Raw genomic sequence first — 56313 nt, 5'->3', positions numbered from 1 at the left:
CGCCGCACCGGCAGCCGTTTCGAGACAACGGCGCCGTGGGACACGATTGCCCCCCGCCTGGTGCACTTCCCCGAGCCGTCCGGCTTCACGTTCTGACCTGCCCTTCGGAGCTTCGCATGATCGATCACGTACGTCCCGCCCAGTTGTCCGCCTGGTTTTCTGCCGCCACGGCACCCGAAAGCGGCCGCCCCCTGGTGCTGGACGTGCGCGAACCTTGGGAACTGCAAACCGCCAGCATCGCGGCACAAGGCTTTGACGTGGTGGCCATCCCCATGGGCGAGCTGCCATCGCGCCTGGCCGAGCTGGACTCTGCCCGCCCGATCGCCTGCCTGTGCCACCACGGCGCACGCAGCCTGCGGGTGGCGGCGTTCCTGGCGCAAAACGGATTCGGGCACCTGGCCAACATCACGGGCGGTATCGACGCCTGGTCGCTGGAAAGCGACCCTGCCGTGCCCCGCTACTGACCCCTGGCGGCCGCCCTCCCCCGTTTTGCCAGGCCCCGGCCTCGCCTGTTTCCCACCTCCGATCTGCAGACCCTCCGAAGGACTTCCATGACATCGCTACGGCCCTTTCCTCTGTCCGTTCTGTTCCTGGCGCTTGGCGCCGCCCTGAGCGCGCCAGTGCAGGCGCAAAGCCTGCTGGAAATGGTGGAATCGGCCCGCACGTACGACACCACCTGGCAGTCTGCGCGCGCCCAGCTCGATGCAGCGGCCCGCCGCGCCGACCAGGCCCGCGCCGGCCTGCTGCCCAGCGCCGGGCTGTCGGCAGGGCTCAACCGCAGCAATGTCGAGCTCTCGCGTCCGCCGGTCGAGAACACGGGCACCACGCAAACGGTGGGCGTCAACGCATCGCAGCCCCTGTACCGCCCGGCCAACCGCATCGGCTACCAGCAAGGCCAGCGCAGCGTGGAAGTCGCCCAGGCGCAGCTGGAAGCCGCCACGCAGGACCTGCTGGTGCGTGTGAGCCAGGCGTACTTTGATGTGCTGGCCGCGCAAGACACACTGACCTTCGTACAGGCCCAAAAGGCGGCCGTGTCCGAGCAGCTGGCCGCGGCCAAGCGCAACTTCGAGGTGGGCACCACCACCGTGACCGACTCGCGCGAAGCGCAGGCCCGCTTTGACCTGGTGGCGGCGCAAGAGATCGCCGCCGAGAACGACCTGCGTGTGAAACGCCTGGCGCTGGACCAGCTCGTGGGCCTGACCGGCGCCCAGCCCCGCCCGCTGGCCCTGCCCGTGCCGCTGCCCGCCGTGCAGCCCGACAACGTGGCAGCCTGGGTGGACACCGCCCGCGACCAGCAGCCTGGCGTGCGCCAGGCGCAGATCGCGCTCGACATTGCCCGCCTTGAAACCAAAAAGGCCGAGACCGGCCACCTGCCCACCGTGGATCTGCAGGCCGGCTACAACGTCACGCGCAACCCGAACGGCACCATCCAGTCGCCGCGCGTCTCCAGCCGCACCAACAGTGCCAGCGTGGGCGTGGCCTTCAACCTGCCGCTGTTTGCCGGTTTCGCGGTGCAAAACCGCATCCGCGAAACCCTGGCGCTCGAAGAAAAGGCCACTGCCGACTTGGAAACCACGCGCCGCAACGTGGCCCAGTCCACCCGCGCCGCGTTCTTTGGCGTGCAGTCGGGCAAGGGCCAGGTGCAGGCGCTCGAAGCCGCCGAGGCCTCCAGCCAGAGCGCGCTCGACGCCAACCGCCTGGGCTACCAGGTGGGCGTGCGCATCAACATCGATGTGCTCAACGCCCAGAGCCAGCTGTTCCAGACCAAGCGCGACCTCGCCCAGGCGCGTTACAACGTGCTGCTGGGCACGCTGCGCCTGCGCCAGGCCGCGGGTACGCTGAGCCAGCAGGACATCGAAGCGATCAACGCGCTGCTGGTCAAGTAGGCGCGGCTGCCGGGTAAGCACCGCTCTCTACCTGCAGCACACAGACCAAAAAGCCGCCTGGCAGCGATTGCGCCAGGCGGCTTTTTTATGCCTCAGGCTGAACGGCGGGTTGCCTTGGCCAATGGCAGCGAAGACAACCCCGGGGGATCAGTCCGCCGTCAGCTTGCGCTCCTTGATGATGGTCGCCCACTGGGTCGATTCCTTCTTCATGAACGCGGTCAGCTCAGCACGCGTGGTGGGCTGGGGCGTAAGGCCGTGCTTGTTCAGCGCCTCTTTCACGCTGGCATCGTTCAGCACCTTCACGATCTCCTGGTTCCAGCGGTCCAGCAGCGGCGCGGGCGTCTTGCCGGGGGCCACAAAGGCGTACCAGTTGAGCGCCTCAAAGCCCGGGAAACCCGCCTCTGCCACCGTAGGAATGTTGGGCATGTACGAAGGCCGGGTGAGGCCCGTGGTGGCCAGCGGAATCAGCTTGCCGGTTTCGATGTGCGGTAGTGCGGTGGGTGGCGCTGCAAAGTACGAGGTGACGCGCTCGCCCAGCAAATCCTGCAGCGCAGGGGCCCCGCCCTTGTAGGGTACGTGTGTCATGTCGATGCCGGCGCGCTGGTTGAACAGCTCGCCCGCCAGGTGCGATGCCGAGCCTGCGCCGGTGGAGGCAAAGTCCACGCTGCCCGGCTTCTTTTTCGACAGCTGCACGAACTCGGCCAGCGTCTTCACGCCCGCACCCTTGTGCACCACCAGCACGTTCGGAAAGTTCACGCCGCCAGAAATCGCCGCCAGATCCTTGAACGGGTCGTAGGTAAGCTTCATCAGGTGCGGCGCGATGGTGAGCGGCCCCACCGAACCCAGCAGCAGCACCGAACCGTCGGGCGCCGCATTGGCCACGAAATGGTGCGCGATGTTGCCACCTGCCCCGCCCTTGTTGTCCACCACCACCGACTGGCCGATGTTTTCACCCAGCTTCTTGGCAATCAGCCGCGCCGCGGCGTCGGCAGCGCCGCCAGCAGCGAAGCCGACGACCAGCGTCACGGGCTTCTTGGGCGGAAAGTCCTGCGCGGTAGCGCCCAGGGAAAGGGTGGCGGTGGCCAGCGCCAGGGCGCAGCACAACAGGTTTCTTTTGTTCATGGGGTCTCCTTCATCGTGAATGGGGGTTGGGTCAGGTCGGGTCAGGGCCTGTGCGAAATCAATCAGCGCCCAGACCAGTCGGGTTGGGCTGGCGTTTTTCCACCGCGTGGCGCAGCAGCGAAGCGGTGCGGAAGATGCCGTGCGCAAACTTGCCGTAGGGCAGCGTGGCAAACAGCGCCATCACTGCGCCCAGGTGCAGGCACAGCAGCAGCGGCAGGGCCGCATTGCCGCGGGCGGCCCACAGGGCGAGGCCGGTGGTGGCGGTCAGGAACAGCAGTGCAATGAAAGCGCGGTCCATGGGCTTTTGCGCCGCGTCGCCATGCGCGGGGTGGCGGCGCAGGTTCAGCCGCCACAGGCCCGCGGTGCCCATGGCCAGGCTCACACCGCCCACGCCGCCCAGCAGCTTGGGCAGGCTCGGCAGGTCGTACGGTGCGGGCACATCCAGCAGGTAGTGGTACAGCGTGGCCACGCTGGTGGCCGCAAAGCACAGCATGAAACCGTAGAACGTGAGGTGGTGCATGCGCCGGCGCGACAGGGTGTAGGCGTCGTCCTCGTTGTGGCAACCGTCGCCATGGCCGCCGTCCAGGTATTTCAGGCGCAGCACCGCATCGGTGGCTTCCATCGTGGCGGGCGTGCTCAGGGGCGCGCCGCTGGTGGCAGGCGTCACGTCGCTCCAGAAGCGGCGCACGCCCAGGCCCAGGGCCAGCACCGCAAACAGGAACACGGGTGCGAACAGGCCCACCAGCAGGTTGTGCGGGAAGATGCCGTAGAACCCACCCACAGGCGCCTGCCACAGCGCGCCCAGGCCCTGGCCCTTCAGCACCACCGCCAGCACCATGAACAGTGTGAGCCCGGCCACCAGCGCCAGCGCCAGGGTCAAGCCGTTGCGCTGGTAGAGCTGGCCCAGTGCCGGCGGCCAGGCGTAGTCGGCGTAGGTCTGCCCGCGCACCTGGGCCATGGCCTGGGGCACGTTGACGGCGAATTCGTGCGGTGGCGCGTACTGGCAGGCGTGCAGGCAGGCACCGCAGTTGTGGCACAGGTTGGCAATGAAATGGATGTCGGCCTTGCCAAACTCCAGCCGCCGCGTCATGGCCGGGAACACGGCGCAAAAGCCCTCGCAATAGCGGCAGGCGTTGCAGATCTGCAGCTGGCGGGCCACTTCGGCCTCGGGCGCACTCAGCACAATGCCGCCGTTCGCCAGCGCCCGGGCGTCGCGGGTCAGCGATTCAAGCGTCTGCATGGATTGCTCCTTTTTTAGTAGCTGTAGGTGCAATATTTGATTGGACTGCAGCCCGTTTTGATGCCAAAGCGGCCTGCGTGCCCGCAATGCGGCCGAACGCGGTGCCAATGCTCATGCCCACGCCAGCGGTGTAGCCCTTGCCCAGCACGTTGCCCGCCATCATTTCGCCCGCCACAAACAGATTGGGGCTGGGCACGTTGTCAAAGCGCACGGCGGCGGTGTCGTCGGTGAGCAGGCCCAGGTAGGTGAAGGTGACGCCGGGCTTGAGCGCGTAGCCGTAGAAAGGTCCGGTGTCGATGGGGCGTGCCCAGTGCGTCTTGGCGGGCGCCACGCCTTCGGTGTGGCAGTCGTCCAGCGCGGTGTGGTCAAACGTGCCCACGCGGCAGGCGGCGTTGTAGTCGTTCAGCGAGCGCATGAACGTGTCCACCGGCAGGCTCAGCTTTTGCGCCAGCTCCGGCAGCGTGTCGGCCTTGACGCCCGGAAACACCGGCGGCATGAAGCGGCCAATCGCCGTGCTGTCGATGATCGAGTAACCAATCTGCCCCGGCTGCTGCGCCACCAGGCGGCCCCAGATGGCGTAGCGCTTGGGCCAGAAGTCTTCGCCTTCGTCATAAAAGCGCTCGCCTTCGCGGTTGACCACCACGCCGAGCGACACGCAGTCGATGCGCGTGCAGATGCCGCCGTCGTACAGCGGCGCACGCGCATCAATGGCCACCATGTGGGCCTGTGTGGGGTCGCCAATCCGGTCGGCGCCATGGTCGTCAAGAAGGTGCTTGAGCAGCACGCCGCGGTTATAGGCCGTGCCGCGGATCAGGAAGTTGTCTGCAGGCCACTCGCCGCGCTCGTTCTGGCCCCAGGCTTCGCGCAGCCATTCGCGGTTGGACTCGAACCCGCCAGCGGCCAGCACGCAGGCCTTGGCCGTGATGCGTTCGCCCTTGCAGTGCGCGGCCACAAAGTGGCCGTCTTCCACCTCGATGCGGTCCACGGGCGATTCGTAGCGGATCTGCACGCCCAGCTTCTCGGCGCTGCGGTAATAGGCATTGACCAGCGCCTTGCCCCCGCCCATGAAGAACGCATTGGTGCGCGCCACATGCAGCGCGCCCGAGAGCGGCGGCTGAAAGTGCACGCCGTGGCTGCGCATCCAGTCGCGGCAGGTGCCGGACTCGCGGATCACCAGGCGCGCCAGGTGTTCGTTGGTCAGCCCGCCCGTCACTTTGAGCAGGTCTTGCCAGAACTCTTCTTCGGGGTAGGCATCGACCAGCACGTCCTGCGGCGCATCGTGCATGCAGCGCAGGTTGCGCGTGTGGCCCGAGTTGCCGCCGCGCCACTCACGCGGGGCCGATTCCAGCAGCAGCACGCTGGCCCCGGCCTCGCGGGCCATCAGCGCAGCGCACAGGGCGGCATTGCCGCCACCGATTACCAAAACGTCGGGTTGCATGGGCAGTTCTTCGTTTCATTCATGGGTGGCGTGAATGTAGAAAGAACCCCGCTGCTTGCGCAGGGCCTGCAACGGCATGGCCCCATCACGGATCGTGATGGGTAGAGAGGGCAACCATCGATCCATGAGGCCAGGACGGGGCCGTGAAAACACAATCCGTTTCCCGGGGCGCGGCTCAGGCCAGTGGCCGCCGCCCAAGGGCCGCCCCGCTGCGAGGGCGGTGTCCCCCTCAGGGGGTGACCAGTGCGGCGCCCACCCACTGGCCCGACTGCACCAGCTCGCGTACGCAGTCGCCCAGCACCACACGTGCCGCCAGGGCGGCGGGCGAGAGTTCGTCGTCTGACAGGCTGCACAGCGCCGCAGGCCGGAAGGCGGGTTCGTCTTCAATCTCGGCCAGTACAAAGCGTTGCGCGGCATCTGCATAGCGGCCCACCGCTGCCCAGGGCTGGATGGTGCTGCCCAGGCCCATATCAACCGCATCCATCAGCAGCGCCAGCGAGTCGATCTCCATTGCCAGCCTGGGCACCACCCGGGCCTGGGCAAAGGCGGTATCGAGGCGGCTGCGCAAGCCGTGCGGGCCGGTGGGCAGGATCAGCGGCTCATCGGCCAGCTGCGCAAGCGCCACCTTGCCGGCGGCCAGCGGATGGGTGGCTGCGTCGTGGGCCGTGTGGTGGGCCGAACGGATCAGGAACAGGCGCTCTTCGAGCAGCGGCAGCACGCTCCAGCGGCGCCCGGGCTGGGTGTCGAACAGCACGGCCAGGTCGAGCTGGCGGGCGTTGAGCATGTTCGACAAGTGGCCCGACAGGCTGCCCACCATGTGCAGCCGCACGTCGGGGTAACGCTCGTGCATGGCGCGCATCAGCGGCACCCCCAGCACCGACGCCGTGGTGGGCGCCAGACCCACGCTCACGCTGCCCGTCAGGCGCGCCTGCTGCGCCGCGCGCGCGGCCTGGTCGGCATGGCGCAGGGCCAGTTGTGCCTCACGAAAAAAGGCCAGACCGGCCTCGGTGGGCACCGCGCCCTTGGACGTGCGCTGCAGCAGCCGGGTGCTCAGCTCACCCTCCAGCCGGCTGATCTGCTGGCTGAGCGCCGACTGCACCATGTCCAGATCCACCGCCGCGCGCCCCATGGAGCCGAGTTCGACGATGCGGACGAAGTAGCGGAGTTGGCGCAGTTCCATGAAGGCGATGGTCGCACAGTCGATGGCGGTGCCGGATCAACCGGGCCCTGCCAGCACGTTGGCCCGCAACAGGCCAGCAGGATCAGCCTGCCGGGTGCGGTACCGGTGCGCCACCTGCGCCGCGGTCCAGCATCTCGGCAATGGCCTGGGCCGTCGCCAGCGCAGCGCCCCGGTGGGCAACCGCAAAGGCCGTGGCGCGTGCGCTGGCAGCGGCCTGTGCGGTGGCGTCACTGGCCAGCGCCTGTGCGGCAGCCACGCCCGCGGTCATGTCGGCCACACGCTCTGCAGCACCGGCGCTGGCCGCCAGCTCGGCAGCCTCGGCAAAGTTGAAGGTATGCGGCCCCATCACCACCGGGCAGCCGCAGGCAGCGGCTTCGATCAGGTTCTGCCCGCCCAGCGGCGCAAAGCTGCCCCCGAGCAGTGCCACATGCGCCAGAGCGTAGTACTGCGCCATTTCGCCCAGCGAATCGCCCAGCCACACGTCGGCCTGCGTGGGCGCTTCAGCGCTCCAGCTGCTGCGGCGTGACACGGTGAGGCCTGCGCTGGCAATCATCTGGTGGACTTCGTCAAACCGCTGCGGATGGCGCGGCACGACGAGCCACTGCACCGGACTGTCCACGCACCGTGAAATTGCTACATTTTTACTAGCATCAGAGCCAATGGATAAAAGCGCTAGAGGCCGTTTTTGCTTCAAAACATCCAGCCACAGCGTTTCCTCGCCCTCGCGGCTGCTGGCCAGCAGTACCACGGGGCGCCCCGCCCCGGCGCGCCAGGCGCGGCCGCGCGCCAGCTGGGCGGCGTCGGGCACCACGTCGAACTTCAGGTTGCCAAACACGCCGCCCACCGGTGTGCCCAGCGCGCGCAGCCGCCGGGCGTCCTCTTCAGTTTGCGCCCAGGCAGCCGCAAGCCCACCAAAGGCAGGCCGTGCCAGCGGCGCCACGCGTTGCGCCTTGCGCAAGGAACGCTCGTTGAGGCGGGCATTCGCCAGCACCAGCGGAATGCCGGCCGCCTGGCAGGCCGCCACCATGTTGGGCCAGACCTCGGTTTCCATCAGCACCCCGATGGCTGGCCGGAACTTGCGCAGAAACCGGCGCACCGCGCCCGGCGTGTCCCACGGCTGCCAGACCTGCACATCGCCCGGCTGCAGCAGCTTTTCGCCCTCGGCCCTGCCGGTGGCCGTGCCGTGCGTCAGCAACAGGCGCATGCCCGGCAACTGCCGGCGCAGCTCGGCCAGCAGGATGGCAGCGGCACGGGTTTCACCCAGCGACACCGCATGCACCCACACAAAGTGCCCCATGGGCCCGGTGGTGCTGTGGCCCAGCAGGCTGTCCATGGGCGGCGCGTAGCGGCCAAAACGCTCAGGCACGTCGCGGCCGTAGCCCGGCTCTGCCAGCGCGCGGCGGCGCAGCTTGCGCCGCAGCAAGGGCTGCGCGCACCATATTGCCACTGAATAGAGGGCGCGCGCCAGGTTCATGCGCCGTCGCTCCAGCGGATCACTTCACCCGTCCAGCACCCTTCCGCGTCGCGCTGCGCCATCACCAGACAGTCGCCAGCACCTTCGGCAGCCACCACACACGCGCCGCCGGGCTGCCACACCGCACTGCGCCCCGCGCTCACATAGCCACCCGAGGCGCCTGCATGGTTGGCCAGCAGCACGGCAAAGCCGTGCGTGGCAGCATAGCCCTGCAATTGCGCCGATTCTTCGTCGATGCCGCGGGCGCTAATGAGAGCGCCGGTGGCGTAGAGGTGCGCACCGGCACCGTGCGCGGCCACGGCATGGGCCGGGCGGGTGGCGTCGGCACACACGGCCAGCGCTACGGGCTCGCCCGCAATCTTGTGAATGGACGCATCCACGTCACCCGCGGTGGCAAACGTGTCCTCGCCCGGGTGCAGATGGCGCTTGCGGTACAGCGTGGTGCTGCCATCCGGCGACAGCAACCATGCGCCAATGGCGGGCAGCGCGCCAGGCTCGCAGGGCAGCGCCGGCGCGCCCACCACCACCCTCATGCCCGCATCGGCCACAGCCTGGCCCAGCAACACCAGCGCCGGGTGCCCGGGCTCCAGCACGCCGGGAGCGTGCAGCGCGGGCTCGTACCCGGTCAGGGAGAGCTCCGGGAACACCAGCAGCTGAACGCCGCGGCTGGCCGCCCGGTGAATAAAGCCGAGGTGCGCGCGGGCATTGCCCATGGCATCGCCTGCAATGGAGGTGGACTGCGCCGCTGCAATGCGCAGGGGCGTGCTGGGGGCCAAGGTCAAGCGCACCCCGCGCTCAGTGGCTGGCCGCGCCAACGTGCGCATCGGGCTTGACCCGGTGCAGCAGCGCCAGCATGGCCGATTCGATGCGCGCCAGCGCTTCGGCGGTGTGGCCCTCAAAGCGTAGCACCAGCACGGGCGTGGTGTTGCTGGCGCGGATCAGGCCGAAGCCGTCGGGCCAGTCCACGCGCAGGCCGTCGATGCTGCTGATCACGGCGGGTGCCGCAAAGGTATCGGCCGCCAGCGCCTGCAGCTCGGCTGTCAGGCGATGGGGCTCGCCCTCTTCGCAGGCTACGTTCAGCTCGGGTGTGGAATGGCTGGTGGGCAGCGCATTCAGCACCGCGCTCGGGTCGCCATGGCGGCTCAAAATTTCAAGCAGGCGGCAACCGGCATACGTCCCGTCGTCAAAGCCGAACCAGCGCTCCTTGAAGAAGATGTGCCCGCTCATCTCGCCGCCGAGGGGCGAGTTGGTTTCCTTCATGCGCGCCTTGATGAGCGAATGGCCGGTCTTGAACATCACCGGTACGCCGCCCGCAGCCTCGATGGCCGGGGCCAGGCGCTGGGTGCACTTCACGTCGAAGATGATTTCGCCACCGGGCACGCGGGTGAGCACGTCCTGGGCAAACAGCATCATCTGGCGGTCGGGGAAGATGTTGGTGCCATCCTTGGTGACGATGCCCAGGCGGTCGCCGTCGCCGTCAAAGGCCAGGCCCAGTTCGGCGTCGCCCGCCTGCAGGGCGGCGATCAGGTCGCGCAGGTTTTCGGGCTTGCTGGGGTCGGGGTGGTGGTTGGGGAAATTGCCATCCACCTCGGAAAAGAGTTCGGTCACTTCGCACCCCAGCGCGCGGAAGATGCCGGGGGCCGATGCGCCCGCGATGCCGTTGCCGCAATCCACCACGATCTTCATGGGCCGCGCGAGCTTCACATCACCCACAATGCGCGCCGTGTAGTCGGCAAGCACATCCACGCTGCGCACCGAGCCGCCGGGCAGCAGCTGCCAGCTTTCCTGCTCCATCATGCGGCGCAGAGCCTGGATTTCCTCGCCATAGATGGCGCGGCCCGCCAGCACCATCTTGAAGCCGTTGTAGTCGCGCGGGTTGTGGCTGCCGGTGACCTGGATGCCGCTGTGGCACAGCGTGCTGGCGGCGAAGTACAGCATGGGCGTCGTCACCAGGCCCACGTCGATCACCTCGATGCCCGCTTCCACCAGGCCACGGATGAGCGCTGTGGAGATGGACGGGCCCGACAGGCGCCCGTCGCGCCCCACAGCCACCGTGGTCTGCCCTTCGGCCCGCGCCGCTGTACCAAAAGCCCGGCCCAGCCCCACGGCCACGTCTTCATTCAGGGTTGCCGGCACGATGCCGCGGATGTCGTAGGCTTTGAAGATCGCGGGGGTGGGCTGCACGTAGAGGGGCCTTTCAGGGTAGGACGTACGGGTGGAAAGTGCGGGCCATTGTAGGCGCGCGGGTCGTGGCCAGCCTGTCGGCGGGCACCCCGTCTGGCCTGGGGTAGCAGCTGCCGCAAGGATGCCGACGCCCTGCGCGCAGGGCTCTCAGGCACAGGTCCGAAAACGGCTAGTGCCCGGTGCGCAGGCTCCTATGATCGGCTCCATGACATCGCACACGCGTCCGCCCGCCCTGCTGCCCACCCCGGGCACGCCGGGCCCGACTGTGGCTGATGAGGTAATCGCCGTCGACGAAGGCCGCTACCTGGCGCTGCAGGCGCGCGATGCACGCTTTGACGGGCGCTTCTTCACCGGGGTCACGTCCACCGGCATCTACTGCCGACCGGTGTGCGCCGTGCGGACGCCACGGCGCGAGAACTGCCGCTTCTTCACCCTGGCGGCCCAGGCAGAGAGCGCGGGGTTCAGGCCCTGTCTGCGCTGCCGGCCCGAAGTGGCGCCGCAGGCGATGGCGTGGTCGGTGCAAGACGCCACCGGCATCCTGGTGCAGCAAGCCGTGCGCCTGCTGGATGCGCCAGACTTTGCGGTGGCCCACGACATGCAGGGCGCCACGGTGGCGCGGCTGGCCCAGCGGCTGGGCGTGAGCGACCGGCACCTGCGCCGCATTTTTGAAGCGGCGCTCGGGGTTTCGCCGCTGCAATACCTGCAAACACGGCGGTTGCTGACGGCCAAACAGCTGCTGACCGACACGCCCATGCCGGTCACGCAGGTGGCGCTGGCCAGCGGCTTTGGCAGCGTGCGCCGTTTCAACGCCGCGTTTTCAACGCACTACGGGCTCAACCCCACCCAGCTGCGCCGTGGCGCGGCGCCACTGCAGACCGGCGCCCACCGGACGGCAGCCAGCGCCACCCTGCGGCTGGCCTGGCGCCCGCCACTGGATGTAGCGGCCCTGCTGGAGTTTTTCGAGCGCCGGCGCTTCGTCGGGGTGGAGGCCGTGCTGAGCAATGCCACGGCGCCCACCCTGCGCCGCACGGTGCGGCTACCGGGCGGCATCACTGGCTGGCTGAGTGCGCAGTTCGACACCACACGCCACCTGGTGCTGCTGAACACCAGCGAAAGCCTGTACCCCGCCTTGCCCGAGGTGATCCGCCGCGTGCGCGCCATGCTCGACCTGGACGCAGACCCGGCCTCCATCAACGCCGTGCTGGGCCCGGTGTTCCGCGGTTGCGACGGGCTCAGGGTGCCGGGCGCGTTCGACGGGTTCGAGCTGGCCGTGCGGGCCGTGCTGGGCCAGCAGATCACGGTAGCTGCCGCGCGCACGCTGGGCCAGCGCCTGGTGGAGCACCTGGGCGAGCCCGTGGCCACACCATGGCCCGACCTGAACCGGCTGTTTCCCACGCCCGCCGTGCTGGCCAGCGCCAGCGGCGACACCCTGGGGCAACTGGGCATCGTGCGGCAGCGCCAGGCCGCCATCGTGGCGCTGGCCCGCGCTGTGGACAGCGGAGCCCTGGCCCTGAATGCCCTGGCCGATGTGCCCGCCACCCTGGCTGCCCTGTGCGCCCTGCCCGGCATTGGCGACTGGACCGCCCAGTACATCGCCATGCGCGTGTTGCGATGGCCCGATGCGTTTCCGGCTGGCGATGTGGCGCTGCACAAGGCGCTGGGCGTGCAGGGCGAGCGCAACCCCGCCCGCGCCGCCCTGCAGGCGTCTGAAGCCTGGCGCCCGTGGCGAAGCTACGGCGTGATACGGGCCTGGGCCTCGCTGGCACCGGCGGCCGCTGCGAAGCTGCCCACAGCAAATGCGCCAGCCAACATCACGGCCTTTTCTGAGCGCGCCACCCCAAACCATCAAATTTGATAGCAGACCAGGCAATCAAATCAAGCGCCACAACCGCTTTTGACCCAAAATCTTCCAAAACATGCCCTATTCACCCTCTACCGTGCAGATGCGCATCCACACCCGCCTGGGCCCGGTGCGCCTGGCGGCATCGCCTCTGGGCCTCGCCGGCCTGTGGTTTGAAGGCCAGCGCCACGAGCCGCTGCACCACCTGGAAGGCCCGCTGGCCTGGGCCGAGGCCGCGGATCACCCGCTGCTGATGCAGGCAGCACAGCAGCTCGGCGCCTACCTTGCCGGCACGCGCACCGCCTTCGACCTGCCTCTGGACCTGTCAAGCGGCACTGCGTTTCAGCAAGAGGTGTGGCGCGCCCTTCTGGCCGTGGGGCGGGGCACCACCACCAGCTATGGCGCGCTGGGCCGCGAACTAGCCCGGCCGTTGGCCATGCGCGCAGTGGGCGCTGCCGTGGGCCGCAACCCGCTGAGCATCGTGGTGCCGTGCCACCGGGTGATTGGCGCGGGCGGTGCGCTCACCGGCTACGCCGGCGGGCTGGACCGCAAGACCGCGCTGCTGGCGCTGGAAGGTGCATGGCCAGCGCCTGGGGTGAGTCACGGTGCGGCCAGCGCCTTGGCCGCACGGGCGTACCCATGACCGGCTCTCAAGCAAAGCCCGTGTCTGGCTGGATCGGCGAGTTCGTGTTGCTCGCGGCCCTGTGGGGCGCATCGTTTCTGTTCATGCGGCTGGGGGCGTCGGAGTTTGGCCCCTTGCCCACCGCGGGGCTGCGCGTGGCGCTGGCCACCGTGTTCCTGTGGCCCATCATGCTGCGCCAGGGCCACCTCGGTGCGTTCCGGCAGCACTGGCGCCCCATCATGCTGGCGGGCGTCATCAACTCGGCCATCCCTTTTGCGCTATTTGCATGGGCGGTGATGCACATTGCCACCGGTCTCACCTCCATCCTCAACGCCACGGTGCCGCTGTTCGGCGCGCTGATTGCCTGGATGTGGCTGGGCGACCGCATCACGCGGCTGCGCTGGGCGGGCCTGGCGCTGGGCTTTGCCGGTGTGGCCTTGCTGGCATGGCGGGCGCCTGCGGGCACCGGTTTCAAGACCGACAGCGCAATGTGGGCGATCGGTGCGTGCCTGCTGGCGTCGTGTTTTTACGGTTTGTCGGCCAGCTTTACACGCCGGTACCTCACCGGGGTGCCGCCGCTGGCCAACGCGGCGGGCAGCCAGCTGGGGGCCGCGCTGGGCCTGGCGCTGCCCACCCTGTGGCTCTGGCCCGCCCAGATGCCCGGCCTGCGCGCCTGGGCCGCCATTGCTGCCATAGCCGTGCTGTGCACCGGCATTGCCTACATCCTGTATTTCAGGCTCATACAGCACGCCGGGCCCAGCCGGGCGCTGGCCGTCACCTTCATCACGCCGGTGTTTGCGGTGCTGTACGGCGTGCTGTTCCTGGGGGAGCGGGTGACGCTGTGGATGCTGGGCTGCGCCGTGGTCATCGTGTGCGGCACCTTGCTGTCAACGGGGCTTATCAGCACGATACGGCCTGTTGCAACCCGTCGGGAGCAGCCATAATTTGGTTACATGCTATCTCCATCGGTTGGCCGTGATCTGACATCTGTATCGCAGCGCGCGGATTGGCCCACGCACACGCCGGCCGGCTGCCGCACACGGCCGCTCCCGCCACAGCACAGGGCTGCCCATGGGTAACAACACCCTGGTTGCGGGCACCGTCCTGATGCTGCTGCTGCTCGTGCTGGAGTGGCTGCCTCCCGCCGAGTCGCTGCATCCCTCGCGCCGCACCATCTGGCTGCTGGGGATCATGGGTGGTCTTGTGTCGGTGGCGTCGTTCACGGCGCTGCAGTGGAACGCGCCCGAGCTGCGCGTGCTGGCCTACCCGACCGTGGTGGCGTTCATGGGGCTGTACTTTGGGGCACTGGCGGCCGGGATCACGGCTGTCATGGCACTGATGGCAGTAGCCTTCGTTGCGCCCGAAGCCACGCCGGCCGCCGCCGCAGTGCTGGGCAGCACCGGACTGCTGGCGCTGGGCTGGCGGGCGGCAGCCCAGCGCATGCAAGTGCCCTGGGCCCCCTGGCTGGCTCTGGGCGGGCTGGTCGTCAGCCTGCCGGTCATGGTGGCGGGGCTCCTTTTGCTCACCGGCAATCCGTCGGGCGGCATGGGCCCGTGGGGCATCGCAATGCCCTGGCACCACGGCGCGGGCGTGCTGATGCTGGGCATCGGGCGCCTTCTGCTCGGCGGCAAGGCGCGCGCCGAGCTGGCCCGTACCAGCACCCAGCAGGCGCTGGCCCAGCGCGAACAGCAACTGCAGCTCGCCATGGACTCGCTGGGCGGCGGACACTGGGAATGGGATGTGGCCGAACGGCGCTTTTACTGCCACGGGGCGTTCTACGAGTCATTCGGCATCACGGCCGCAGACGCCGACGACCCCGACCTGTGGCAACGCTGGTATGCACGCCGCCACCCGGCGGATGCACAGCGCAACGCCCAGGGGCTGTCACGCGCCATGGACGGTCTGGTGGAAACCTACGAAGCCGATTTCCGCGTGATGAACCTGCACGGCCAGTGGCGCTGGCTGATGTCGCGTGGCACCGTGGCCCGGCGTGACGCCCAGGGCCGCCCCTTGAGACTGGTGGGCATGGACGTGGACATCACGGCCCACCGCGAGGTCGAAGACGCGCTGCGCTCCTCGGAGGCCAAGTACACCACCTTCTACCAGACGCTTCCCGATCCGGCGGGTATCTCGCGTATCTCGGACGGGCGCTACATGGACGTCAACCCCGCGCTGTGCGACCTGATAGGCCTGCCCCGCGAGCAGATCGTGGGCCGTACGTCGTCAGAGCTGCGCATCTGGGCCTCGGACAAGGAGCGCAGCCGCTTGCTGGAGACCTTCCTGCGCGATGGCAAAGTGGACCGGCTGCCCATGGTGGCGCAGAGCAAGGGCCAGCGTGTCCCGGGGCTGATGTCGGCCCGCTCGGTGATGATTGACGGCGAAAACTGCTTTGTCTTCGTGTTTCACGACATGACCGAGTCGCACCGCAGTGCCGAGGATCTGCGCGCCCTCAACAGCCTGCTGCAGCAGGCCGGACGGCTTGCGCGCCTGGGCGCCTGGGAAGACGAGCGCGGCAAGGGCCTGGTGTACTGGTCGGACGTGTGCTTTGACATCCACGGCCTGCCGCACGGCTCGCCGCTGCCAAACGACTATATCGACCGCCATGTGGCGCCAGCGTATCGCGAGGCTCTGCGCGAGAATCTGCGGTGCAGCATCCTGAACCGTACAGACTGGAGCATGGAAATGGAGGTGCAGCGCGCCGACGGGCGACTGCTGTGGGTGCGCGCGCGCGGCGAGCCTGTGGTCGAAAACGGCCGCGTCACCCGGGTACGCGGTGTGATGCAGGACATCGACGAGGCCAAGCGCGCCGAGCAGCGGCTGAGACTGTCGGAAGAGCGCTTTTCGCGCATCTTCCAGCTCATGCCCTTCCCCATGGGGCTGTCCCACCGCGACACCGGCCGGTATGTGGACATCAACCCGGCGTGGGTGGAAATGCTGGGAATACCGCGGGAAGAAGCCATCGGGCACACGGCCGTCGAGTTGGGCCTGTTCAGTGCCGAGGATCGCCAGCGCCTGGTCCAGGGCGCCGAGCGCAGCGGGCCGCCGGGCAGCGTGGAAGTACAGCTCAACGTGCAGGGCGGCCCGCCGCGCACGGTGCTGCAGTCGATGCGGTCCACAGAGTTTGACGGCGCGCCGTGCTGGCTTTTTTCGGTACACGACATCACCGACCGCAAACGCAACGAAGAGCAGGTGCGTGAACGCGAGGAGCTGCTGTCGCTCACGCTTTCGGCGGCATCACTGGGCCTGTGGGACTGGGACCTGCGCTCGGGCACCGTCACGGGCGACGGCCGCTGGCGCGCCATGCGCAACCTGCCCGACACAGCCGGGGCAGCGCCCGCCATTGCGTGGAACCATGGGCTCGCGCCTGACGACGCCGAGCGCATCGAAAGCGAGCTGGCTCGCCACCAGGATGAGCCCGCCACACCGTTTGACGCCACCTGGCGCGTGGACCAGGATGACGGCCATGCTGTGCGCTGGGTGCGCAACCTGGGCAAGATCGTCGGCTTTGATGCGGACGGGACCCCGCGCCGCATGCTGGGCGTGGCCATCGACGTGACCCCCCAGCGCGAGCAGGAGGTGCTGCTGCAGCGCCTGGCCCTGTACGACGCGCTCACGGGCCTGCCCAACCGCGTGCTGCTGGCGCGCAAGCTGCAGGAGGGCATGCAGCACGCCCGCAAGACAGGTTCGCAGCTGGGCGTGGCCTACCTCGACCTCGACGGGTTCAAACCGGTCAACGACCGCCTGGGCCACGGCGCGGGCGACCGCCTGCTGGTGGTGGTGGCCGGGCGGCTGAAGAGCGCGCTGCGTAGCGTGGACTGTGTGGCGCGGCTCGGCGGCGACGAGTTCGTCATCCTGATGCCCGACCTGCGCTCCCCGGAGGACTGCGAGAGCATGCTCCGCCGCGTGATGGAAAGCATCTCGGTGTTCTACCCGCTCGATGGCGAGCGGGTGGTGGTCACGGCCAGCATTGGCTACACCATTTTCCCCACCGACGATGCGGATGCCGACGCCCTGCTGCGCCATGCTGACCAGGCCATGTACGCCGCCAAGCAGGCCGGGCGCAACCGCTACCACCAGTTCGACGCTGCCCAGGAGCGCGCCCTGCAGCGCCTGCGCGAGCAAAACCGGTATCTGCGCGACGCCCTGGCCGATGCCCAGTTCACGCTGTTCCTGCAGCCCAAGGTCGAGATGCGCACCGGCGCCGTGGTGGGGGCCGAAGCGCTGTCGCGGTGGATGCACCCCGAGCGCGGGCTGGTGGCACCAGGAGAGTTCCTGCCGCTGCTGGAAGGCACCGAGCTGGAAATCGGCTTTGGCGAATGGGTGCTGGAAACCGCGCTCGACACGCTGGAGCGCCTGCAGCGCCACGGCACCCCGCTGCCCCTGAGCATCAACATCGCTGCACAACACCTGCAGCGGCCCGGCTTTGCGCAATGGGTCGCACGCAGTCTGGCGCGCCGCCCTCACGTACCGGCCAGCCTGCTCGAGATCGAGATCACCGAAAGCGCGGCGCTGTACGACCTGATGTCGGTGGCGGACACCTTGACGGCGCTGCGCGCACTCGGGGTCACCGTGTCGCTGGACGACTTCGGCACCGGGTATTCGTCGCTCACGTACCTGCGGCGGCTGCCCATGGACACCCTCAAGATCGACCAGAGCTTTGTGCACGGAATGATGGGCGACCCCGGCGACCTGGCCATCGTGCAGGGCGTGATCGGCCTGTCGCGCTCATTTGGCTACCGGGTGATCGCCGAAGGCGTGGAAACCGTGGAGCAGGGTCAGATGCTGCTGCAGCTCGGCTGCATGCACGCACAGGGCTACTGCATCGCCCGGCCCATGCCGCTGGAAGATTTCATGCGGTGGGCAGATGGCTGGGAGCCACCCGCGAGCTGGCAGCGCTCACGGCCTGTGTGAAAGATCGGCGTCGACCAGGCGTGTGTGATTCGGCTGGGCTCGGAGCAGTGACAGATGGCAGCAGTTGCCTCTTGCGTCTGCCGTAGCGTTTGCAAGCCCTCGTCGCCGTACCGTCGCCCACCACTGGGCCACGTACCACGCGCGAAGGCGATGCCCGGCTCCCGATTGAGCATTGGATCAGCCTGTAGCGCCCGATAAACATACAGCCATTGCTATTTAATGAATAGCATTTGCAGGCTGTAGTGGCTCGGTCCGCAGCCTCAACGCTGCCGCAACCTTGTCGCTCCCCAAAGGCCACCCTGGCTTCGCAGCAGGGCGACCCCCACCTGCACCGGCCCATTCGCCAGCGCCTGCGCACTTGCGTCGTCTGCAGCAAGTGCCCAATGCCCTTGCCGCGCCGTGCGCACACGCCCGCACTTCCTGGACACGGGCCCGCCGTCAGCGGGCCGTCGCGCCGCATCGCCCAGACAGCGGATCATTGCAGCAGGCTGGCCGAGCGCGGCACCTTGGCCGGTGCGGCGCGCTTGATCTTGCGAAATATGGTGCGCACGGCCCGTGCAAGCGCCTCATCCAGCGCAGTGCGCCAGTCCTTGGCCACAGACGACACCACCACCAGGCCACGCCCTTCCGTTTTCACTTCAAGCTGGCAGCGCTTGTCGCGCCCGCCGCGCGGGCCATTCAGGTCCGACAGCTGAATCTCCGCGCGTGGCACTTGCCAGCCCAGACGGCGAAACACAAACCGCACCCGGCGCTCGACCTGGTCGCGCATTTGGGAGCCTTCTGGATCGCGTGTTCGGAAAAGCACTTGCATGACATGTCTCCTGGTTGAAAGGAGCCTCAACACTAGGGCCCGTGCCACGTAGGAACCAGCAGGTTTTTCGGAAGCCCGACATCGCCGCTGGCTGAGTGGACGATTGCATTGGTTTTCTCTACGTGAAGCTGCGGCTCAGCAAGGTTTTTCCGAAACGTCGGTAGCCCTAGATTGCAGTGTCTGCAACACCACTGCCAAAGGAACACCACCATGAGAATCCGCCCTACTCTCGCCGCATTGCTTTTGGGCAAACTGCGCCAGATCCTCGACGAGGTCCGTGACTTCCTGGCCGCCCCGGCCCGGTCTGCCCGCCAGCCTGTGCTGATCCCCATCAAGGCCGAACGTCGCCTGCGCCCCGGCCACCCGCCCGGCCGCTATCGCCACTACGACTGAGGCTTCAGCCCTGCCCTCACGCCATTCCCCCACCCGATTTCGCACAGGAAGATTTCATGCGCAACTACACCCCCAACAGTCCCGAAGCCGCCGCCCGCATCGTCGCGCTGGTCCTGATTTCGGACGGCAATGTGTGCCGCTCGGAAATCGACACGCTCCGCCAGCTGGAGGTGGAAGAGGAGCTGGGCTTGGCGCCCGGTGCGTTTGCCCGGGTGGTCAAGGACTTGTGCGAGGACCTGCTGATGGGCGCACACAGCACCCGCTGCATGACGGCGCACCTGGATGAGCCGATGCTGGCATCCCTGATGGGTTCCATCACGGAGCATGGATTGCGCGAGAAGGTGCTGCACCTGGCGGGTGCCGCGGCCCGGGCCGACCACCACCTGGCAGATGCCGAAACGCGGGTGATGAACGTCGCCTGGAACCGCTGGTCACCAGAACTGGCCGCCGCGATGTGATGTTGGAGCCGTTCGGCCCCGGTGGCAGTCAATCCCGGTCAGGGATTCTCGCTGGCCGCAATGATTTGCTTGACCAGCGGGTGGTGCAGCCCCCGGCGCGAGCGGATGGCGTGGATCTCTTCGCGCACATCCTCGCACTGCCCCAGCAGGCGCAGGCCGCGCATCTGCCCCACATCGCCCGCCCCGAGCTGGCTGACCGGAAACACGCCCATGCCCCGCGCGGCAAACACGGCCAGCAAGGCGCTGTCTTCAAACTCGCCAACGATGCGCGGACGAATGCCCTTGGTGTCAAACCAGTGGTCGAGTGCGATGCGCAGCGCCGAGTGCCCAGTGGGCAGCAGTACCGGCAGGTTGGTCAGCGACTGCGGAAAGCCTTCGCGTTGCGCCTTGCCCACCAGCTTGGCGGGCCCGTACCAGTGCACACCCGAGTCCACCAGCCGCTCGCTGGTCAGCCGCAGGTTGGGGTTGCGCGGCGCGGGCTGCCCGGCCAGCACGATGTCGAGCTGGTGCAGTGCCAGCTCGGCCAGCAGCTGCTCAAATTCGCCTTCGTGGCACACCAGCCGCAGGTCCGGCGTTTCCAGCACAGGCGCCAGCAATGCATGCGCAGCCAGCTTGGAGATGCCATCGGACAAACCCACAGACAACTGCGCCACGCGGCCGGTAGCGGCCTCGCGCACTTCATCGGGCAGCGACTGGCCGAGCGTGAAAATTTCCTCGGCCCGCGCAAACGCGGCCTGCCCGGCCGATGTGGGCGCCACCCCGCGGCCCGCGGGCTTGAGCAGCTGGTGGCCCAGCTGCTTTTCCAGTTCGCGCACCTGGGCGCTGATGGTCTGCACCGCCATGTCCAGACGCTCGGCAGCGCGTGCAAAACCGCCCTCCTTGATGACGACCCAGAAGTAATACAGATGGCGGTAGTTCAGCATATGGAATTCGCTTCGGGAAAACCGCATCTTAGTTGCGATTGACACTGGTTTATCCAACGCCCGTGGCTGCGCAGACTATGCGCTCTGCGAAACGCTTTCCGATCTGACTTCAACAACAAGGAATCTCTGCATGCTTTACATCGCCAACTGGACCCTCGTTACCGTGCTGGTGGGGCTGTGGTCGCTAGCCGCCTGGGCGTTTCACGGGTTGGTGGTCTGGGCCGTAACCAAGGCCCCGGCGCTCTCCGGCCCTGCGGCGGATCTGTCGTCCATACCGGTGCCTGCATGGCTGCTGCAGTTCTTGCCGATCGAGGCCATCCAGAGCCTGATCGTTGGCCTGACCGAGACCTGGACCTGGGTGACCGGTTTTCTGCAGGCAGCCCCTTCCGTGGCCTCCGGCGTGACCTTTGTCACATGGACCGTATGGGGCCTGGGTGCTGCGACGCTGGTGGCCGTGGGCGTAGCGGTGCACGTAGGCCTCTCGCTGTGGGGCCGCCGCAGCGTCGGCAGTGCCAAGCTGTCGGGCTAAGAATATCGGCCTGCAACGGTACTGCCGAGGCAGGCCGGTGGTACGCACCGGCCGTGAACAGACCCGATGTCTGTGCTGGCGAGCCTTTAGCCCACCAGGTCCTTCACCTGCTGCAGCGCAGCCGGGTCTTCCATGGTGGTCAGGTCGCCCGGGTCGCGCCGCTCGGCCACTGCCTGTAGTGCGCGGCGCAGCAGCTTGCCGCTGCGCGTCTTGGGCAGCACGGTCACGAAGTGCACGCGGGATGGCCGGGCCACGGCGCCCAGCTGGTTGTCCACCTGTTTCATCACCTCGCCTTCGAGCTTGAGGCGCGCAGCATCGTCGGTGAGGCCCGAGGCATCCCGGGCCACGGCGAACGCCATTGCCACCTGGCCCTTGAGGCTGTCGGCCACACCCACCACGGCCACTTCGGCAATGTTGGGGTGCGAGGCGATGCTCTCCTCGATCTCGCGCGTGCCCAGCCGGTGCCCGGCCACGTTGATCACGTCGTCGGTGCGGCCCAGGATGAAGTGGTAGCCATCGGCATCGCGGATGCCCCAGTCGAAGGTGCTGTAGATCAGGCGGCCCGGAATGCTCTTCCAGTAGGTGTTCACAAAACGGGCGTCGTCGCGCCACACGGTCTGCATGCAGCCCGGGGGCAGCGGGCCTTCGATGGCGACCACGCCCTTCTGGTTGGCGCCGGTCAGCTCCTCGCCGGTGGACTCGTCAATCAGCTTCACGGCGTACCCATACATGGCCTTGCCCGGGCTGCCAAAACGGGTGGACTGCTGCTCGACGCCGTTGGCCAGCGTGAGGATGGGCCAGCCGGTTTCGGTCTGCCAGTAGTTGTCGATGATGGGCACCTGCAGGGCGCTGCTGATCCACTGCGCTGTGGGTTCGTCCAGCGGCTCGCCGGCCAGCCACAGGGCCTTCAGGCTGCTGACGTTGTACTTGCTCAGATAGGCCGGGTCCTGCTTCTTGAGCACGCGCACCGCGGTGGGGGCCGAGAACATGTGCGTGACCTTGTACTTCTCGACAATGCTCCACCACACGCCCGCGTCGGGCCGCGTGGGCAGGCCTTCGTACATGATCGTTGCCATGCCGGCAATCAGCGGGCCATAGACGATGTAGCTGTGGCCCACCACCCACCCGATGTCGCTGGTCGCGAAGAACGTCTGACCCGCCTCGGCATCAAAGATGTGCTTCATGCTGGCAGCCAGCGCCACGGTGTAGCCGCCGGTGTCGCGCTGCACGCCCTTGGGCTTGCCGGTGGTGCCGCTGGTGTACAGCGTGTAGCTGGGGTGCGTGGATTCCACCCACTCGCAGGGCACCACGGCGTTGATGTGCTGCGCACGCAGGGCCGCCCAGTCGTGGTCGCGGCCGGGCTGCAGGTGCATGGGGGCCAGCCCGCGGTTGACCATCAGCACCGCCTGCGGCTTGTGTTTTGACAAAGCAATCGCTTCGTCCAGCAGCGGCTTGTAGGGCACCACCTTGCCGCCGCGCGAACCCGCGTCGGCGCTGACCACGGCCACGGGTTCGGCATCTTCAATGCGCGACGCCAACGAGCCCGCGGCAAAGCCGCCAAACACCACCGAATGCAGCGCACCGATGCGCACACAGGCCAGCATGGCAAACGCGGCCTCGGCAATCATCGGCATGTAGATGAGAACGCGGTCGCCCTTCTTGACGCCCATGGCCAGCAGTGATGCCGCCATGCGCTGTACCTCGATGTGCAGCTCGGCAAAGCTGTAGGCGCGCTCGGTCTCGGTTTCGGTGGAGATGGCGATCAGCGCCGTCTGCCCTGCCCGGCTGACGAGGTGGCGATCTACCGCGTTGTGGCACAGGTTGGTGGTGCCGCCCACAAACCATTTGGCAAAGGGTGGGTTGCTGTAGTCGCACACCTGGGTGGGCGGGGTCTTCCAGTCGACCAGTTGCGCCTGCTCGCTCCAGAAACTGTCGCGTTGATCGATGGACTGGCGGTAGAAATCGGCGTACTGGCTCATCGGGGGTCTCCTCTGCATCTCACTCGTCTGCCTGATGGCAGTTCTGCATTCATAATTATTCATAACGGGCTTTCGACAAACTGACGTGCAGTGGTGCGCGACGTGCGCCCGGCTCGCCCGCGACACATCCACGTCAGCCATTTGAAATATATGCGTCATTTATCAACGCATATACTTCAATCATGTGGTCGATACTCATCATGGCGCTGCCTACCCAACCCAATGCGGTGCGACTGCGCGTGTGGCGCACGCTCAAGGGGCTGGGCTGTGGTGCGCTGCGTGACGGGGCTTACGCCCTGCCGCTGGAGCACACGTCAGCCCTGACCGAGGTCGCCACCGAGGTCCGCGCCCACGGCGGTACAGCGATGGTCCTCACGCTACAGGCCAACGACGATGCCCAGCGGGCCGACATCGAAGCCCTGTTTGACCGCACCGACGCTTTCAGGCAATGGCAAGAAGGCGCCACTGGCCTGCAGGCCGAGCTACCCGCACTGGGAGAAACCGAAGCCCGCCGGCGCTTTCGCAGCGTGTCCGATGCCCTGCAGGCCGTGCGACGCATCGACTACTACCCCACTGCTGCCTCCAGCCAGGCAGAAGAAACGCTGGCGCAATTGCGCCGTGCCCTGGACGGCCTTTTCTCGCACGGCGAGCCCGGTGCGGCCCCCGCGTCGGTCCATGGCATCCCACTGCTGGATCGCAGCGCGTACCAGAACCGCCAGTGGGCTACACGCGCCCGCCCCTGGGTGGACCGCCTGGCCAGCGCCTGGCTGATCCGCCGGTTCATCGACGCAGGCGCCCGCTTTGTGTGGCTGGCCGCCGCGCCCGCATCACCGTCCACCGAATTCGTGGGATTTGATTACGACGGCGCGCCGTTTACCCATGTGGGGCCGCTGGTCACGTTTGAGGTTCTGATGGCCAGCTTTGGCCTGGGTGACGACGCTCGCCTGCAGCACCTGGCGCGCATGGTGCGCTACCTGGACGCCGGTGGTATCCCGGTGCCCGAAGCCGCCGGCCTGGAGGCCGTGCTGGCCGGGCTGCGCGAATTGAACACCGACGATGACCCTTTGGTGCAGGCGGCGATGACGGTGCTGGATGCGCTCTACGCCGCGCCACTGCCATCGGCTGGCACCGCCGCCCCCGCCGCGCGCCCTGCCGCCGCCCGATCCTGACTTGCCCCCTGTTCCCGACTCGCCCCCACCCATGCCACCCGACACCACACCCATCCCCGCACAGGCATCGCCTTCCCCCCTCAGCTTTCGCGAGGCCTTCTGTTTCTGGCTCAAGCTCGGGTTCATCAGCTTTGGTGGCCCGGCCGGGCAGATCGCGATCATGCACGCCGAGCTGGTCGAGCGGCGCCGCTGGATCAGCGAAAAGCGGTTTCTTCACGCGCTCAACTACTGCATGCTGCTGCCTGGCCCCGAGGCCCAGCAACTGGCCACCTATATTGGATGGCTCATGCACCGCACCTGGGGAGGCATCGTGGCCGGGGGGCTGTTCGTGCTGCCGTCGCTGTTCATTCTGGTGGGGCTGTCGTGGGTGTACCTGCGATTTGGCGACGTGCCGGTGGTGGCCGGTATCTTCTACGGCATCAAGCCGGCGGTGACGGCGCTGGTGCTGCATGCCGCCCACCGCATTGGCACGCGGGCCCTCAAGAACGGCTGGATGTGGGGGATTGCCGGGCTGTCGTTCGTGGCGATCTTCGCGTTCGACACGCCCTTTCCGGCCATCGTGCTGGCGGCTGGGCTCATCGGCTACCTTGGCGCCCGGCGATGGCCTGCCGTGTTTGCACTGGGCGGGGGCCATGCATCCGCACACGCTGGCTATGGCCCGGCGCTGATTGATGACGACACGCCCACACCAGACCACGCCCGGTTTTCGCGCCGCCACCTGGCGAAGGTGCTGGCCACGGGTTTGGCACTTTGGCTGGCAGCCATGGGCCTGCTGGTGGCCACCCAGGGCTGGGAAGGCACGCTCACCCAGATGGGCTGGTTCTTTACCAAGGCCGCGCTGGTCACATTTGGCGGCGCCTACGCGGTGCTGCCGTACGTGTACCAGGGCGCGGTGGAGCAGTACCAGTGGCTCAGCGGTCCGCAGATGATCGACGGGCTGGCACTGGGCGAGACCACGCCCGGGCCGCTGATCATGGTGGTGGCCTTCGTCGGCTTTGTGGGTGGCTGGCTGCAGCAGGTGTGGGGACCCGACGCGCTGTTTGCGGGCGCCGCAGCAGCCGCCGCAGTGGTCACGTTTGTCACCTTTTTGCCTTCGTTCATCTTCATCCTGGCGGGCGGGCCCGCCGTGGAAGCCACACACGGCAAGCTGGGCTTTACCGCGCCGCTCAGCGCCATCACGGCCGCCGTGGTCGGCGTGATCCTGAACCTGGCGCTGTTCTTCGCCTACCACCTGCTGTGGCCCCAGGGTTTTGCAGGCCGGTTTGATGCGATCTCGGCCGTGATTGCCGTGGCGGCTGGCGTGGCACTGTTCCGCTACAAGGTAGGCGTGCTGACACTGCTGGGCGGCTGCGCGCTGGTGGGGCTGACCGTCACGTTCCTGCGGCCCGTGCTGGGTTGATGTTTCCCTTACCCAATACCAAAGGCTTTCCATGCAGCTACGCACAACCCCTTTGCCATTTGACCCGGCCAGCATTTCAGGGCTTTCGGAACGGCTGCTAGAAAGCCACCACGCCAACAACTATGGCGGGGCCGTGAAAAGGCTCAACGCCATCCGCGCCGACCTGGCCGCCCTGCCCTTTGCCAGTGCGCCTGGCTACACCATCAATGGCCTCAAGCGCGAGGAACTCATCGCTACCAATTCGGTGCTGCTGCACGAGCTGTACTTTGCATGCCTGGGCGGCGACGTTAACGCCGAGCCGCCACCCGCCATGGCGCTTGCGCTGGCGGCCAGCTTTGGCAGCGTGGAGTGCTGGCGTGAAGAATTTGTGGCCATGGGCCGGGCGCTGGGCGGCGGCTCGGGCTGGGTGCTGCTGGTGTTCCAGCCGCACGATGGCACGCTGGTGAACCAGTGGGCCGCCGACCACACCCAGGCTGTGGCAGGGGGCGTGCCCATTGCAGCGCTGGACATGTACGAGCACGCCTACCACCTCGACTTTGGCGCCGCGGCGGGGCGTTATGTGGACGCGTTCATGGCGCAGCTGAACTGGCCCGCCATCCATCGCCGCTACCAGCGCGCAGTGACTGCCGCCACGGGCGACATTGGCGCATCGCCCCAAGATGCCCAGCAGGCCGCGCACATCATCGACGTGCGCCGTGCCGGAGCCTATGCCGCGGCCGTCCATGTCCTCCCGGGCGCACGCTGGGAGGACCCGACGCGCGTTGACGCATGGGCCGACACCCTGCCCGCCAATCAAACCACCGTGGTGTATTGCGTTCACGGGCACGAGGTCAGCCGTGCGGTAGCGCTGCGGCTGCACGCGTCCGGGCGGCCCGTGCGCTTTCTGGAAGGCGGTATTGAGGCATGGGCAGCAGCGGGCATGCCGCTGGCGTCACGGCCCTGAAGACCCACCTGCCCTGCGGCCAGCGCCGCGCTGCCAGGGCCTACAAGGCCAGGCGAGAAGCGCGCAGGCCAAGCACCCAACGCGTGCCTTTTGCTATACATTTGATAGCTATACAGCCAATTGATGTAAGCGCTTCAGCCCTAAAACGCTCAAAAAGTCCAAAAAAGCCCGATTTTCAGGTCACTTGATCAGCCCGAGCACATCCTTGAAGGCCGGGTGCTCGCAGCTGCCCAGCCATTCAAACGCCACCATCTCGGTCGTCACCAGTTCGGCACCGGCACCGGCCAGCCGGTCAAACGCGGCATCGCGGTTGCGCTCGGTGCGCGAGCCGCAGGCGTCCGTCACCACCCACACCTCGAACTCGTCCTCGATCAGGTCCAGTGCCGTTTGCAGCAGGCACACATGGGCCTCGCAGCCCGCGATCACGATGGTTCCGCGCTCGGATGCCTGGGCCGCTGGCTTTTGCAGGTGCTTGGGCAGGCTGCGGGCGTTGCCACCCTGCGGCTTGGCTGGCGGGCGCAGCCATTCACCCAGGCCTTCTTCGGCGGCGCTGAAATGCATCTTGGCCAGGGTCTTCTGGCACAGGGCGCGCAGCGCGGCGTCGTTGGCGCCCAGGCGCGAAGGGTTCTGCTCGGTGCCCCACACGGGTACATCGAGCATGCGGGCGATCTCGGCCAGACGGCGGGCGTTGGCCAGCACGGCGGGGCCCTCGAAGATGGCGGGCATCAGGCGCTCCTGGTAATCGACCAGGACGAGTTGGGATTCGGTGACGTCAAGCAACATGGTGTGTGGGCGGTTGGGTCGCGCCGGGGGCGACGGGTCTTGTGGGGGCGGTAGCGTGGGGCACGCCTGAGCGAACGTGGATTGTCGCAGCCCCTCAGCTGGTCATCCTGCCGTTTGGAGCACACCCCGTACCGCCTCGCCCAGGACGGCGGCCATGGGCACGGCGTTGCTGGCGTGCGGGATGCAGTCGGTACTCCAGACCTCGCCCACGCCCGCGTCGTGCAGCGACTGCAACGCGTCGCCCGCAAACAGGGCGTGCGTCACCGCCACATCGACGGACGCCGCACCGGCCTCCCGCAGCAGCTGCGCGGCCAGGGCCAGCGTGCGGCCGGTGCTGGCCATGTCGTCCAGCAGCACCACGGCGCGGCCGCGGGCGTCGAGCGCAGGCAGCTCGATGGTCACGTCCCTATCGCCGCGGCGCACCTTGGTGCACACGGCGTGGTCAAAGCCGTGCCGCGCGGCGGCCTGTGCGATCCACTGGGCCGATTCGCCGTCGGGCCCCACCAGCAGGGCACCCGGGCGGCGCTTGGCAATCAGGTCGGCGAGTGGCTGGGCACCGCTGAGCACCACGGCCTGCGGCACGGGCACGGCCTGCTGTAGCGTGGCCACCCTGTGCAGGTGCGGGTCGACCGTGACCACAGCATCGAACAGGCTGGCCAGAAAGCCGCCCACCACATGCTGGCTGACCACCTGGCCCGGCTCAAACGCCATGTCTTGCCGCATGTAGGCGAGGTAGGGCGCCACCAGCGTGAGGTGGCGCGCGCCCAGCCCGCGCGCCGTGCGGGCGGCCAGCAGCAGCTCCACCAGCTTCTCGTTGGGCTGGTGCAGGCTGCGCAGCAGCACCACACGGGCCGGCAGTGCACCCTGCGCGTCCAGCGGCAGGCGCAGCCGCAGCTCGCCGTCGGGGAACCGGTGGCGTTCGATGGCGTGGGCGGGCAGGCCCGCGGCGTGCGCCAGCCGCAGGGCGGCGGCTTCCTCGTCTGCGAAGTACAGCAGCGAGGCGTTGTCAGGCATGGGCGTGGCGGGGGTCATGCTGGTGTGTGTGTCTCGGTGCGAGTGCCGACGGCCCATCGCCGTTCAGAATTCAACGAACACACTGGGCACGTCGGCCGCAGTGCCAATGGTGTAGCCGGTATCGCGCAGGCAGGCCTGCCGTGCAAACTCCAGGTCGGCCGGGTAGCTGGCATGCACGCGGTACAGCACCTGCCCGGCGGACACCGTAGCGCCCAGCTTGCACAGCACATCCACCCCCGCGCCCAGCACCTTGGGGGCGCCTGCCAGCCGGGCCACGCGGGCGATCTGGTAGTTGTCGATGCCAGCCACCACGCCTGCGGCGGGTGCCACCACATCCAGCGTGAGCGCGCCCAGCGCCGGGTGGTTGTGGTCAAACCCCTTGCTGCCCTGCGCAGCAATGATGGCGTTCATGCGGGCGAGGGCCCGGCCCGAATCGAGAATGTCGCGCGCAATCGCGTAGCCATCGCCACCACGCACGTCCGGGTCGCACTCAATCAGGCGGCCAGCCAGCCGTAGCGACTTCTGGCGCAGGTCGTCGGGCGCGCGCGGGTCGTTTTGCAGCACCCGCATCACGTCGCGCGCCTCCAGCACCGGGCCCACGCCGTTGCCCACCGGCTGGCGGCCATCGGTAATGACCACATCCAGCGACAGCCCCATGCGCCGCGCCACGTATTCAAACAGCCGGCGCAGCCGCTGAGCCTCCGGCATCGACCGCACCTTGGCCGTGGGGCCGATGGGAATGTCGAGCACCAGGTGCGTGGCCCCAGCCGCCACCTTTTTTGACAGGATGGACGCCACCATCTGCCCGGCCGAGTCGATCGACAGTGGTCGCTCCACCGAGATCAGCACATCATCCGCCGGCGACAAGTTAGCCGTGCCGCCCCAGGCCAGGCAGCCGCGGTGCTCGCGCACGATGTCGCCCAGCTGGTCAAACGGCAGCTCCACATGCGCCAGGACCTCCATGGTGTCGGCCGTTCCGGCGGGCGAGGTAATGGCGCGCGACGATGTCTTGGGGCACAGCATGCCGTGTGCGGCCACGATGGGCACCACCAGCATGGTGGTGCGGTTGCCCGGTATGCCGCCGATGCAGTGCTTGTCGACCACCAGCGGCTCGTGCCAGTCCAGCCGCCGACCGGTGGCCACCATGGCATCGGTCAGAAAGAACACCTCCTCGCGGTCGAGCTCGTTGCGGTGGCAGGCCACCACGAAGGCGGTCAGCTCGATCTTGGAATAGCGGTGGTCGGCAATGTCGCGCACGATGGCGCCAAAATCCTCACGCGTCAGCCGCTCGCTGGCCAGCTTGCGAAACAGCGCCCCCATCGACTCTGGCGGCTCGGCCTGCGCCACCGACACAGTGTGGCCGCTTGCCACCCCCAGCTGGGCAAATGCGTCTTCCGACAGGCCCAGCTCATTGCAGCCCACGATGGCGAGGTCATCCACCACGTTCAGCGTGGCCAGGATGCGCCGGCCGTTGGCACGCACCTCGATCTTGGAAAGCGCCTGGAACCCCTCGGCCCGGTACACCGCACAGTCGCGGTGCAGGTAGGCCACGTTCTCGCGCCAGGTGTCGATCGCCACCCGACGCACGGCCAGGGCCGAATGCGGCTCGGGGCTGGCAGGCGCCGGGTTGGCGAGGGATGACAGCGCCGGGGTGAGGGTGAGGTCAGCAGGCATGGATGAAGACTACATCCAAACAGGGCCCGGCTTGCGGGGCAACCGGGCCAGTACAGCTAGTCCGGCTTGCCTTTGCCGGGCTACTTTGACTTGCGTCAAGCCGGCGGGTAACGCCGCTTTTGGCGGCCCGCCATTGCGGCGGCTTCGGCCCTGTTTTTTCAGTTACCCGGCTGCAACCGCAGCAACTTGCCGTCACGGCTGTCGGTCAGTAGGTAGATGAATCCGTCCGGCCCCTGCCGCACATCGCGGATGCGCCCGCCGTTGCCTTCCAGCAATTTCTGCTCGCGCACGACCTTGCCGGCATTCAGCTCCAGCCGGTGCAGGGTGCCAAACTTGAGCGATCCCACCAGCAGGCTGCCCTGCCAGGCGCTGCCGTAGCGGTCGCTGGTGACGAATGCCATGCCTGAGGGTGCAATCGACGGCACCCAGTAGTGCAGCGGCTGCTCCATGCCCGCTTTGGCGGTGCCCTCCCCCATCTTTCCGCCGCCGTAGTTCTCGCCGTAGGTGATCACGGGCCAGCCGTAGTTGCGGCCTGGCTGCGGCACGTTGATCTCGTCGCCGCCCTGCGGGCCGTGCTCGTGCATCCACAGCTTGCCGTCCGGTCCTAGCGTCGCGCCCTGCGGGTTGCGGTGGCCGTGGCTCCAAATTTCGGGGAGCGCCCCGGCCTGTTTTGCATAGGGGTTGTCGGCCACTGGTGCGCCGTCGGGCGTGATGCGCACGATCTTGCCGTGGTGGTTGTCGAGCTTTTGGGCGTCGTCCTTGCGGTGGTAGCGCTCGCCCAGGGTCAGCCACAGGTTGCCGTCGGCCGACTGGACGATGCGGCAGCCGAAGTGCAGGGAACTCTCCACCTTGGGCCGTTGGCTGAAGATGACCTGCACGTCCTGCAGGCTGCGCGCATCTGCCGACAGCGTGGCGCGGGCCAGCGCAGTGCTGCTACCCGACGCGCCTGCGCCAGCAGGTTCGGAAAAGCAGAAGAAGATGCGCCGGTTGGTCTCAAACCGGGCGTCCGTCATCACATCCAGCAGACCGCCCTGCCCCCCCGCCGCCACGCGCGGCACTCCTGCCACCGGGGCACTCACCTTGCCAGCGGCATCCACCACGCGCAGGCCGCCCGGCCGCTCGGTGACCAGAAACTGGCCTCCCGGCAAAAAAGCCACTGCCCACGGGTTGGCAAGGCCGGCGGCTACCGTCTGGAGCGAAACGCCGGCGGGCGCAACCTGCGCTGCGGCAGGCCCGCTGCCGACCGCAAGCGCCAGCATGAGCGCGCTGACATGGGTGGCAGGCCATGCTGCCGAACGTGAACTCAGTGGCATCGGTGGGTCTTCCTCTGCAAAGCGGTGGTACATGGTGGGCGGCCCGATGCCGCAGCACCCGGCCATCATCGGGGCTGCGGCAGCGGTGCTCACAGGCTACGTTTTGATACCAGTCAACCGGGTCGCCCATTCTGAAGGGACCCACGGCTGAGCGTGATACCCTTCGCCCCCATGTCTAAATGGTTATGTGCCCTCCTACTGGCCTGCTCCTGTGCAGCCCAGGCTGCCCCCCAGGCAGCACCGCCGGACGAAATGGACCGCCTGCTGGCCGACAAGGGCCTGCTCAGCCGCCTCGAAGGCGTGAGCCAAGCGGTGGCAGACCGCACTACCGGTCTGGTCGTCAATGCCATGGGTTTCCTGGGCGTGCCCTACAAGCGCGGCGGCAATAGCGCCGAAACCGGCTTTGACTGCAGCGGCTTCGTGCGTGCGATCTACGAACAGACTGTCGGCCTCCTGCTTCCACGCCGTGCAGACCAGCAGGCCGCCGCCACGGAGGTCATCGACCGCAAGGATCTGCAGCCGGGCGACCTGGTGTTCTTCAACACCATGCGCCGCAACTTCAGCCACGTCGGGATCTATGTGGGCGACGGGAAGTTCATCCATTCGCCCCGCAGCGGCGCACAGGTGCGCGTGGAGGACATGGCCACCGCCTACTGGGCCAAGCGCTTCAACGGCGCACGGCGCGTCGGTACCGATGTGGACGTCCCCGCAGCGAGGTAGGCTCGCCCTCCCTGCAAATCCAGGCCGCCTTCGGGGCGGCTTTTTTGTGCCCGGCGGATGCTATGAGGGGTTCAGGGCTTGATGACATAGGTCGTCTCGGTGCCCCGCACGGGTTCGCCCACGATGTTGACCGGGCGGGCGTCGGGGTTGCGCAGCATGGCACCGGCTGCGTCCATGTCGGCCTTGTAACGTGCTCGGGCTGTGGACTCGCAGCCCTTGCGCTCCGCCGCCATGGCGCGGCACTCCTCAAGGCTCACCTTGAGCCCGCCTCCCGCCTCGCGGATGGCGGTCTGATAGCGCTGTTGCGGCGTGGTATCCGGCCTGGCGCCGCGTTCCAGGGATGCCTCGTCGCCCTGCGCAAACGCCGGCAGCGCTGTGACAAGGGATGCAAGCACAACAGCAACCCACCACTGTCGCGGAGTACGTCCGGAGCGGCGGGACAGATCCAGGTGATTCACGAGAGGCCCTTTCAATGGTCAGGCGGCCGCCAATGCGACAACCTGTGGCCCTCAATGTACCGGTCTGCCCTGCGCATGCGGGCAGGCTGGCGCCCCGCGGCCCTGTCAGAGAAATGCGATGGGTTCCCGGCCACGCCTCACCGCTGCGGGACGCACGGACTGCCCCTTGTCCGACATGGCCCCCCCACCCGCGCTTCGTAGAGTGGGCTGGACACGACCATTCATATCGTCAAAACGAGGTAAACAAACATGCTGTCCCTGAGCGGAACCCTGCTGGTTGGGCTGTTGGTGGGGGTTCTCGCCAGGGTACTGAAACCTGGCGCAGACACCCTGGGCTGGGTGATGATGGGCCTGCTGGGGATTACCGGTGCCTTCCTGGCCACGTACCTCGGACTGGCGACGGGCTGGTACGACCCAGGGGAGGCCAGTGGGTGGATCGCCAGCGCGGCGGGGGCCATGCTGCTGGCCGGCATGTTCAGCCTGATCACAAACAAGGGCTGAACGATGCCCCGGGTCGCGGATGGGTTGTCAGTCCGCCTTGAACCCGGTTGCCGCCACCGCCTTGCCCCAGGTGACTGTGTCAGCCGCGATGATGCGCCCAAAGTCAGCCGCGCTGGTGCCTGTCACCTTGAACCCCGCCTCTTCCAGCTTTGCCTTGCCATCGGGCGACTGCACCGCCCTCATGATGTCGGCACTGAGTTTGGCCACGATGGGTGCAGGCGTGTTGGCTGGCGCAACGATGCCGAACCACGACGAAAACTCCAGATTGGCGTAACCCTGCTCCTTGATGGTGGGTACCTCGGGCAGTGCATTGGTGCGGGTGGCGCCGGTGGTGCCCAGGGCCAGCAGCTTGCCGGACTTCACCTGCGGAGCGGCCAGCCCGACGCTGGCGAAGACGCCCTGCACATCTCCGCTGAACAAACCACCCAGGGCGTCCGCGGTGCTCCGGTAGTGCACGGGTTCGGGTTTGAGCTTGACGGCATCTCCAAACATAAAGGCACCAAAGTGCCCGGGCGTGCCCGCGCCAAAGGTGGCCAGGAACAGGCCCTTTTGTTGCTGGGTCCAGCTGACGAAGTCCTTGACGTTGCGCGAAGGCACCTTTTGCGGGTTGATGAGCAGGGCGAAGTCTGACGTGACCACCTGGCTCACCGGCACAAAGTCCTTGGCCGGGTCGTACGGAAGCTTGTTGTAGCTGCTCGGGGCAATGCTCAGCTGGCCTGTTTCGCCCAGCATGAGGGTGTAGCCGTCGGCCGTTGCGCGCGCCGCCTCGCCGGCAGCGATCAGGCCGCCAGCGCCGGGCTTGTTGTCCACGATCACGCCCTGGTTGCCCCAGCCCTCAGACAGTTTTTGTGCCAGCAGCCGCGCCACGATGTCGGGCCCCGTGCCGGCTGCAAAGCCCACGATGATGCGCACGGGTTTGGACGGGTACGCAGCGGCACCGGTTGGGGTTTGTGCGTTAGCGCCTGCGAAGGGAATGGTGAGGGTGGCGGCAATGGCCGCAGCCAGCAATGCCCGGCGGCCGCGAGGGGAGGAAGCTTGGTTCATGGTTGTCTCCGTGTGATTTTTATGGGGATGGATGGAAAAGGTGCTGCCTGAACACAGGCTCTGGGGACTCGGGCAAGGCAGGGCCATCAGGCCAGCTCAAAAAACCGCATCGCTACGGCGTCGGGATAGCGGGCGCCCGAGCCTACGAACATGCGCTCGGCGATCCAGCCCAGGCTGGCAGAGGCTGTCTCGAAGCTGGGCGAGCATCGGAAATAGATCTGCGCCGGGTCCACAGGCTCGCCGCGCACAAGCCGTGCAATCAGCTCCGGCGGGCCGGACCGTACTGCCCGGTTCTGCACGTAGATGAAATCGCCGCCATCGGTTTCAAGCACATAACGGGCATCCAGCTCCGAGAGCCGGTCACTCACGATGAGCTGAAAGTCTGCGCCGCCGGGCAGCACGCGGGCGCTCCAGCCGTTGCCTGCTGCGGTGCCGCCGGTGATGGGTATCAGCCGCCGCAGGCCATGCACCGTGTGGCCCACCTCTTGCGGTGGCCCGACCTGTACACGCAGGTCGGCAAAGAAGCGGAGCCCGGGTTCGGGCAGGGATGACAGGTCGGGCATGGCGAAATGCGTTGAAAAATAGTTATGAAACTAGCGTAAATCCGGTTGTCTCCGGGGCCTGTCATCCCAGAGGATGACAAGTCCATGAGAATCATTTCGGAGTACGCCCACAAGCTCGCAGCGCCCGCACTCGCCATGGCTGCGTGGTGCGCCTCGCGGGGCGTCCCGATCCACTGCGGCTTGATGTGGGGCCGTCCGCTGCCGGCTCCCCTGCGTACGAGGCAGTCGCGATGAGGCAATGGCAGCCCTCGTGCACACCTGCGTCGGCGCAGGCCGGCGCCGCTGCGGGCCGCGCCGGGCAGGCGCTGGCAAGCATGGTGCTGCGTCTGGGGGAGCCCGGGTTTGCGGGCGGCCTGCTGCAGGACCTGGCCCCCGTGCTGCCCGCTGCGTCGTGGTCGGTGTACCGCACGGGCCAGCGCTGCAAGCCCACCCTTTTCATGTCGGCCAGCCATGGCGTGCCCGACACCACCCAGGACTGCTGGTGGGCCTACCTTTCGGGCCCCTACCGCAAGGACCGCACCTGGGGCCGCACGTTTGATGAGGCGCCCACCCAGCCTCTTACGCAGCTGTGCCACGTGACCGCTCACGAGGTCGAGGGCGAACACCGCGCACGCGTGTACGAGGCCCACGGCGTGGCCGAGCGGGTTTCGGTGGCGGATTACGAAGACGATGGCTCTGTCTTTGCCGTCAACTTCTACCGCCACCAGCACCAGCGGGCGTTTCGCGACAGCGACATCTGCGGTTTTGAAGAGGTAGCCCCTGTTTTGCTGGCACTGGCCCGCAAGCACATTGCGCTGGCGCATCCCTTGGCCGGGGCCCGTGCAGCGGCCAGCGCCCACCCGCCGCTGCCCGCCCGGGGCCAGACACTGCCCAGTTATCTCCCCGAACTGCGCGAGCGCCTGCTGCGCACGCAGCACGACCTGACGGAACGCGAACTCGACGTGTGCGCACGCCTGCTGCAAGGCATGACGCACGAGGGCATTGCTAGTGATCTGGGCGTGGGCGTACCCACCGTCAAAACTTACCGTAACCGCGCTTTCGCGCGCATGGGCATCCACTTTCGCAACGAGCTCTTCGCGCGAGTGCTGGGACAGCAAGGCTGAACCCAGTCAGGAGGCAAACAGGACGGCGACTCAGGCATGGCGCGGCCGCAACACCTCCGAGCAGGCAGCGTGCCGTTACAACTGGAAGCATTCACAATCCTTTGACACCAACGGAGGACATCCATGCAAGGCACCCCTGGCCCCACGCACGCTGCGCAGGTTGCGACGCTTTGCCTTGCACTGTGCGGCACGGCCGCAACGCTTCAGGCCCGTGCAGAGGCGCCCATGCACACCGACGACGCCGGTACGCTGAGTCAGGGCAGCATGAAGATCGAAGGCGTCATCAGCCGCGATGACAAGCTCCGTCGCGCCGAGCTGATCTTTGGCGCAGGAATTGCGCGCCATCTGGAGGCCGAAGTGGCGCTGGCCCACGGCAGGGACAGATCCATGAGCCCGTCATCGCGCCTCAACGCCGTGGGCTGGGGACTGAAATGGGTGCCCTTGCAGAACGACGCGGGCTGGTCCGTTGGCGCCCGGCTGGACGTAGGGAACACGCGCGTACGCGACAACGCCACCCCCGACCGCTTTACGGAGCGCGAATTCGCCGTCACCGCGCTGGCCAGCTACCGGCTCGCCAACGCACAGGTACTGCATCTCAACGCGGGCCATAAAACCGTCAAGGTGCAAGGCGTGCGCCAGCGTGCGGCCACCTGGGCGGCGGGCTACGAGATTCCGCTGGCCGACCAGTGGCAGCTCACCGCCGAGGTGTACGGTGAGCAGCGCTCACGGCCAGACAAGGCAGTGGGCGTGCGCTACGCCATTGCCGACGGCCTCAAGGCATCGGCAGCCGTGGGCCGTGGCAATGGGCGCACGTTCAGCCAGGTGGGCGTGGCCTGGGAGTTCTGAGTTCCAGGTCCGGTCCACCGCCGGACCGGGCTCGGCACCGCGCAGCAAGCGCCTGGCTGCCGCGGGCACAATCGTTGGCCTATGCCACCACCCGGCGCCCCGCCCGCCCCACCTGCACCGCTCCCGTCTGACCGCGTGGCCGTGGTGAAGGCGTGGGTACATGCCCTGCGCACGCAGGCCGGGTCGGCTACCTTGCAGGCGCTGGCACCACTGACCGATGCCGAAGCCGCCCGCGTGATGGCACAGCTGCGGGACGATGCGGACAGCACCCCACCGCCCGGCACAGGCACCCGTGTCGAAAGCGCTTCTCCTGAAACCATTGCAGCCGAATACGCTGACCAACAGCGGCCTTGTCCTGGCCACTTCCGCCCGCGCATCACGCTCATGACCCTGGGCCGGGGCGACGGCCTTTTGGGCCTGCAGCCCCAAGGCAAGCTGGGGCCGCGGGGCGACAGCGTCACGCTGGTACAGATCGACTGGACCTACCGCACCGACGAGGGAGCGACCTGGGACACGCCTGCGCCGACGTCCATCCTCAACGCCCGTCCGGCAGCCGTGCAGGAACTGTTTGACACCGGCGGGCCCTTGGTGCGCATGCAGCGCAACCTGGCCGCCGAAGCCGACGCCATGGACCGTGTGTGGGATCTGGGCCTGGTCCCGGTCGATGCGACCAAGCTGCAATGGCGCCACCGCGCGGCGGCCGCCACGCTGGGGCCCGTGTGGACACTGCCGCAAGAGGCGCACTTCGGCGACTTCTGGGCAGAGCAGATCCCCCGGCTGCGCGCGGAGGGGTGGAGCGTGGTGGCACGCCCCGGCTTTGCCCACGAAAGCGTGCCCGTGCAGCGCTGGAAGCTGATCATCGCGCCCGACACCGGCGAGGTGCTGGGCAAGGAAGTGGACGGCCCACTGGGTGATCGCCAGCGCCCGGTACAAAAGCTGCAGCTGCCAGAGCGCGAAGGCGCCTGGCTGCTGACTCTGGGTATTGAAATTGACGGCGAGACGCTGGACCTGGCCCCAATGCTGGCCGACCTGCTGCGCCGCGACGTGCGCTGGCTCAATGCGCAGCAAATGGCGGCCATCGACGACATCGCGGTGATTTCGCTGCGTGCCCCGGGCGGCAAACGCATCGATGCGCCCGCCGGGCCGCTCAAGGCCATTGTGGGCGCGATGGTGGACCTGCTGACAGACCCCACCCGAAACCAGCGCAAGGACGGCGACCCGCTGCGCCTGGGCGCGTGGGAGGCCCGCCGCATCGAAGCCCTGCGTGCCGGGCTGGTGCAGGTGCACCGCGTGGGCACCGTGAGCGGCTGGAACAACGACTGGCAGCTGCAGGGCGACGCAGGCCTGAACCAGCTGGCGCAGCGCCTGCGCCGCATCGGCACGCCTCAGCCCGTAGCCGCGCCGCAGGGCCTGCAGGTGCAACTGCGGCCGTACCAGCTTGAAGGCCTGGCCTGGCTGCAATACCTGCGTGCCCAAGGGTTGGGCGGCATATTGGCCGACGACATGGGGCTGGGCAAAACCGCGCAGGCGCTGGCCCATGTGCTGGCCGAAAAGGAAGCTGGGCGCCTGACCCGCCCTGCCCTGGTCGTGCTGCCCACCTCGCTGCTCTTCAACTGGCAGGCCGAGGCCGCCCGCATGGCCCCCGGTCTGCGCGTGCTGGCGCTGCATGGCGCCAATCGGGGGCAACGCTATCTGCAAATGGCCGACCACGACCTGGTGCTGACCACCTACCCGCTGCTGTGGCGCGATGTGGATGCACTGGCCGCGCAGCCCTTTCACCTGCTGATACTGGACGAAGCCCAGATGGTGAAGAACGCCGGTAGCCGCAGCGCCCGCGCCCTGCGCACGCTTCAGGCCGCGCACCTGCTGTGCCTGACGGGCACGCCGCTGGAAAACCACCTGGGCGAGCTGTGGGCGCAGTTTGACTTTTTGATGCCCGGCTTTCTGGGCGACGTGCGCAGCTTCAACGCCCGCTGGCGCAAGCCCATTGAAGAAAACGGCGAAACGCTGCGGGCCCAGCTGCTGTCACAGCGCGTGCGCCCCTTCATCCTGCGCCGCCGCAAGCAGGACGTGGCCACCGAACTGCCGCCCCGCACCGAAACCCTCCTGCGCGTGCAGTTGCAAGGCAAGCAGCGCGAGCTGTACGAGGCCGTGCGCACCACCGCCGACAAGCAGGTGCGCCGTGCGCTGGAGCGCCAGAGCTTTGAGGGTGCGCAGATCACCATCCTGGATGCCCTGCTCAAGCTGCGCCAGGTCTGCTGTGACCCGCGCCTGGTCAAGGGGACGACAAAAACCGCGCAAACGATGGAACGCGCCAAGCTGGAGTTGCTGGCCGATATGCTGCCCGCCCTGGTCGATGAAGGCCGCCGCGTGCTGGTGTTCTCGCAGTTCACCGAAATGCTGGGCCTGGCGGCGGAGCTGCTCGACACACTCGCCCTGCCCTACCTCACCCTGACGGGCCAGACGCCGCCCCGCCAGCGCGGCGCCGTCGTCAAAAGATTTCAGGCGCAAGACGAGGCCAGCGCACCCATCCTGCTGGCCAGCCTCAAGGCCGGTGGGCTGGGCCTGAACCTCACCGCGGCCGACACGGTCATTCACCTTGACCCCTGGTGGAACCCGGCCGTGGAAGAACAGGCCACTGCCCGCGCCCACCGCATCGGGCAGGACCAGCCGGTGTTTGTGTACAAGCTCGTGGTGGAAGGCAGCATCGAGGAGCGCATGCTGGAGCTGCAGGCCCGCAAGGGCGCGCTGGCCCAGGGGGTGCTGGGGCACGATGCCGAAGGCGCGGTCAAGTTCAGCGAGGCCGACCTGCACGCCCTGCTGGCACCTTTGAACGAGCCGGCCCACAACCCGCTGGGCATACCCGGCGAAGACGCGCTGCGCTGGGGCGGCACGGGCCAGCGCAGGCCGCGGGCGCTGCAACCGCCTGATTTTGGGTAGTTTCGGCCCGTAGCCCTTGTATTGATTGCCCTATTTGCTATATTTGTAATAGCAAAATGCCGTGAAAGCGTTTGAGTGCCTGTCGGCCCGACCCATGGCCCTCGCCACCCGAAGGCGTGCTCAAACCGCTGGGGCCGCCCTCCGGAAAGATGATGTAGCGCATGATCCAGGCCATGACCGCCAGTCTTTTTGACGAACCATCGCAGCCCTCGAGAACGCCGCTGGTTCTGGAGCCGGGTGCCGTGGTTTTGCCTGGCTTCGCCCAGGACCGGGCCCAGGCACTTTTGCAGGCGGTAGCAGGCATTGACGCGCGGGCACCATTCCGGCATCTCGTCACGCCCGGGGGGCTGCGCATGTCGGTGGCCATGACCAACTGCGGCACGCTGGGCTGGGTGAGCGACCGCAGCGGCTACCGGTACAGCGCCACGGACCCCGAAGGCGGCCAGCCATGGCCGGCCATGCCCGCGTGTTTTGCCGAACTGGCGCACCATGCCGCAGCCGCAGCAGGCTACGCCGCCTTTGCGCCCGATGCCTGCCTTGTCAACCGGTACACGCCGGGTTCCCGGCTGTCGCTGCACCAGGACCGCGACGAGCAAGATATGGCGCACCCCATCGTTTCCGTGTCGCTGGGGTTGCCAGCCAGCTTCCTGTGGGGTGGTGCGGCACGCGCAGACAGGGCTCGCCGCATTCCCCTGCTGCACGGCGACGTGGTGGTATGGGGCGGCCCGGCGCGGCTGCACTTCCATGGGGTGCAGCCGCTGGCAGAGGGCTCTCACCCGCTTACCGGCGGTTGCCGCATCAACCTCACGTTTCGCCGCGCGGGTTGAAGCCGGGGCACCCCGGTCAGGACCCGCCGGTGTAGCCCGTCTCAGCCACCACACGCGCCAAAAGCCGATCGGCGCCTGACCGGCCTTCGAGGCTGTCGGCCAGCGTCACCCGCTTGCCGTTTCGCAGTTCGGCCTGCAAGCGGTAGAACGTGGTGCGGCGCTTGCTGTCCTGCACCGAAAAGCTCTCCCGCAGGCTCAGCCGCACTATCTCTGCCGCGGGGATGCGCTGCCAGGCCATCATCAGGCCAAGCAGGCGGCGCTCGGTGTGCAGGCCCTGCCGGTCCAGCTGCACGCGCAGGCTGTTGGCAATGGCGTACAGGGCCCACACCACCATCGTGCAGCCCGCGCCACCAAACGCGAAGCGGAAAAAGGTGGACTCTCCGCTGCGCCCCAACGCAATGCTCACCGCCAGAAATACCGCCCCCAAGCCCATCCAGAAGAGCTGGTAGCGCCACATCCGGCCGTAGGGCTGGTAGATCCTTACGCCGCCTGCAATAAGCTCCAGCGCATACACCGAGGCCATCGCTGCATCGCGCCTGGCCTGCATGTGGGGATGGTGCACCGCGTGGGGCAGCGCAGCCGCCGTGTGCGCACCGGTGGCAAACACAGGCACCTCGAATCGGCGGCTGAACTGGAGCGCGGGGCTTTCGCTGTCAACGAGCAACTGCCAGCGATGGGTGCTGTTGCCCGCGGCCTGCCCGGATTCCGGAAGGCCTGCCGGGACTTCAAACCGGAATGCCAGGCGCACGCCCCGCCCTGTTTCTGCACCCGTGCCCACCATACCGGGCGCCCCGGCATCGCCCGGCATGGCAGGTCGCACCTGCGCGTAGCCTTCGGATTGCCAGACCACCTCCTCGCGGCTGCGGGACTCGTTTTCGCCTGTGCCAGAGCTGTTCTGGTACGCGTAGACGCAACGCAGCACCACCGGGAAGCTCAGTTCCGGTGCATACCGCACCCTGGGCAGCACGATGGCACCACCCACGTCGGCGCCAATGCCGCCCGGAAACGGGTCCATCACCAGCCGGACATCCCCATGCCGCAATGCGTCGGCCGTGGCGCGGATCGCCCATGTCAACAGACCGGCGCCTACCAGGCACATCAGCACCAGCACGCCGCCTTCGATCAGGGTGCGCTCGGCCCATGCACGCGGCAGGCCGGCAAGCGCCGCCGGTACCGTGAGGCCGCACCAGACAGCGGTAAAACCCCAGGCCACCCACACTTCCCAGCGTTTGTCCGACCGGATGCGATTGCCCGACCACGCCGCATGGGCCATCCAGCGCTGATCGCCCTGCGCTGCCTGAACACCCGGTGGCGCTTTTGCACGGCGGCGCAGGCGCCAGGCCCACACAAGCGCACCCACACCAAACCCGCCAAAGGCCACCACAAACCCCACCTGCAGCGCCAGCAAGCCGGGGCGAAGGCTGCGGTCCACCACCGATTCAGCGGGCCGCCCGGGGTTGACCCACACGGCCACGGGCGTGGCGTTGTTCTGCGCGATTGCCAGGCGCAGTGCAAGATCCCGCTGGAAACTTCCCAGGTTGTCAAAAGCACCACTGAGCGCAGCGCGTCGACCTTCGTAGGGGGTGCCCGCCACCTCGTAGCGGTACACCACCGCTACGCCATGGCTGGTCGAGCCGCTGCTGCGCCGTTTTTCGAGCACCGCAGAGACCACCTGCGCCGGCACGGGCTGCCACAGCTGCATGCGCGACCAGTCATACAGCATGGGCAGCACCGACAGCACCAGCACGCCGATACCCATGCTGGCAAAAGGCAGCGCAAAGAGGGCCAGCAGCCAAGCGCCACTGCCCTCGCCGGGCGTACCGTTCCTGCGGCGACTGCGCTGAGAGGAGCGCGGGGTGCGGGCAGCGTCGCTGCTGCTGCCCGGGGCTGCGGCGCCGGGCGGAGCACCCTCCGGTGGCGCGCCCGTCTGTCTGGCGCTCCTGTCTGTGCTCGTCATGGTCCCTCCCGGTAGCTGCGCCCCTCGGGCGGGGGCATGCTGTGCGTCAAGCCGTTTGGCGGCGACACCTATTGTGCGGGGCCAGGGGCGGCCGGGGCGCAAGCCGGGCGTGCCCCAGGGATCCTCTGCACACAAAAAATGAGCAAATACGGCCTGCAGTGCAGGCAGAACAATGCCTCGATGCTATTTATTCGATAGCATTCTGGCAGGACATCCAATCCGGCCACGCTGACCCGAGCGGCCGGGTCGTTTGCCACAATGCCGGCATGACCCTCGCGCCCCACCGATCGCCTCAATACTGGCTCATGAAGTCCGAGCCCGACGAATGCTCCATCGACGACGCGCTGGCCGCCCCGGACGCCACCGTGGCCTGGACCGGGGTGCGCAACTATCAGGCGCGCAACTTCATGCGCGACGGGATGAAGGTGGGCGACGGCGTGCTGTTCTACCACTCCAGCTGCCCCGCACCCGGCATTGCAGGCATTGCCCGCGTCGCCAGCGCCACGCGCACCGACCCCACGCAGTTCGACCCGGCGTCGCCCTATCACGACCCCAAGTCATCGCCCGCCGCGCCGCGGTGGCTGCTGCTGGACGTACAGGCCCTGCGCAAGACGCGCCTCATCGGCCTGGCCGAGTTGCGCGCCCATCCTGCGCTGGCCGAGATGCAGATCCTGCAGCGCGGCAACCGCCTGTCGATCACGCCGGTGGACCCTGTGCACTGGCAATCGATCATGACCCTCGTCTAGGCGCCTGCGCCCGGGCAGACGTTGTTACCCCACAGCGCCACGGCAATGGGCAAACCGGGCGCGGATGGAAAGACCTGGGTGGCGTTTTCGCAACGGGTGGCCTCTTGGGGCCTTGCACTGCCCTAGTGCATGGCGTGTACTCGGGCGCCGCTGCTCCACCGCCACGGGGGGCAAGGGCGGTTTTCCAACCTTTCGCACTGCGAAGCCGCTGCAGAAGATGCCCTCTTTCACATGCCTGACCGACCTGTCCCTGCTGGCTTTGCACAGCGTGGAGGGGGCGCGGCCGGGTCTGGGCGCGGGCTTGCCATGAGCTGGCTGGACATCCCCACGGCCCTCTTCGTCCTGGGGCTGCTGTATGTGACGGCGCCGGGCATCACCTGGGCCGTGCTGGCGCAAGACAGTAGCCCCGCTGCCGCGTTATGGTGTGCCGGCGGGCTCCTTTTTGGCGGGGGCATCCTCCTTGCTTCGTTGGCCAACCGGCTGCCCGCCGTGCTGGGCGTGTTGTTGACCAACATCCTTTTTTGCGCCTCGTGCGCCATGCGCATCCAGTCGCTGCGCTGGGATCTGGGCCGGCCGGTAGCGTGGCAGTGGCTGGCGCTGCCCGTGAGCCTGGCCGCCCTGTTTACCGCCATCACACACTGGGCCCTGGGCTGGTACCTGCTGCGTGCGGCCGTCAACACCGCGCTGGTAGCCGCAGGCGTGGCGTACATCGCCCATCTGGCACTCATGCTCAGCCAGCAGGAAAAAAGCCGCAATGCGCTGTTTCTGGCGTGCATTTACCTGGCGCTTGTCCTGGCGCTGCTGGTACGGGTCTTTGAGATCATGGTCCACCCCGCGGGCGACCCTGTGCCCGTGGCCCGCCCGGCCACCACAGCGCTGATTGCGCTGACTGGCATGATCACCGCGGTAGCCGGTCACTTTTGCTACCTGGGGCTGGTGCTTGACCGGGCCCGTCGCCGCGAGCGTGTACTGGTGGGCGAAAAAGCCCAGCGCGACTCCAAGATCCTGCTGCAGCAAGAACTGAGGCAGGTCGAGCGCCAACGCAGCATCGACCAGATGTCCGTATCGCTGGCCCATGAGCTCAGCCAACCGGTGGGGGCCGTACTGACCAACGCACAGACCGGGCTGCGGGCGCTGGAACAGCAGCGCATGACGCCGCAGGAGCTTGCACCGCTGCTGCAGCAAATTGAGCACAGTGCCCGGCACGCCAGCCGCGTCATCGAACGGATCCGGTCGTTCATCAAGCCATCGCGCATGCCGCATCAAACGGTGAACCTCGCCGACGTCTGCGACAGCGCCTGCGAACTGATCGCCACCGAACTGCGCAGGCAAGGGATCGAACTGCTGCGCCCGGCGCCCCGTGCAGTAGCGGTGCATGTGCAGGGTGATGAACTGGAACTCACCCAGGCCCTGCTCAACGGGCTGCGCAATGCCACCGATGCGCTGGCACGCGTGGAACACCGTCAGATCCGGCTGATGTACGGCTGCGAAGCACCCTGGGCCTGGATGCGCCTGGAAGACAATGGCCCCGGGCTGCCGGCCGACCAGCTGCGCAGCGCCACCGAGCCTTTCTACACCACCAAGGCCAGTGGCCTGGGGCTGGGGCTGACCATCGTCGAGTCCATTGCAGAGCGCCACGGCGGGCGCCTGATCCTGGCCCACGACGCGCCCGGCGGGCTGGGCGGAGCTACCTTTGAATTGCGTCTGCCTCTGACAACGACCATGCCTGCGCCAGCAGTTCCTGCAAACGCTTCGGCGATACCCGCCTCGCCCCATTCTGTTCCCCCATCGCCCGCCGATTCATGAATCTCCCATCACCCACCCGAAGAATCGTCACTGTGGACGATGAAGCCCTGTCGCTGCGCTGCGCCCAGGGCCGCATCGTCCTGATAGACGACCACCCGGAGGTCGTCTAGGCGCTTACCAATTTGCTGCATCTGGAGGGCTACGCCTGCGAGGGGTATGCATCGGCCAACGACTACCTGACGGCGCAGGAGCGGCAAGGCCCGGTCTTCCCGGGACCCGCCTGCATCCTGAGCGACATGCGGATGCCGGGGCTGGACGGGCTGGAGCTACTTGCACAGCTGAGCGCGCGCGATGAGATGCCGGTCATCCTGATGAGCGGCGCCAGTGGCATCCGCGATGCCGTGGAAGGGTTTCGCACCGGCGCTGTGGACTTCCTTGTCAAGCCCGTGGAAACCGACGAACTCCTTGCCGCGGTGGCCAAGGCATTGGCCATCAGTGCCCGGTCGCGCGAGCTGCGCACACGCGGCCAGGACCTTGCCCAGCGCCTGGCCAGCCTCACGCCGCGGGAGCAGACCGTAGCCGCACGCGTGGCGCAGGGCGACACCAACGTGCAGATCGCGGAGGAACTGGGGATTTCACTGAGGAGCGTCAAGCGCATCCGCCAGTCGGCCGCGGCCAAGCTCGGGGCCGAATCCACGGCCGAGCTGGTGCTGAAGTTCACCGAAGGCAAGCGCGGTCTGTAGCAAATCTGACACCTTTGTGAACTGATCCCAAAGGGACGTTGGCCGCGCAAAGCGCGCCCGGTAGCCTCCAGCCGACTGCCGCCACAAGGCAGTGCTTGAAGCAGCGTGATCCCCCCGGCGCCCCACCCCAAGGGGACACGCTGCGTGCTGATCGAGGAGACCTGTTCCGTGCAATTTGCAAAGATGAAAATCGCCCACCGCCTTGCGGTGCTCATGGCCGGTGTATTGGTGTTCTTGCTGCTGGTCGCATACTTCACCCTGGAAGGCATGCACCGGAGCAACAGTGCGCTCGACCGGGTCTACAAGGACCGTGTGGTTCCGCTGCAGCAGATCAAGGCGGTATCAGACGCCTACGCGGTACTGATCGTGGATGCGGCGCACAAGGTGCGTGATGGTGCCTTCACACCGGCCCAGGGCCGGGATTCGATTGCGAAGGCACGCCGCGATGCACAGGCGCAGTGGCAGGACTATCTGGCCACCGAACTGGTGCCTGAAGAAAAGGTGCTGGCCACCAGGTTCCAACGGCTGCAGGCCAAGGCCGACTCGGCAGTCTCCCAGCTGGAAAACATCCTCAAATCCGAAGAGAAAACAGCGCTGGAACTGGCCGAATTCACGGCCCGCTCTATGTACCCCGCACTCGACCCCATGCAGGACGTGCTGGGCGCCCTGATACAGCTACAGCTGGACATCGCCAAGAAGGAATACTCAGACGCTGACGAGAACTTCCGGGTCACCATGATCGGCGCTCTCGCCTTGCTGGCTGCCGCCGTGTCCGTATCCCTTTTTCTGGGTTACCGGGTCGCGCGCAGCATCGTGCGCCAGCTGGGCACCGAGCCCGCCGCCGCCGCCGCACTGGCGCAGAGCGTTGCGCAGGGCGACCTGACCGTACCCATCCTTCTGCGCCCGAACGACACCGACAGCGTCATGGCCCAGCTCAAGCAGATGCAGCAGGCACTCGTGGCCGTGGTGAGCAGCGTGCACGACGGGGCCGAGACGGTGTCGTCCGCATCGGCACAGATTGCCGAAGGCAACGCCGACCTGTCTGCCCGCACCGAAGGCCAAGCGAGCTCGCTGGAGCAGACGGCGGCGTCGATGGAAGAGTTCAACTCCAGCGTGCGCCAGAACGCCGACAACACCCGCGAGGCCGACCAGCTGGCCCACGCCGCCTACGAAATCGCCGACCGGGGCGGCGCCGTCGTGGCCAAGGTGGTCACCACCATGAAAGACATACACCAGAGCAGCGCGCGCATTGCCGACATCATCGGCGTGATTGACGGTATTGCTTTCCAGACCAATATCCTGGCCCTGAACGCCGCCGTGGAAGCCGCCCGCGCGGGCGAGCAGGGGCGCGGCTTCGCAGTGGTGGCGAGCGAAGTGCGCACCCTTGCCCAGCGCAGCGCTGCAGCAGCCAAGGAGATCAAGGACCTCATCACTGCCAGTGTGGATCGTGTTGCCGAAGGCAGCACCCTGGTCGACCAGGCAGGCACCACCATGCAGGAGGTGGTGAAGTCCATCCGGCAGGTGAATGAGTTGATGCGGGAGATCAGCACGGCCAATAACGAGCAAAGCCAGGGCATCGACCAGATCAACGAGGCGGTGACGCACCTGGACCAAGGCACCCAGCAAAACGCGGCGCTGGTCGAAGAAATGGCCGCAGCCGCTTCCAGCCTGAACGGCAAGGCGCGCGAGCTGCTCACCACCGTCAGCGTTTTTAAGCTGCCGGTGCACACGGGGTTCGGTGCTGCCAGCACGGCGCCTGCCCCTCAACTGCAAGCACTCAGCCGCGGATAGGCTGCCGGCAGGCCCGGTACCAAGGGTGCCACCAGCCGGGCGCTGCAAGGCGCGGAGCTGCGTCGTACTCGGGCCTGGGGCATTGGTGCGCGGGTATGCTGCGCAAACTGCATTAAGCCCTGGAACCAGCCCTGCACTTTCCGCCCGCGCCCCCGGGCCTGCCTGCCATGCACGACCCTACTCCGGGCTCTTCAGGGGCTCTGTCCTCGCGTTCCACTTCAGCCGTTCGCAGCCTGCTGGTTGTGTACCACTCCCAAACAGGCGCAACGCTGCAGATGGCGCAGGCACTGGTGCATGGCGCACGGGATGCAGAGCCCGGACTCGGCGTGCGGCTGCTGCACGCCAGCGCTGCGCACGCTGGCGATCTGCTGGCGGCGCAGGCGTATGTGTTTGCCACGCCGGAAAACCTGGGTGCCATCAGCGGGATGATGAAAGACTTTTTTGACCGGGCCTACTACCCTGCGCTGGACCAGATCAACGGCCGCGCATGCGCGCTGTTGGTGTGTGCCGGCAGCGACGGCCACAACGCCGCGCGCCAGATGCAGCGCATTGCCACGGGCTGGCGCCTGAAGCCCGTCGCAGAGCCGTTGATCGTCTGCACCCACGCCCAGACCCCCGAGCAGATCCTGGCCCCCAAGCAGCTGGACGCGCCCGCACTGCAGCAGTGCCGCGAGCTCGGTGCTGCACTCGCGACCGGGCTGGCGATGGGGATCTACTGACGGCCACGGGTGCTCCAAGGGCACTCCGCCCATGACACGGCGGGTACCGGCAGGCGCGCGGTGCTACACAGTAGCCGGCAACTCGGGCGCGCGGTACACCAGCACCTTCAACGCCCGCTGCTCATCGACATCCGCAAACACGGCCGGGTTGGCCACCCGCTCGACAAACGCCAGTTCTGGCGCCAATTCACGCATCTGTGCCTGCAAAAAATCCACACCCAGCTCGGGCGCGTTCAGGCACAGCAGCGCATGGCCGCCAGGTGCCAGCAGGTCGGGCAGGCGCCGCATGAGCCGAGCGTAATCCTTGGCAGCGACGAAGCTGCCCTTCTGGTAGCTGGGTGGGTCGACGATGACCAGGCCATAGGGCCCGCTGCGGGTGATCTTGCCCCAGCTTCTGAAGATGTCATGCGGCAAAAACGTGGCGCCGCCCGCGATGCCGTTGAGCTGGTGGTTTTGCTGCCCGATCGCGATGGCGCCGTGGCTCATGTCCACATTGACGACCTGCCGGGCCCCCGCCTGCAGTGCCACCACCGAAAACGCGCAGGTGTAGGCAAACAGGTTGAGCACCTTGAGGCCATAGCGATCGTCGCGGCGGGCTTGGGCATGGCGGCTCACCCAGCGGCGGCCACCCGCCATGTCAAGAAACAGGCCGTGGTTCTGCCCGCGCAAGACATGCACGCGATAGCTTGCCCCCGCTTCCGTCACGACATGCCGCTCAGGCACCTCGCCGGTCATCAGGCGTGTCTCGCTGCGCCCTTCCAGACGCAGTGCCTCCCCGCGTTGCTGGAACACCCAGCAAAGGGGCGCGTCATGCGTGGAGATTTGCGCCCAGCGCGTCTGCAAAGCGGCTCCGATGTCGGCAAGCTGGTCATCTGTCGCAGGTGCAAAGCTCGTGAGGACGAAAACGGGCGGATAGGCGTCGAGCACCCATTGCTCGCAACCAGGGTACATACCCCCGCGGCCATGAAAAATGCGGCCGGCCTCGGACGGCAGGGACATCGCGGCGATTGCGTCTAGAAGTGCTTGCATGAACCAGTGAACAGAAACGGGAATGAAGGGATTGCAGTTACTGGCTGCGGCCTTCAGACATTGTAGTTGCAGCTATTTATTTCATAGCAAATAGATGGATTCAGGGCGGATTCCCGCTCGGTGGGTACAGCAAGCAGTCCGTCACCGGATTGGCGTGGTGATCCCAACGGCGCCCTCGCCAAGGCAGCGTCTTGCTGATCAGCGTGGGCTGTCTGGGCTGGCTCCTGCCCTAGCAAATGAGGCACGCTTTTTTGCGCACAGTGTCACCACCTCGAGGCAACTGCTGCCTTGGCAACGGCACAACAGAACCGGCGCTTGACAGCACATGTAAATCTGGCACAATACCTACCAAGTGATAGGTCGGCAGGTTCATCAAGGACTTCCATCCTCCAAAGCCCACGACCCATCAATCAGCAATGCCCTTAACAGGGCATTTTTTAGGCGTTACATACCTACCTTTTAGTCGGTATGCAACGCCTGCAACCTGGCGGAATGCAGACGCCGATCACGCAAAGCATTCCATGAACTCTTCAAAGGAAATCATCATGACCCCTACCGGCAACAAACAAAAGCGCGTCCTTCTCATCATGTCCTCGTTGGACGAAATGGGCATCAGCGGCAAGCAAACCGGCACTTGGTTCCACGAGCTGGCAGCGCCCTACTACATCCTCACGCAAGCAGGTTACGAGGTGGTCTTTGCCTCCCCCGATGGCGGCGAGGCGCCCATCGACCTGCTGAGCATGAAGGCGCCCTTCACCAGCGAGTACACCGAACAGTTTCTGGCAGACCCCGTGGCACGCTTTGCCGCCGCCCACACCCGCAAGCTGCGCAACGTGAATGCAGAAACGTTCGATGCCGTGTTCTTCCCTGGGGGCTATGGCCTGCTGTGGGACCTGGCATCGGATTCGTTCGCCATCAAGCTGATCCGTGACTTCCATGCGGCCAACCGCCCTATCGCCATGGTCTGCCACGCACCGGCCATCCTGCGCGATGTCAAGGCTGCCAATGGTGAGTACCTGGTCAAGGGCGCCAAGTTGACGGGCTTCAAGAACGATGAAGACACCGAGATCGAGCTGCTGCACCACCTGCTGTTCTCGCTGGAAGACGAGCTCAAGCTGCGTGGCGCCCATTACATGAGCAAGGCTAACTGGGAAGCCAACGTCGTCATCGATGGTCCCCTGATGACCGGCCAGAGCCCGGCATCCGCCGCACCTCTGGCAGAAGCCTTGGCAGAACGGCTCAAGACCTGATAGACGACGACATACCGGGCGGGGCGGATCCGATCCGTTCTGCCCGGCATATGGCGTCGTTCGGCATGGCCATGCCGCAGGGTGCCCAGGGTCTGACCTGTTGAACCCAAGGGACAGATCCAACGCGCCCGCTGCTGCAAAATATCAGCCTATCGAAAGGTCAACATGCGAGATTTCAACAACCTGAGCCCTGCTGCAGAACGGATCGTGGATGTAGCCGAGGATCTGATCCAGCGCCAGGGCTTCAACGGTTTCTCGTATGAAGACATCGCGCAGGCGGTCGGCATTCGCAAGCCCAGCGTGCACCACCACTTTTCCACCAAAGCCGATCTGGCCACGGTGGTCACGCAGCGATATGTGCAACGGTTTTCGCTGGCCCTGGAAGCATTGGACCGGGCCGGTGCGGAGCCACGGGAGCGGCTGATGGCTTACGCCCAGCTTTTCCAGGCCACGTATGAGCAAAACCGCCGCATGTGCCTGTGCGGCATGCTGGGCGCCGAGTCCGAGACGCTGCCCGACCCCGTGCGCCAGGAGCTGCAGCGCTTTTTCGAGATCAACCTCGCCTGGCTCACTGCGGTGCTCGGCAAGGCTCGCGTGCCCGAGGCGCCCGAGGCCAGTCAACTGGCACTGCTGCTGCTGAGCGCGCTCGAAGGCTCGATGATCGTCGGGCGCACCCCGCAGGTTGACGCCGCGCCACTGCAGGTCACACGCGCTTTCCTGGCGCTCTGGGCCAGCTGATTTTTTTACCTCAAGCACCAACCAATCGGTTGGTAGCTTTCACATGAACATGGGGGAAGCATCATGAGTACCTTGGGTACTGTGCTGATTGCCGGTCACGCCGCCGGATTCGGGGACGCGCTGGAAGCGCGCTTCAAGGCAGGCGGCTATACCGTGGTCAGCGTATCTCGCAGCGCAGGGCCCCGCTGGGCCACCGACCTGCGCGACCCGCAAGCGACCGCACGGCTTTTCGACGCGCTGGACCGCAACGCACCGCCGCTGGCCGGCGTAGTGCACAACGCAATGCAGTTCCATCGCGCGCCGTTCCTGCAGACATCTGCCCAGACGCTGCAGGACGTATGGCAGTCGATGGTGCTCACGGCCTTTAATGTGAGCCAGCAGGCCATACCGCGGATGCAGGCGGCAGGCCGTGGCTGCCTGATCTTCAGCGGTGCCTCCGGTAGCCTGCGCGCCGGACCGCAATTCTCAGCCTTCAGTTCTGCCAAGTTCGCGCTTCGGGGGCTTAGCCAGGCACTGGCTCGCGAGCATGGGGCCGACGGCATTCATGTGGCACATGTCGTCATCGACGGCCTGATCCGAAGCCAGCGCACCGCACAGCGCTTTGAAGGAGCAGACAACGGACCCATGCTGGAGCCGGCGGACCTGGCAGAACAGTACTGGCAGATTTTTCGCCAGCCACCCAGCGCCTGGACCCACGAACTGGATGTCCGGCCGATGCCGGGCGCACACTGATACCGGAACCCACCATGTCACTTCCCATTGTCGTGATCGGCGGCGGCCTGAGCGGGCTGTTTGCCGCACATCTTCTTGAACAGGCAGGTCAGCGTGTGCTGCTGATCGAGGCTCGCGAGCGGCTCGGTGGCCGCATTCTCAGCCAGGGCCAGGCCGACGATAGCCACCGGCTGGACCTGGGGCCGTCCTGGTTCTGGCCTGCAATGAACCCCCTGATGGCCGGGCTTGTGTCCACGCTCGGGCTGGACGCCTTTGTGCAACATACCCAGGGCGCCGCCGCCATCGAAGGGCCTGATGGACAGGTGCGCCGCCAACAGGTCACCTGGCAGCAGTCGCCTGCGTCGTACCGCATTGCCGGCGGCATGCAGCGCCTGATCGAAGGGTTGCGGGCGCAGCTTGAAGGCAAGTTGCACATCCTGACCGGTACGCAGGTTACCGGCCTGACACTGCGACCGCACGCAGTGGAGCTGGCCCTGCGGGACGCGTCCGGGGCATGGACGCAGCAGGCCGCCCAGGTGGTGCTGACCATTCCGCCCCGGCTCACCGCACAGGATCTGCACATGGAACCTGCCTGGCCGCCGCAACTGATGCAGCACATGCGCGACACCCCGAGCTGGATGGCCGGTCAGGCCAAATTCGTGGCCGTCTACCCGAGGGCGTTCTGGCGCGAGGCCGGCTGGTCGGGTACGGCCATGAGCCACCGCGGCCCGCTGGCCGAGATCCACGATGCATCGGATGCGTCGGGCGAGACGGCCGCACTGTTCGGCTTTGTGGGTGCACCACCCGCCTACCGCACCGGCATCGGGCAGGAGGCGCTGACTCGGCAGGCGCTGGCGCAATTGCAGCGTATTTTTGGCGAGCAGGCGGGCAACCCGCTGTGGACCGCCGTGCAGGACTGGGCCGAGGAGCCCCGGACCGCCGCCGCCAGCGACCGCCAGCCCCTGGCACGCCATCCGCTGTACGACGTGGGCACGGTGCCCCAGGCATGGTCGCACCACCTGTGGCTGGCGGGTACGGAGCGCTCTGCCAATGCAGGCGGCTACCTTGAAGGCGCGCTGGAATCGGCAGCGCTTGCCGTGCAGGAACTGCTGGCGCAGCGAAGCCGGACACCGGGCACGAATGCTTCCGAACACGAAAGGACATTGCCATGAAGCTCCATGCCGACCTGTCGGTGCGCGCGTCCCTTCATGCAGCAGGCATCACCTGGTTGCCCTCGCCTGCGGGCGGCGTCGAACGACGAATGCTCCACCGCGTGGGCGATGAGGTGGCGCAGGCCACATCCATCGTGCGCTATGCACCGGGCAGCCGGTTTGCACCGCACACGCACGGTGGGGGCGAAGAGTTTCTGGTGCTGGAGGGCGTTTTCCAGGATGAAGCGGGCGACTACCCGGCCGGCACGTACGTGCGCAACCCGCCCGGTTCGCGGCATGCACCCGCCTCGGAAGCAGGGACTACCATCTTCGTGAAACTCTGGCAGTTTGATCCGGGCGACAGCGCCCAGGTCCGCATCCCTGCCCATGCGGCAGCACGCGTGACGGAGACCGGGCGCCCCGGTGTGCAAGTGGCGCCGCTGCATCGCACCGCGCACGAGGACGTACGCATCGAGCACTGGACGCCCTACTGCACCATCGAGCTGGACCTGCCCCGGGGCGGAGAGTTGCTGGTATTGGAAGGCAGCTTCACCGAAGGCGGAGAAACGTTCGCGTCGCAATCGTGGTTGCGGTTGCCGGCCGGGTCGCGCCTGGTGGCGCACACCGGAGAGTCCGGCGCCCGCGTATGGGCCAAGCTGGGCCATCTGAATCACCTTGAACACCTTGCGACGCTAGTGCCTGCGACGCAAGCGTAACGAAGCCACGGCCCACAAAGGAAACAACATGACCACCCCGCTGCTGCTGACTCTGTCACCCTTTGCGGCACACTTTCATGACGCGCTGACTGGAGCGCAGATCGGCACCGTAGAGGCCGGTCCGAACGCGATCAGCGACCAGCATTTCGGCAACGGCACCCTGACCCCCATCGCACTGGAGCGTGCCATCGAATGGACCGAAGACCGCATACAGGCAGCGCGCATGCAGGTGCCGGCCGGTGCAGGGCTGGTGACCCGCGCACCCGAGATACGCCACCTGGCCGAACTCGCCGGCCTGCAGGGCACCACCCTTCACCTGCGGATCGATGCCGTTGAGCAGCTCTTCAGCCGCCTGGTCCTGCAGGCCTTTGGCCAGGCTTCCCCGCAAGACAGCCTGCCCTACAGCCCCCGCGTGTTCGCCAGCGTAGTCATGTTGCGCGAGATGCTCCACCACCTGCATTTCGACGGGGTCACCGTGGAGGCTGCGGGCGCTGCCTGAACGGCCTGCCCGCATTTGGCAAAACCGCCGCCCCTCTGCCGCACGGCATCAACAGGGACTGCAAGCAGCCGCAAAGGCAAAGACCAAGCAAAAAAGCCGTGTAGCGCTTGTAAATATTGCCTTACCAGCTATTGAATCAATAGCATATTCGGCTGATCAATGGCTTGTTTTCCCTGCGATTGCACATCCGAGCAGCCCATAGCGCACGCCGCACCGTGGCACGGCACACGCCCGAGCGCCGGCGCAGAATGCGGGGACCGTGGCGGTCGGAGCGATGGCGCCCAACGGAGCGATGTGTGGGTAGCGGTAGACGACAAAAGCCCGCACAGGGCGGGCTTCGATCGGGCAGGCAGGCGGGGTGCAGCGCGCCACCGGCAAAGCATGGCGGCAGGGCAAACGCTCGCCACCAACGCCGCGTTACACGCGCGGAACGGGTGCGCCGGAGTTCACGCACAGCGCCATGTTCAGCGCCTTGACAGCGGTCTTGTAGTCCTCGCGCTCGATCACGAACTGCATGTTCACCTGGCGCAGGGTCTGTGACACGCAGTTGACGTTGACTTGTGCATCGGCCAGCGCCTGCGCCGCCTTGGCGAGCACGCCGGGAATGCTGATGTTGGAGCCAATGGCACACACGATGGCGCTGGGCTTGATCGTCACGATCTGGTAGCCCTCCTGCAATTCGGCCACCAGCGCAGGGGTCACCTGGTTGTCCCACACCAGGTGGGCAATCGAGTTGGCGTTGGTCGCCTTGAGGATGTAGCTCACGCCGTGCCTGCAGAAAACGTCCATCAGGCCGGCGTCAAAGCCCACCGTGCCCACCATGCTGGGGTCGTGGATCTCGATCAGCGTGACCTTGTCGGTACCGGTCACGATCTCCACGCGCGCGCGCTCGCCCACGAAGTCCTTGGTGATCAGCGTGCCAGGGTGGTCCGGCTCGAAGGTGTTTTTGAGGCGGATAGGAATGCCCGCCAGCTCCATGGGCTTGGCGGCCTTCGGATGGATGGCTTCCATGCCCACGTCGGCCAGCTGGTCGGCCACGTCGTAGTTGGTGGCTCCCACTACGATGGCGTTTTCCAGGCCCACCAGGTTGGGGTCGGCAGACGAGAGGTGGAATTCCTTGTGGATCACTGCTTCGGCGGGGCGCACTTCCACGGCGATCTTGCTGAAAGTGACCTCGGAGTAGCCCCGGTCAAACTCGCGCATGATGCCTTCGGTACCCTTGGTGTAGCCGGTGGCCACCACCACCTTGTCGCTCAGGTCCAGGCCCTTGAAGCTCTGCGCAATACGCTCGTCGATGGTCCAGGCTTCGTTGTCGTCAAATCCGGCCAGGTCCATCAGCACGGCATTCACGCCGTTGGCCTTGAGGATCTCCACCGAGTTGAATGCGCTGTGCGATTCGCCGATGGAAGCCAGCACCTCGCGCGCGGCCAGCAGCACATCGTGGCGGCTCAGGTAGCCACTGGCCAGCACATGCTGCATGGCGCCCAGGTACTCACGCGCCTGGCCAATGCGCTGGTCGATGAAGGCATCGGCCACATCCAGCGGCAGGCCCAGGTCGGCGTAGCCTGCGTTCAGCTTTTTCAGACTGGCGGCAAGCTGGGTCAAGGCGTCCAGATAGCCTTTGCCTTCGGCAAACAGTGCGTAGATGCCGCGCTCGCCCGTCTTCTTGTGCTCCAGCAGCTGGTTCGTCACGCCCGAGTAGGCAGACACCACATAGATGCGGCCATTGATGCGTTGGCGGTCGTGCAGCACGATATGGCGCAGCACATCGCCAAACGCGGTCATGGAAGTGCCGCCGATTTTCTCGACCGAGATCTTGGAGTTTTGAACGTCTTGCATGGACAGGCTCAGGGGTGCAAACAGATGGGGTGTGCCGTGGCGAATTGCTGCCGCAGGCTGTGCAGCGGCAAACCCCGTATTTTCCATCACTTTTGTCAGGGCACTCGAGGCGGGCCTGGATGCCGTCAGGCAGTGCTCCACCTGATGGAACCCCGCCAGCGCCTAAGGCAACGGCTTCAACCCCAGTTCTTTCGAAAACGCGTTGTGCTTGTCATTGGCGGCAGCGCTTTCCTTTTTTATACCCACGAGCTCAGGGCGAGTGCCGTGGCGTGGATCGAGGTCTCTGGGGCATGGTGGGGCGTCAGCAGTGCCAGACCGCGGGTCGCTTGAGTGCCTGCGGTTTCAGTGCACCCGCAGTTGCGGATAGCTTCATCCAGGCAGTTCCAGTTTT

50 protein-coding genes (1 of these 50 running past the window's edge) are annotated in these 56313 nt (G+C 66.9%); 30 read left to right on the top strand and 20 right to left on the bottom strand.

All coding sequences use genetic code 11. From position 1 onward, the window contains the following. The 3 genes from ACTPOI_RS20255 to ACTPOI_RS20245 form a co-directional block, all read left to right on the top strand. Positions 1–96 carry the 3' portion of a protein-L-isoaspartate O-methyltransferase family protein gene (locus ACTPOI_RS20255; RefSeq protein ID WP_440112075.1) on the top strand. 618 nt of this gene lie to the left of the window's left edge, so the window shows 96 of its 714 coding nt (coding positions 619–714); the start codon falls outside the window, past its left edge; the stop codon is at positions 94–96. A gap of 20 nt (positions 97–116) precedes the next feature. After that, entirely contained in the window at positions 117–464 is a 348-nt protein-coding gene (locus ACTPOI_RS20250; RefSeq protein WP_440112073.1) for a rhodanese-like domain-containing protein, read from the top strand. Positions 465–551: 87 nt separating this feature from the next. Next, positions 552–1886 (top strand): TolC family outer membrane protein, encoded by a 1335-nt coding sequence (locus tag ACTPOI_RS20245; protein WP_440112070.1) that lies wholly within the window; start codon positions 552–554, stop codon positions 1884–1886. A gap of 147 nt (positions 1887–2033) precedes the next feature. On the opposite strand, the gene ACTPOI_RS20240 is transcribed toward ACTPOI_RS20245, so the two are convergent. The 7 genes from ACTPOI_RS20240 to ACTPOI_RS20210 form a co-directional block, all read right to left on the bottom strand. Beyond that, on the bottom strand, positions 2034–3008 hold the full coding sequence (locus tag ACTPOI_RS20240) for a Bug family tripartite tricarboxylate transporter substrate binding protein (RefSeq protein WP_440112068.1): 975 nt from the start codon (positions 3006–3008) through the stop codon (positions 2034–2036). A gap of 58 nt (positions 3009–3066) precedes the next feature. Continuing rightward, on the bottom strand, positions 3067–4248 hold the full coding sequence (gene tcuB / locus ACTPOI_RS20235) for a tricarballylate utilization 4Fe-4S protein TcuB (RefSeq protein WP_440112066.1): 1182 nt from the start codon (positions 4246–4248) through the stop codon (positions 3067–3069). Then, the gene (gene tcuA, locus ACTPOI_RS20230) at positions 4235–5686 is read right to left on the bottom strand and encodes an FAD-dependent tricarballylate dehydrogenase TcuA (RefSeq protein ID WP_440112064.1); all 1452 of its coding nucleotides are present in this window, start codon (positions 5684–5686) and stop codon (positions 4235–4237) included. Before tcuA ends, tcuB begins: the two co-directional genes overlap by 14 nt. Before the next feature lie 229 nt (positions 5687–5915). Then, entirely contained in the window at positions 5916–6866 is a 951-nt protein-coding gene (locus ACTPOI_RS20225; RefSeq protein ID WP_440112062.1) for a LysR family transcriptional regulator, read from the bottom strand. Between the two features lie 82 nt (positions 6867–6948). Further along, positions 6949–8340, bottom strand: a complete 1392-nt coding sequence (locus ACTPOI_RS20220) for a 3-deoxy-D-manno-octulosonic acid transferase (protein WP_440112060.1) — start codon at positions 8338–8340, stop codon at positions 6949–6951. Further along, a complete protein-coding gene (locus tag ACTPOI_RS20215) occupies positions 8337–9122 on the bottom strand; it encodes a carbon-nitrogen hydrolase family protein (RefSeq protein ID WP_440112058.1) in 786 nt (261 codons plus the stop codon). Before ACTPOI_RS20215 ends, ACTPOI_RS20220 begins: the two co-directional genes overlap by 4 nt. A gap of 13 nt (positions 9123–9135) precedes the next feature. Further along, a complete protein-coding gene (locus ACTPOI_RS20210) occupies positions 9136–10524 on the bottom strand; it encodes a phosphomannomutase/phosphoglucomutase (RefSeq protein WP_440112056.1) in 1389 nt (462 codons plus the stop codon). A gap of 205 nt (positions 10525–10729) precedes the next feature. On the opposite strand from ACTPOI_RS20210, the gene ACTPOI_RS20205 reads away from it, so the two are divergent. The 4 genes from ACTPOI_RS20205 (at position 10730) to ACTPOI_RS20190 (ending at position 17897) form a co-directional block, all read left to right on the top strand. Then, positions 10730–12379: a DNA-3-methyladenine glycosylase 2 family protein gene (locus ACTPOI_RS20205; protein ID WP_440112054.1), complete on the top strand. Its 1650-nt coding sequence runs from the start codon at positions 10730–10732 to the stop codon at positions 12377–12379. 61 nt (positions 12380–12440) lie between these two features. Continuing rightward, on the top strand, positions 12441–13007 hold the full coding sequence (locus ACTPOI_RS20200; RefSeq protein WP_440112052.1) for a methylated-DNA--[protein]-cysteine S-methyltransferase: 567 nt from the start codon (positions 12441–12443) through the stop codon (positions 13005–13007). Continuing rightward, positions 13004–13930, top strand: coding sequence for a DMT family transporter (locus tag ACTPOI_RS20195; protein ID WP_440112050.1), 927 nt, complete (start codon positions 13004–13006; stop codon positions 13928–13930). The genes ACTPOI_RS20200 and ACTPOI_RS20195 overlap by 4 nt, the downstream gene beginning before the upstream one ends. 127 nt (positions 13931–14057) lie before the next feature. Next, the gene (locus tag ACTPOI_RS20190) at positions 14058–17897 is read left to right on the top strand and encodes a sensor domain-containing protein (protein ID WP_440112047.1); all 3840 of its coding nucleotides are present in this window, start codon (positions 14058–14060) and stop codon (positions 17895–17897) included. A gap of 475 nt (positions 17898–18372) precedes the next feature. Here ACTPOI_RS20190 and ACTPOI_RS20185 read toward each other — a convergent pair whose 3' ends face one another. Continuing rightward, a complete protein-coding gene (locus ACTPOI_RS20185; protein ID WP_440112044.1) occupies positions 18373–18708 on the bottom strand; it encodes an HPF/RaiA family ribosome-associated protein in 336 nt (111 codons plus the stop codon). 210 nt (positions 18709–18918) lie between these two features. Between ACTPOI_RS20185 and ACTPOI_RS20180 the strand changes: the two genes are divergently transcribed. Then, entirely contained in the window at positions 18919–19101 is a 183-nt protein-coding gene (locus ACTPOI_RS20180; RefSeq protein WP_440112041.1) for a hypothetical protein, read from the top strand. 56 nt (positions 19102–19157) lie between these two features. Next, positions 19158–19559 (top strand): TerB family tellurite resistance protein, encoded by a 402-nt coding sequence (locus tag ACTPOI_RS20175; RefSeq protein WP_440112039.1) that lies wholly within the window; start codon positions 19158–19160, stop codon positions 19557–19559. Between the two features lie 38 nt (positions 19560–19597). Here ACTPOI_RS20175 and ACTPOI_RS20170 read toward each other — a convergent pair whose 3' ends face one another. Further along, positions 19598–20482, bottom strand: coding sequence for a LysR family transcriptional regulator (locus tag ACTPOI_RS20170; protein ID WP_440112037.1), 885 nt, complete (start codon positions 20480–20482; stop codon positions 19598–19600). A 130-nt stretch (positions 20483–20612) separates the two neighbouring features. On the opposite strand from ACTPOI_RS20170, the gene ACTPOI_RS20165 reads away from it, so the two are divergent. Beyond that, on the top strand, positions 20613–21011 hold the full coding sequence (locus ACTPOI_RS20165) for a hypothetical protein (RefSeq protein ID WP_440112035.1): 399 nt from the start codon (positions 20613–20615) through the stop codon (positions 21009–21011). An 86-nt stretch (positions 21012–21097) separates the two neighbouring features. On the opposite strand, the gene ACTPOI_RS20160 is transcribed toward ACTPOI_RS20165, so the two are convergent. Beyond that, on the bottom strand, positions 21098–23008 hold the full coding sequence (locus ACTPOI_RS20160) for a propionate--CoA ligase (protein WP_440112033.1): 1911 nt from the start codon (positions 23006–23008) through the stop codon (positions 21098–21100). A 164-nt stretch (positions 23009–23172) separates the two neighbouring features. Between ACTPOI_RS20160 and ACTPOI_RS20155 the strand changes: the two genes are divergently transcribed. From ACTPOI_RS20155 to ACTPOI_RS20145, 3 genes are read left to right on the top strand one after another with little or no spacing between them, the layout of a single operon-like run. Next, positions 23173–24159 (top strand): chromate resistance protein ChrB domain-containing protein, encoded by a 987-nt coding sequence (locus tag ACTPOI_RS20155; protein ID WP_440112030.1) that lies wholly within the window; start codon positions 23173–23175, stop codon positions 24157–24159. A gap of 31 nt (positions 24160–24190) precedes the next feature. Continuing rightward, positions 24191–25558 (top strand): chromate efflux transporter, encoded by a 1368-nt coding sequence (gene chrA, locus ACTPOI_RS20150; protein WP_440112028.1) that lies wholly within the window; start codon positions 24191–24193, stop codon positions 25556–25558. 31 nt (positions 25559–25589) lie between these two features. Beyond that, a complete protein-coding gene (locus tag ACTPOI_RS20145) occupies positions 25590–26501 on the top strand; it encodes a Fe-Mn family superoxide dismutase (RefSeq protein WP_440112026.1) in 912 nt (303 codons plus the stop codon). Between the two features lie 180 nt (positions 26502–26681). Here the strand turns inward: ACTPOI_RS20145 and ACTPOI_RS20140 are convergent, their stop codons facing one another. The 4 genes from ACTPOI_RS20140 to ACTPOI_RS20125 all read right to left on the bottom strand — a co-directional run bounded on the left by ACTPOI_RS20140 (position 26682) and on the right by ACTPOI_RS20125 (position 31231). Then, positions 26682–27284: an isochorismatase family protein gene (locus ACTPOI_RS20140; RefSeq protein ID WP_291517164.1), complete on the bottom strand. Its 603-nt coding sequence runs from the start codon at positions 27282–27284 to the stop codon at positions 26682–26684. 102 nt (positions 27285–27386) lie between these two features. Beyond that, positions 27387–28316 carry a ribose-phosphate diphosphokinase gene (locus ACTPOI_RS20135; RefSeq protein WP_440112024.1) on the bottom strand — a complete coding sequence of 310 codons (930 nt, stop codon included), beginning with the start codon at positions 28314–28316 and terminating at the stop codon, positions 27387–27389. A gap of 45 nt (positions 28317–28361) precedes the next feature. Beyond that, the gene (locus ACTPOI_RS20130; RefSeq protein ID WP_440112709.1) at positions 28362–29891 is read right to left on the bottom strand and encodes a thymidine phosphorylase family protein; all 1530 of its coding nucleotides are present in this window, start codon (positions 29889–29891) and stop codon (positions 28362–28364) included. 239 nt (positions 29892–30130) lie between these two features. Then, a complete protein-coding gene (locus ACTPOI_RS20125; RefSeq protein WP_440112707.1) occupies positions 30131–31231 on the bottom strand; it encodes a PQQ-dependent sugar dehydrogenase in 1101 nt (366 codons plus the stop codon). Positions 31232–31456: 225 nt separating this feature from the next. Between ACTPOI_RS20125 and ACTPOI_RS20120 the strand changes: the two genes are divergently transcribed. Next, positions 31457–32005, top strand: a complete 549-nt coding sequence (locus tag ACTPOI_RS20120; protein WP_440112021.1) for a C40 family peptidase — start codon at positions 31457–31459, stop codon at positions 32003–32005. A gap of 71 nt (positions 32006–32076) precedes the next feature. On the opposite strand, the gene ACTPOI_RS20115 is transcribed toward ACTPOI_RS20120, so the two are convergent. Next, a complete protein-coding gene (locus ACTPOI_RS20115) occupies positions 32077–32400 on the bottom strand; it encodes a hypothetical protein (RefSeq protein ID WP_440112019.1) in 324 nt (107 codons plus the stop codon). Between the two features lie 312 nt (positions 32401–32712). Here ACTPOI_RS20115 and ACTPOI_RS20110 point away from each other — a divergent pair, with 312 nt between their 5' ends. Continuing rightward, the gene (locus ACTPOI_RS20110; RefSeq protein WP_440112017.1) at positions 32713–32964 is read left to right on the top strand and encodes a GlsB/YeaQ/YmgE family stress response membrane protein; all 252 of its coding nucleotides are present in this window, start codon (positions 32713–32715) and stop codon (positions 32962–32964) included. 27 nt (positions 32965–32991) lie between these two features. Here ACTPOI_RS20110 and ACTPOI_RS20105 read toward each other — a convergent pair whose 3' ends face one another. Beyond that, positions 32992–34008 carry a Bug family tripartite tricarboxylate transporter substrate binding protein gene (locus ACTPOI_RS20105; RefSeq protein ID WP_440112015.1) on the bottom strand — a complete coding sequence of 339 codons (1017 nt, stop codon included), beginning with the start codon at positions 34006–34008 and terminating at the stop codon, positions 32992–32994. 86 nt (positions 34009–34094) lie between these two features. After that, positions 34095–34571: a DUF3237 domain-containing protein gene (locus tag ACTPOI_RS20100; protein WP_440112012.1), complete on the bottom strand. Its 477-nt coding sequence runs from the start codon at positions 34569–34571 to the stop codon at positions 34095–34097. 230 nt (positions 34572–34801) lie between these two features. Here ACTPOI_RS20100 and ACTPOI_RS20095 point away from each other — a divergent pair, with 230 nt between their 5' ends. The 4 genes from ACTPOI_RS20095 to alkB all read left to right on the top strand — a co-directional run bounded on the left by ACTPOI_RS20095 (position 34802) and on the right by alkB (position 40287). Continuing rightward, a complete protein-coding gene (locus tag ACTPOI_RS20095) occupies positions 34802–35674 on the top strand; it encodes a helix-turn-helix transcriptional regulator (protein WP_440112010.1) in 873 nt (290 codons plus the stop codon). Positions 35675–35797: 123 nt separating this feature from the next. Continuing rightward, positions 35798–36520 carry a hypothetical protein gene (locus ACTPOI_RS20090; RefSeq protein ID WP_440112008.1) on the top strand — a complete coding sequence of 241 codons (723 nt, stop codon included), beginning with the start codon at positions 35798–35800 and terminating at the stop codon, positions 36518–36520. A gap of 81 nt (positions 36521–36601) precedes the next feature. After that, a complete protein-coding gene (locus ACTPOI_RS20085) occupies positions 36602–39460 on the top strand; it encodes a DEAD/DEAH box helicase (protein ID WP_440112006.1) in 2859 nt (952 codons plus the stop codon). Between the two features lie 173 nt (positions 39461–39633). Beyond that, positions 39634–40287 (top strand): DNA oxidative demethylase AlkB, encoded by a 654-nt coding sequence (gene alkB / locus ACTPOI_RS20080; protein ID WP_440112003.1) that lies wholly within the window; start codon positions 39634–39636, stop codon positions 40285–40287. 16 nt (positions 40288–40303) lie between these two features. Here the strand turns inward: alkB and ACTPOI_RS20075 are convergent, their stop codons facing one another. After that, complete coding sequence (locus ACTPOI_RS20075; protein ID WP_440112000.1) at positions 40304–42244, bottom strand: DUF3592 domain-containing protein; 1941 nt, start codon at positions 42242–42244, stop codon at positions 40304–40306. Between the two features lie 266 nt (positions 42245–42510). Here ACTPOI_RS20075 and ACTPOI_RS20070 point away from each other — a divergent pair, with 266 nt between their 5' ends. From ACTPOI_RS20070 to ACTPOI_RS20050, 5 genes are all read left to right on the top strand, one after another. Next, positions 42511–42990: an EVE domain-containing protein gene (locus ACTPOI_RS20070; protein ID WP_440111998.1), complete on the top strand. Its 480-nt coding sequence runs from the start codon at positions 42511–42513 to the stop codon at positions 42988–42990. 306 nt (positions 42991–43296) lie between these two features. Continuing rightward, a complete protein-coding gene (locus ACTPOI_RS20065) occupies positions 43297–44796 on the top strand; it encodes a sensor histidine kinase (RefSeq protein WP_440111996.1) in 1500 nt (499 codons plus the stop codon). Between the two features lie 122 nt (positions 44797–44918). After that, positions 44919–45479 carry a response regulator transcription factor gene (locus ACTPOI_RS20060; protein ID WP_440111994.1) on the top strand — a complete coding sequence of 187 codons (561 nt, stop codon included), beginning with the start codon at positions 44919–44921 and terminating at the stop codon, positions 45477–45479. 183 nt (positions 45480–45662) lie between these two features. Continuing rightward, complete coding sequence (locus ACTPOI_RS20055; protein WP_440111992.1) at positions 45663–47270, top strand: methyl-accepting chemotaxis protein; 1608 nt, start codon at positions 45663–45665, stop codon at positions 47268–47270. A 167-nt stretch (positions 47271–47437) separates the two neighbouring features. Beyond that, on the top strand, positions 47438–47989 hold the full coding sequence (locus ACTPOI_RS20050) for a flavodoxin family protein (protein ID WP_440111990.1): 552 nt from the start codon (positions 47438–47440) through the stop codon (positions 47987–47989). Between the two features lie 63 nt (positions 47990–48052). On the opposite strand, the gene ACTPOI_RS20045 is transcribed toward ACTPOI_RS20050, so the two are convergent. After that, positions 48053–49018 carry a class I SAM-dependent methyltransferase gene (locus tag ACTPOI_RS20045; protein WP_440111987.1) on the bottom strand — a complete coding sequence of 322 codons (966 nt, stop codon included), beginning with the start codon at positions 49016–49018 and terminating at the stop codon, positions 48053–48055. A gap of 521 nt (positions 49019–49539) precedes the next feature. Here ACTPOI_RS20045 and ACTPOI_RS20040 point away from each other — a divergent pair. The 6 genes from ACTPOI_RS20040 to ACTPOI_RS20015 all read left to right on the top strand — a co-directional run bounded on the left by ACTPOI_RS20040 (position 49540) and on the right by ACTPOI_RS20015 (position 54083). Next, complete coding sequence (locus tag ACTPOI_RS20040) at positions 49540–50268, top strand: type 1 glutamine amidotransferase domain-containing protein (protein WP_440111985.1); 729 nt, start codon at positions 49540–49542, stop codon at positions 50266–50268. Between the two features lie 165 nt (positions 50269–50433). Beyond that, positions 50434–51006: a TetR/AcrR family transcriptional regulator gene (locus ACTPOI_RS20035; protein WP_440111983.1), complete on the top strand. Its 573-nt coding sequence runs from the start codon at positions 50434–50436 to the stop codon at positions 51004–51006. A gap of 63 nt (positions 51007–51069) precedes the next feature. Beyond that, a complete protein-coding gene (locus ACTPOI_RS20030) occupies positions 51070–51738 on the top strand; it encodes an SDR family NAD(P)-dependent oxidoreductase (protein ID WP_440111981.1) in 669 nt (222 codons plus the stop codon). A gap of 14 nt (positions 51739–51752) precedes the next feature. Then, entirely contained in the window at positions 51753–52889 is a 1137-nt protein-coding gene (locus ACTPOI_RS20025; protein ID WP_440111979.1) for a flavin monoamine oxidase family protein, read from the top strand. Further along, on the top strand, positions 52886–53584 hold the full coding sequence (locus ACTPOI_RS20020) for a cupin domain-containing protein (protein WP_440111977.1): 699 nt from the start codon (positions 52886–52888) through the stop codon (positions 53582–53584). The genes ACTPOI_RS20025 and ACTPOI_RS20020 overlap by 4 nt, the downstream gene beginning before the upstream one ends. Before the next feature lie 28 nt (positions 53585–53612). After that, a complete protein-coding gene (locus ACTPOI_RS20015) occupies positions 53613–54083 on the top strand; it encodes a hypothetical protein (protein ID WP_440111975.1) in 471 nt (156 codons plus the stop codon). A 417-nt stretch (positions 54084–54500) separates the two neighbouring features. Here the strand turns inward: ACTPOI_RS20015 and ACTPOI_RS20010 are convergent, their stop codons facing one another. After that, on the bottom strand, positions 54501–55922 hold the full coding sequence (locus ACTPOI_RS20010; protein ID WP_440111973.1) for an aspartate kinase: 1422 nt from the start codon (positions 55920–55922) through the stop codon (positions 54501–54503). Between the last annotated feature and the right edge of the window lie 391 nt (positions 55923–56313).

It is taken from the genome of Acidovorax sp. BL-A-41-H1 (assembly GCF_051942715.1).
Note: the sequence above shows the minus strand (reverse complement) of the source record. Positions and strands in the feature narration are given on the sequence as shown.

Excerpts from the sequence above, each read along its gene's own strand:
- tcuB (WP_440112066.1), bottom strand. The coding sequence starts at position 4,248 with ATGCAGACGCTTGAATCGCTGACCCGCGACGCCCGGGCGCTGGCGAAC.
- ACTPOI_RS20250 (WP_440112073.1), top strand. The coding sequence starts at position 117 with ATGATCGATCACGTACGTCCCGCCCAGTTGTCCGCCTGGTTTTCTGCC.
- ACTPOI_RS20030 (WP_440111981.1), top strand. The coding sequence starts at position 51,070 with ATGAGTACCTTGGGTACTGTGCTGATTGCCGGTCACGCCGCCGGATTC.
- ACTPOI_RS20015 (WP_440111975.1), top strand. The coding sequence starts at position 53,613 with ATGACCACCCCGCTGCTGCTGACTCTGTCACCCTTTGCGGCACACTTT.
- ACTPOI_RS20055 (WP_440111992.1), top strand. The coding sequence starts at position 45,663 with ATGAAAATCGCCCACCGCCTTGCGGTGCTCATGGCCGGTGTATTGGTG.
- ACTPOI_RS20225 (WP_440112062.1), bottom strand. The coding sequence starts at position 6,866 with ATGGAACTGCGCCAACTCCGCTACTTCGTCCGCATCGTCGAACTCGGC.
- ACTPOI_RS20185 (WP_440112044.1), bottom strand. The coding sequence starts at position 18,708 with ATGCAAGTGCTTTTCCGAACACGCGATCCAGAAGGCTCCCAAATGCGC.
- ACTPOI_RS20195 (WP_440112050.1), top strand. The coding sequence starts at position 13,004 with ATGACCGGCTCTCAAGCAAAGCCCGTGTCTGGCTGGATCGGCGAGTTC.
- alkB (WP_440112003.1), top strand. The coding sequence starts at position 39,634 with ATGACCGCCAGTCTTTTTGACGAACCATCGCAGCCCTCGAGAACGCCG.
- ACTPOI_RS20220 (WP_440112060.1), bottom strand. The coding sequence starts at position 8,340 with ATGAACCTGGCGCGCGCCCTCTATTCAGTGGCAATATGGTGCGCGCAG.
- ACTPOI_RS20120 (WP_440112021.1), top strand. The coding sequence starts at position 31,457 with ATGTCTAAATGGTTATGTGCCCTCCTACTGGCCTGCTCCTGTGCAGCC.
- ACTPOI_RS20160 (WP_440112033.1), bottom strand. The coding sequence starts at position 23,008 with ATGCAGAGGAGACCCCCGATGAGCCAGTACGCCGATTTCTACCGCCAG.
- ACTPOI_RS20070 (WP_440111998.1), top strand. The coding sequence starts at position 42,511 with ATGACCCTCGCGCCCCACCGATCGCCTCAATACTGGCTCATGAAGTCC.
- ACTPOI_RS20045 (WP_440111987.1), bottom strand. The coding sequence starts at position 49,018 with ATGCAAGCACTTCTAGACGCAATCGCCGCGATGTCCCTGCCGTCCGAG.
- ACTPOI_RS20050 (WP_440111990.1), top strand. The coding sequence starts at position 47,438 with ATGCACGACCCTACTCCGGGCTCTTCAGGGGCTCTGTCCTCGCGTTCC.
- ACTPOI_RS20165 (WP_440112035.1), top strand. The coding sequence starts at position 20,613 with ATGCTTTACATCGCCAACTGGACCCTCGTTACCGTGCTGGTGGGGCTG.
- ACTPOI_RS20200 (WP_440112052.1), top strand. The coding sequence starts at position 12,441 with ATGCCCTATTCACCCTCTACCGTGCAGATGCGCATCCACACCCGCCTG.
- ACTPOI_RS20175 (WP_440112039.1), top strand. The coding sequence starts at position 19,158 with ATGCGCAACTACACCCCCAACAGTCCCGAAGCCGCCGCCCGCATCGTC.
- ACTPOI_RS20010 (WP_440111973.1), bottom strand. The coding sequence starts at position 55,922 with ATGCAAGACGTTCAAAACTCCAAGATCTCGGTCGAGAAAATCGGCGGC.
- ACTPOI_RS20025 (WP_440111979.1), top strand. The coding sequence starts at position 51,753 with ATGTCACTTCCCATTGTCGTGATCGGCGGCGGCCTGAGCGGGCTGTTT.
- ACTPOI_RS20205 (WP_440112054.1), top strand. The coding sequence starts at position 10,730 with ATGACATCGCACACGCGTCCGCCCGCCCTGCTGCCCACCCCGGGCACG.
- ACTPOI_RS20180 (WP_440112041.1), top strand. The coding sequence starts at position 18,919 with ATGAGAATCCGCCCTACTCTCGCCGCATTGCTTTTGGGCAAACTGCGC.
- ACTPOI_RS20145 (WP_440112026.1), top strand. The coding sequence starts at position 25,590 with ATGCAGCTACGCACAACCCCTTTGCCATTTGACCCGGCCAGCATTTCA.
- tcuA (WP_440112064.1), bottom strand. The coding sequence starts at position 5,686 with ATGCAACCCGACGTTTTGGTAATCGGTGGCGGCAATGCCGCCCTGTGC.
- ACTPOI_RS20140 (WP_291517164.1), bottom strand. The coding sequence starts at position 27,284 with ATGTTGCTTGACGTCACCGAATCCCAACTCGTCCTGGTCGATTACCAG.
- ACTPOI_RS20085 (WP_440112006.1), top strand. The coding sequence starts at position 36,602 with ATGCCACCACCCGGCGCCCCGCCCGCCCCACCTGCACCGCTCCCGTCT.
- ACTPOI_RS20095 (WP_440112010.1), top strand. The coding sequence starts at position 34,802 with ATGAGGCAATGGCAGCCCTCGTGCACACCTGCGTCGGCGCAGGCCGGC.
- ACTPOI_RS20020 (WP_440111977.1), top strand. The coding sequence starts at position 52,886 with ATGAAGCTCCATGCCGACCTGTCGGTGCGCGCGTCCCTTCATGCAGCA.
- ACTPOI_RS20105 (WP_440112015.1), bottom strand. The coding sequence starts at position 34,008 with ATGAACCAAGCTTCCTCCCCTCGCGGCCGCCGGGCATTGCTGGCTGCG.
- ACTPOI_RS20155 (WP_440112030.1), top strand. The coding sequence starts at position 23,173 with ATGTGGTCGATACTCATCATGGCGCTGCCTACCCAACCCAATGCGGTG.
- ACTPOI_RS20065 (WP_440111996.1), top strand. The coding sequence starts at position 43,297 with ATGAGCTGGCTGGACATCCCCACGGCCCTCTTCGTCCTGGGGCTGCTG.
- ACTPOI_RS20170 (WP_440112037.1), bottom strand. The coding sequence starts at position 20,482 with ATGCTGAACTACCGCCATCTGTATTACTTCTGGGTCGTCATCAAGGAG.
- ACTPOI_RS20075 (WP_440112000.1), bottom strand. The coding sequence starts at position 42,244 with ATGACGAGCACAGACAGGAGCGCCAGACAGACGGGCGCGCCACCGGAG.
- ACTPOI_RS20100 (WP_440112012.1), bottom strand. The coding sequence starts at position 34,571 with ATGCCCGACCTGTCATCCCTGCCCGAACCCGGGCTCCGCTTCTTTGCC.
- ACTPOI_RS20135 (WP_440112024.1), bottom strand. The coding sequence starts at position 28,316 with ATGACCCCCGCCACGCCCATGCCTGACAACGCCTCGCTGCTGTACTTC.
- ACTPOI_RS20240 (WP_440112068.1), bottom strand. The coding sequence starts at position 3,008 with ATGAACAAAAGAAACCTGTTGTGCTGCGCCCTGGCGCTGGCCACCGCC.
- ACTPOI_RS20245 (WP_440112070.1), top strand. The coding sequence starts at position 552 with ATGACATCGCTACGGCCCTTTCCTCTGTCCGTTCTGTTCCTGGCGCTT.
- ACTPOI_RS20040 (WP_440111985.1), top strand. The coding sequence starts at position 49,540 with ATGAACTCTTCAAAGGAAATCATCATGACCCCTACCGGCAACAAACAA.
- ACTPOI_RS20125 (WP_440112707.1), bottom strand. The coding sequence starts at position 31,231 with ATGCTGGCGCTTGCGGTCGGCAGCGGGCCTGCCGCAGCGCAGGTTGCG.
- ACTPOI_RS20190 (WP_440112047.1), top strand. The coding sequence starts at position 14,058 with ATGGGTAACAACACCCTGGTTGCGGGCACCGTCCTGATGCTGCTGCTG.
- chrA (WP_440112028.1), top strand. The coding sequence starts at position 24,191 with ATGCCACCCGACACCACACCCATCCCCGCACAGGCATCGCCTTCCCCC.
- ACTPOI_RS20110 (WP_440112017.1), top strand. The coding sequence starts at position 32,713 with ATGCTGTCCCTGAGCGGAACCCTGCTGGTTGGGCTGTTGGTGGGGGTT.
- ACTPOI_RS20090 (WP_440112008.1), top strand. The coding sequence starts at position 35,798 with ATGCAAGGCACCCCTGGCCCCACGCACGCTGCGCAGGTTGCGACGCTT.
- ACTPOI_RS20035 (WP_440111983.1), top strand. The coding sequence starts at position 50,434 with ATGCGAGATTTCAACAACCTGAGCCCTGCTGCAGAACGGATCGTGGAT.